The following is a 49405-nucleotide window of genomic DNA, read 5'->3' on the forward strand; positions in this document are numbered from 1 at the left end:
CTTCCAGGCATTCGCGGACTTTCTCTTCATCGACATGACCCCTGCCAAGAACCAGCGCGCCGTGGAAGAGAAAGTCCGCGAATGCCTGGAAGCCGACCGCGCTCGCGTGCAGATCGGCCGCATCTCGCGCTTCGGCCTGCTGGAAATGTCCCGCCAGCGCCTGCGTCCATCGCTGGGCGAGAGCAGCGGCATCGTCTGCCCACGCTGCAACGGCACCGGCATCATCCGTGACGTCGAATCGCTGTCGCTGGCAATCCTGCGCCTGATCGAAGAAGAAGCCCTGAAAGACCGCACTGCCGAAGTGCGCGCTCAGGTGCCGATCCCGGTCGCCGCGTTCCTGCTCAACGAAAAACGCAACTCGATCACCAAGATCGAACTGCGCACCCGCGCCCGTATCGTCATCCTGCCGAACGATCACCTCGAAACGCCGCACTTCGAAGTTCAGCGTCTGCGTGACGACAGCCCGGAAGCCGCGACCAACCAGTCCAGCTACGAAATCGCTGCTGCCGCTGCCGAAGTCGAAGAAGTCCAGCCAGCCGCTGCGACCCGCACCCTGGTTCGCCAGGAAGCCGCGGTCAAGACTGCTCCGGCCCGCGCCAACGCTCCGGTGCCAACCGAAGTCGCCGCGCCTGCCGCTGCTGCACCGGCTCCGGTTGCCGCGCCAGAGCCAAGCCTGTTCAAGGGTCTGGTGAAGTCGCTGGTCAGCCTGTTCGCGACCAAAGAAGAGCCAGCCGCTCCGGTTGTCGTTGAAAAACCGGCCACCGAGCGTCCAGCCCGCAACGAAGAGCGTCGCAACGGTCGTCAGCAGAGCCGCAACCGTAACGGTCGCCGCGATGAAGAGCGCAAGCCGCGCGAAGAACGTGCACCGCGTGAAGAACGCGCCCCACGCGAGCCGCGTGAAGAGCGTCAGCCACGTGAAGCCCGTGAAGTCCGCGAGCCGCGTGAAGCCCGCACCGAGGCGCCAGCCGCTCGCGAAGAACGCGCTCCACGCGCTCCGCGTGAAGAACGTGCACCGCGTGCGCCACGTGAAGACCGCAAGCCACGTGGCGAGCGTGAAGAGCGTGTCCGCGAACTGCGCGAGCCACTGGACGCCGCTCCGGCTGCACCCGTAGCGGCTGCCGCTGCCGCTGTTGTCGCAGAAGAACGTCCGGCCCGTCAGCCACGCGAAGAACGCGCCCCACGCCCACCGCGTGAAGAGCGTCAACCGCGTGCCGAACAGGCTGCTGCGGTAGCCGAAGAAGAAGTGCTCACCGGTGAAGAGCAACTGGCGGAAGACGGTCAGGACAGCGCCGAAGGCGATCGTCCACGTCGTCGCTCCCGTGGTCAGCGTCGTCGCAGCAACCGTCGCGAGCGTCAGCGTGATGCCAACGGCAACGTGATCGAAGGTTCGGAAGAGTCCGAGTCCGGCGAAAACGCTGAGGCACCAAACGCTGCCGATCTGGCTGCCGGCCTGGCCGTGACCGCCGCTGTTGCCAGCAGCGTGATCAGCGCTCCAGCCGAAGCCCAGGCTCACGAGCAAGCTGAACGCGCCACCGCCGCCACCCTGGAAACTGCTCCAGCAGAAGCGCCGGTCGTTGAAGCCACTACCCCGGTGGAAGTGGTTGCGGCTCCGGAAGTCGAAATCGCCCCGGTTCGCGAAGCTCAGCCTCAGGTTGAAGTCGCTGCCGAGCCTGCCCCGGTTGTCGAAGCACCCGTCGTGGCCGCAGAGCCAGTGGTTGAAACCGTCGCTGAAACCGTGACCGAAACCGTGCGCGAAGTTCGTGAAGAACAGACCGCCTTCAACTGGGTTGCCGAGCCTGCCGTCGCTGAAACTCCAGCGCCAGCAGTAGAAGCCCCGGTGGTTGAGGAAACCAAAGCTGCCGCGCCAGTGGTTGAAGCCGCTGAACCTGCTCCAGCGCCAGTCGTTGAAGCACCGGTGATCGAAGCGCCTGTTGTTGCTGAAGCACCTGCTCCAGTGGTTGAAGCCGCACCCGCCAGCGCCCTGACCGCCAATGGCCGCGCGCCGAACGACCCGCGTGAAGTGCGTCGCCGCAAGCGTGAAGCCGAGCGCCTGCAGAAGGAAGCCGAACTGGCTGCCGCTGCTGCTCCGGCTGCTGAAGTGGTCGAAGTTGCTGCTGTCGTGACTGAAGAAGCGGTGGTTGAGTCGGTCATCGCCGAAGCACCACGCTCCGTTCAGGACGCGGTCGAGCATCACCAAGAGGCCCAGGAAAAAGAACACGAGCCTAAACCGCTCGTGTAATTTCCGAAGCCGTTAAAAAGCCCCGCCCGGTGAAAACCTGGCGGGGCTTTTTTATTCCATTTGGAAGATCAAAAGATCGCAGCCTTCGGCAGCTCCTACAGGAGACCTATGTAGGAGCTGCCGAAGGCTGCGATCTTTTGATCTGGCCTTTATTTGAACACCAACGCCTCAGGCACATCGATATCCCACAACACCCCGGGATCATCCACCACCACTTCCACCACCCGCCCCTGCTTGAACAACGGCCTGGCTCCGCGATCACCGCTCAACGCCTGCAACGCCGGCCCGAACGATCGCCCGAACCCCACCGGATGCCCAAACTCGCCATCCTGTACCGGCACGCTCACGGCGTCGTCGGTCATCGCCGACGCCACCCGCTGAATACTCGACGGCAGGATAAACGGCATGTCCCCGAGCACAATCAACCAGCCATCCGCCTCCGGGCAAGCCGCAACGCCCGCTGCAATGCTGTCCCCCATCCCGCTCGATTCAATCGAGACCACCTCACAGCCATAGGCCTGCGCCATACGCATCGCCTGCGGTCGCGCCTCGGTGGTGACCAGCACTCGCTTGTCGAGACTGGCCGGCAGATTCACCAGCACCTGCTCGATCACCGAACGCAACGCGCCATCACGCCCGCTGCAATCGGCCAGCAGCTTGTCCTTGTCCGCACCCGCGATCTCTCGAAAGCGACTGCCCTCGCCCGCCGCCAGCACGATTACTGCGATGGATCGACTCATGTGCCCTCCACGATTTTCTTCTGTTTCAACTCGACGCCGTTCTTGATCGCCACAATCTCCGCCAACAATGACAGGGCAATCTCCGCCGGTGAATGGCTGCCAATGTGCAAGCCAATCGGCCCGTGCAACCGCTTGATCGCCTCGGGTGACAAGCCTAGCTGAGCCAGATTGTCCCGGCGCTTCTGACTGTTGACCCGCGAACCGAGTGCACCGACATAAAACGCGGGTGAATCGAGCGCAGTGAGCAGCGCCATATCATCCAGACGTGGATCGTGGGTCAAGGCGACGATGGCCGTGCGTTCGTCCGTCTGAATGCTCAACACCGCGTCATCCGGCATGCCCGGAACAAACCGCCCGTGGTGCTCTTCCCAGCCGTAGACGAACTCGGTACGCGGATCGCAGATCAGCACTTCGAAATCCAGCAGCCGCGCCATATCGGCGACATAACGCGACAGCTGCCCGGCGCCGATCAGCAGCAGGCGCCAGCGTGGGCCATAAATGGCGCGCAGGGTCTTGCCGTCGAACGCCAGTACATCGGATTTGCTCGCCGCCGACAGCACAACCTCACCGGTTTCGATGTTCAGCTCGCGGGCGACAATTTCATGGGCCTCACAGCGCGCGAGCAATTCAGCGACCCACGCCGGATCAGCCACCCGCTCCTCGGTCAGGCGCAGCGTGCCGCCACAGGGCAGGCCGAAACGCGCGGCCTCCTCCCGAGTAACGCCATAGGTAATCAGTTGTACCGGCGGGCCGTCGCTGGCGATGCGCCCGTCGTGCAGGCGGGCAATCAAGTCATCCTCGACACAACCGCCCGACACCGAGCCGATCACCACGCCGTCCTCGCGCAACGCGAGCATCGCACCGGGTGCCCGGGGCGCGGTGCCCCAAGTCTGCACCACGCTGAACAGCACCACCCGCTGCCCGGCGCGGCGCCATTCGAGCACGCTGCGCAGGACGTCGAGATCGGCGCTGTCCATCAGGCCGGTACCTGCTGTCGAGAGTGCCAGACCTGAAGAGTCAGGGTAATCATGGGTTCACCCGCAGAGGGTTTCGGTTATGGTCGGCGGTTTACGCCAACCCCGCGATCAACAAAAAAGCCCTGCATATTCTATTCATGCAGGGCTCGGGGTGCTGCTTGAAAGCGTAGCCTCAATAGCGGTTGGGCTCCATTTCCAGCTCGACATTGAAACGCTCGGCGATATCTTTCTGGATGCGTTGCGCCAGATCGAGCAATTGCAGGCCGGTCGCGGAGCCGTAGTTGACCAGCACCAGCGCCTGCAATTTATGCACGCCGGCATCGGCCTCGCGGAAACCTTTCCAGCCAGCGCGCTCGATCAACCAGCCGGCGGCCAGTTTCATCTGCCCGTCCGCTTGTGCGTAAGCCACCAGATCCGGGTGCTGCGCCTTGATCTGTTCGACCAGCTCGGCCGACACCAGCGGATTCTTGAAGAAACTGCCGGCATTGCCGAGCACCGCCGGATCCGGCAGTTTTTCGCTGCGGATACTGCAGATCGCGCGGCTGACATCGCTTGGCGTCGGTTGCTCGATGCCCTGCTCGGTCAGGCGCTGACGCACCGGGCCATATTCCAGATGCAGATGCGCGACACGATCAAGTTTGAAGCGCACACGCAGGATCAGCCAACGCCCCGGCTGCTGCTTGAACAGGCTGTCGCGGTAGGCGAAGTTGCACTCTTGCAGGCTGAAGTCGCGCAGCTCGCCGGTCTGGCGATCCAGCGCGGTCAGCCCGGCGAACACATCCTTGATCTCGACGCCGTAGGCACCGATGTTTTGCATCGGCGCCGCGCCAACGGTGCCGGGAATCAGACTGAGGTTTTCCAGACCGGAAAAACCCAGCGCCAAGGTGTGTTGCACGAACGGATGCCACGGCTCGCCAGCTTCGGCTTCGATCACCACGCGGCTGCCGTCATCGCTGATCAGCCGAATGCCACGACTGGCCATGCGCAGCACCAGCGCCGGAATGTCTGCGGTCAGCAGCAGGTTGCTGCCGCCGCCGATCACCAGCACTGGCAGGTCATGGGCAGTCGCATAGGCCAAGGCTTCGCGCACGTCGGCATCGCTGTGGGCCTCGGCGAACAACTGCGCGCGCACATCCACGCCAAAACTGTTGAACGGCTTCAGCGAAACCTGGGGTTGCACCTGCAAACTCATAACCGGCCCTTCACTTCGATCAACAGTTGGTCACAAGCCGCTTCGATCAAATCCAGCACCTGCTCGAAACCCTGATCGCCGTCGTAATACGGATCCGGCACTTCATCGACCACCCCGGCATAACGGCGCAGGAACAGGTCCAGCTCGGCCTTGCCGGTGGACGGTTGCAGTGCCTTGAGGTTGCGCAAGTTGCTGTTGTCCATGGCCAGAATCAGGTCGTAACTGGCGAAATCGGCACGGCTGACCTGCTGCGCACGTTGCGCCGACAGGTCATAACCACGCACTTTGGCCGCGGCCTGGCTGCGCTTGTCCGGCGGATTGCCGACGTGCCAGTCACCGGTGCCGGCGGAGGCCACTTCGACCTGATCCGCCAGCCCCGCTGCGCGCAGTTTGCGGCGCAACACGCCTTCAGCGGTGGGCGAGCGGCAAATGTTGCCCAGGCACACGAACAGAACGCGCATCAGGCCTCCAGCAGGCGACGAACGCGCTCGAGGTCTTCAACAGTGTCGACCCCGGTCGGCGGCGCAATCAACGCATCGGCGACATGAATTCGCACGCCGTGCCACAGGGCACGCAACTGTTCGAGGGATTCGGTGTTTTCCAGCCAGCACGGGCCCCAGCTCACGAAGTCCTGAAGAAACCCGGCGCGGTAGGCATAAATGCCGATGTGACGACGGTAAGGCACGCCTTCCGGCAACTGCTCACGAGTCTTGGCGAACGCATCACGGGCCCACGGCAAGGTGGCGCGGCTGAAGGTCAGCGCCAGACCGTTGAGGTCGCTGACGACCTTGACCACGTTCGGGTTGAACAGGGTTTCCACATCCTCGATCGGCTCGGCCAAAGTGGCCATGCGCGCCTCGGTGTGGGCCGCGAGGTTGGCGGCGACCTGATCGATCACGCTCGGCGGAATCAGCGGCTCGTCACCCTGCACGTTGACCACGATCGCGTCCGGCGCAAGGCCCAGCTTGGCGGCTACTTCCGCCAGACGATCGGTGCCGGAGTTGTGGTCTTCACGGGTCAGCACCACTTCCGCGCCGAACGCCTTGCAGGCCTCGACGATGCGCGCATCGTCGGTCGCGACCACCACACGGCTGGCGCTGCTTTTGCTCGCCTGTTCCCAGACGTGCTGGATCATCGGCTTGCCGGCGATGTCCAGCAGCGGTTTGCCCGGCAGACGGGTCGAGGCGTAACGCGACGGGATGACAACGGTGAACGCAGTGGTCATTTATCCAGACGCTCGTCAGTGGTCAGGGTGCGCGCTTCGCTTTCGAGCATCACCGGGATGCCGTCACGGATCGGATAGGCCAGACCGGCGCCCTTGCTGATCAGTTCGGTCTTGTCGGCGCCGAGCTTGAGCGGGCCTTTGCAGATCGGGCACGCGAGGATATCGAGCAATTTGGTGTCCATGAACATTCCCTGGATAAAGAGTTAAGGCAAAAGACGATCGGGCAACAGGCGCATCAGCTGGGTGTCGAACCAGGCCACGAAGGCCGGTGACGGCACGGCATCGACCGCCAGATACCACCAGTCGTCGGCTGCGAAGGCACGGCACTTCACCGCGTCCTTTTCGGTCATCACCAATGGCAATGACGGTGTGAAATTCAAGGCCTGCACGCTGTATTCGGCGTGGTCGGCAAACGCATGGGGGACTGCTCGCCAGTCTAGCGCTTCGAGGGTATTGAAGAAACGTCGCGGATTGCCGATCCCGGCCACCGCGTGCAGCGATTGACCGGGCGAAAAATGCGCCAGCGGCTTGCGCTCGCCGCTGCGCAGATTGACCAGCGCCGTCGGTTGCAGGTGAAAGGCAAAACCGTCTTCACGATCTGCAGTGGCACCGTTGAACAGCACGCCATCGACGCTTTGCAGGCGCTCGATCGGCTCGCGCAACGGACCGGCCGGCAGGCAGCGTTTGTTGCCCAAACCCCGGGCGGCGTCGATCAGCACCAGCTCCAGATCCCGCGCCAAGCGGTAATGCTGCATGCCGTCGTCGGAGAGGATCAGATCCAGCGGTTCGCTGGCAAGCAGGGCTTTGACCGCCGCGCTGCGATCAGGGTCGATCATCAACGGCACACCGGTGCGCTGCACGATCAACAGCGGCTCGTCGCCGGCGATCTCGGCGCTCTGCTCGGCGGTGACCCGCCACGGCAGTTGCGGCGGCTTGGCGCCGTAACCGCGACTGACCACACCAACCCGCAGACCGGCGCGTCGGCAATGGTCGATCAGCCACAGAATCATCGGCGTCTTGCCAGTGCCGCCGACCGTGATGTTGCCGACCACGATCAACGGCACCGGTGGCTGATAGATCTGGCCTTCACCGTCGAGAAAGCGCTGACGCTTGTTGACCACCACGCGGCGGTAGAGCATTTCCAGCGGCCGCAGCAGCGTCAGGGCCGGATGCCCCTGATACCACGCGGCGAGCAAACGATCGGACAGGCTCATCAGGATTTGGGCGCCGCCTCGACCGTGGTCATGCGCAGATGGCTGAAACCGAGCTTGCCGGCCGCGTCCATGGCGGTGATCACCGATTGGTGTTGGGTCTTGCCGTCGGCGCTGATCGACAACGGCATATTGGTGTCACCGTTGGCTTCTTTCTGCATGGCTTCCATCAGCGTCGCCAGGTCGTTTTTCGGCAGAATCTTGTTGTTCACCGAGAACACACCTTCGGCGCTGATTGCGACATCCAGTTGCTTGAGCTGCTGGTCTTCGGCGGGCGAACCGCTGACCGACTCCGGCAGATCGACGCGCAACTGGGTCTCGCGGGTGAAGGTGGTGGTCACGACGAAAAACAGCAACAGGATGAACACCACGTCGATCAGCGACGCGAGGTTGATGTCGATCGTTTCCCGAGGCTTGCGACGGAATTTCACGCTTTGTCCCCGGCCAGATCGACGTCACGGTCGCCCTGCACCACTTCGACCAGTTTGATCGCTTCCTGCTCCATGCCCACCACCAGTCCGTCGATGCGGCGTTGCAGGAAACGGTGGAAGAACACCGACGGAATACCGACCATCAGGCCCGCCGCCGTGGTGATCAGCGCCTTGGAAATACCGCCGGCCAAGACCGAAGCATTGGTGGTCATGCCGGAACCGGTGAAGGCGCTGAAAATGTCGATCATGCCCAGTACCGTGCCCAACAGGCCCAGCAACGGCGACATGGCGGCAATCGTGCCCAGCGCGTTGACGTAGCGTTCAAGCTCGTGAATCACCCGCGCCGCGGCTTCTTCGATGCATTCCTTCATGATCTCGCGACCATGCTTGGAGTTGGCCAGGCCCGCAGCGAGGATTTCACCCAGCGGCGAGTTGGCGCGCAATTCCTTGAGCTTTTCTTTATTGAGCTGTTTGTCCTTGATCCAGACCCAGACCTGGCCCAGCAGATGCTCGGGGGTGACGCGGCTGGCGCGCAGGGTCCACAGGCGCTCGGCGACAATCGCCATGGCCGCGATGGAACTCAGAATGATCGGCAACATCATCCAGCCGCCGGATTTGACCAATTCCCACACAGTGACAGTCCCCTCGAAAAAGTGCGCCACTTTACCATACCGGTTCGCGATTAAGACCCGCCGCCCCGACGACCTGATGCCGCATTCGGCGATCCCGCGATCAATGGTGTTTCAGCGCCAGAAACGCCGTTGTTGACGCATCGCCCATGGCGGCTGAAAACGGCCCAGTTGCAGATGAAGGGCGCCATGCTGTGCGCTGTCATAGATGCGCAGCCCCTGCTGGCGATAACGCGCCAGTACCAGTGGGTGCGGATGACCGAACGAGTTGCCCTGCCCTCGGGAGATCAGCACCGAATGCGGCTTCAAGGCCCGAAGCAGCGCCATCGAAGAGGAACTGCGGCTGCCATGATGCGGCGCTTGCAGCCAGTGCGTCGGCACCGCCAACGGACTATCGAGCAGCACCTGTTCCGCAGCCGTGTCGATATCGCCGGTCAGCAGCAGACGCTCGCCATTGGCCTCGATCTGCAGCACACAGGAGCGCTGATTGCTGTCACCGGCCGCCGACCATTGCCACAGTTGAAAAGCGACGCCGTCCCACTGCCATTGGCGCCCGCTTTCACAGGCCTCGGCGCGCAGTATCGCGGGTATTCCCAGCGGATCGCCGCTGATCACCCGCGTCACTTTCAGGCCCCGCGATACCGCCAGCGCACCACCGGCATGGTCAGCGTCGGCATGACTGAGCAGCATCAGGTCGATGCGCTCGACCCCCAGTTTATGCAGCGCCGGCAGCACCACCCGCTCCCCCAGATCGAAATCGCCGAAGCGTGGACCGGCGTCGTAAAGCACAGTGTGATGACGCGTGCGGATCAGGATCGCCAGGCCCTGACCGACGTCGAGCTGCCAGACATCGGCCAGGCCCTCGGCCACCCGTTCGCGAGGCGGCGCCAGCAAAATCAACAGCAACGGCCAGCCCAACGGTCGCAATGGCACCCCGCGCGGCAACAGCAACAACCCGGCGCCGAGGCTGCCGAGCAACAAGACCCACCACGGCAGCGACGGCGAGACCCACGCCGGCCAAGCCCCGGCGATCACCGACAAGCCGCGAAACAGCCAGTCGATCAAACCACCGGCCAGCCACAACAAGCCTGCACCGACGTAAGGCACCGGCAACAACAGCGTGCCGAGCAGCGCCGGTGGCAGCACCAGCAGACTGACCCACGGCACCGCCAGCAGATTTGCCACCGGTCCACTGAGGCTGATCGGCAGGTTCAGCGCCAGCAGCACCGGGCACAGACCCAGCGCAATCAGCCATTGCGCCCGGGTCCAGGTCTGCCACCACTTCCACGCACCGAGTCGCCCGCCGAAGATGAAAATCAAAATCCCCACCGCGGCGAACGACAGCCACAAACCCGGACGCAAGCTGGCTAACGGGTCGAGCAACAGCAGCGCATTGAATGCCAGCAACAGCGGCCACCACGCGCCGAGATGGCGAAAGCGCAGACGCCACAACAGCACCAGCCCGACCATCACACAGGCCCGTTGCACCGGCACGTCAAACCCGGCGAGCACGCCGTAACCGAGCGCCGCGGCAAACGCCAGCCCGCAGGCCCATGGCAGCCACGGCCAGCGCAGCGGCCACCAGCCGTAACGCGCCAGCCCGGCGACCAACAGATAGATGACCGCCGCCAGCATCCCGATGTGCTGGCCGGAAATCACCAGCAGATGCACGGTGCCGGTGTCCTGCAGGATCTGCCAGTCCTCGCGACTGAGCCCGGAGCCGTCACCCAGCACCAGCGCCGCCAATGCAGCGCCCCGGCCCTGCGCGTCCACTTCAAGCAAGCGCTGCCGAATGCTGTCGCGCCATGCCCAACTGGCCTCGGCCAGGCGCTGACCGTCCTTGATCGTGCCGGTCGCACCGATGCGTTGTGCCAGAAGCCAAGCTTCGTAATCGAAGGCATCAGGATTGAGCAAACCACCGGGTCGTTTGAGTTTCACCGCCAGCCGCCAGCGCTCGCCGCTGTTGACCGGCGGCCCGGCGTACCACGCCAGACGCAGTAACGACGGCAATTTCTCGTGGCGCGAGCGGGCATCGGCCAGCTCGAAACGCACCACGCCCTCGCTGGTTTGCGGCAAGCCGACCACCCGTCCCTCGACCCAACGGGTTTCGCCGTCAAGCGCCGCGGACAGCCGATCATTCAACGCCCACTGCGCACTGATGCACGCCCAAGTGAAACCGAACAACAGAAGCGCCAAGGGATAGCTGCGAAACGGCAGCAACATCAGCCCCACCAACGGCAACAACATCAGCAACCCGACCGGCGGTAAAACCGGCAAAAAAACCGGAACCAGCAGACCGACTGCCAGCGCCATCATCCCTGTGCGCATAAGCCCGTCCTTGAGAGTTCCTGCGTTAGGCATAGCTGGCGCGCAGCCGGGTCGTCGTCAACAATTGTCACAAAGTCTGAATGGGCGCTTCGTAGAATCCAGACATACTTGCCGCCTTAACCGACCGAGAAGCCTTATGCCCCGGCGCTTATTCAAACGCTACATGCCCGACCCGACGAGCATCAGGGAACACAAATCCTTACGCTTTCTCGGCAAGTTGCTGCATGACCCGAACCTCTGGCACCTCAATCGTCACTCGGTAGCCCGGGCGATGGCGGTCGGCCTGTTTGCCGCGTTCCTGCCGATTCCGGCGCAGATGCTCGTGGCGGCCGCACTGGCGATCACCGTGCGCGGCAATATGCCGATTGCCGTGAGCCTGGTGTGGCTGACCAACCCGATCACCATGCCGGCGGTGTTTTTCTGCACTTATCAGGCCGGGGCCTGGTTGATGAATGTGCCCGCCCGGACCCTGCCCGATTCGTTGACTTGGGAATGGATCAGCGGAGAGCTCTCAACCATGTGGCAGCCGTTTTTGCTGGGGTCGGTGGTATGCGGACTGCTACTCGGCATCCTCGCCTACTTCACGGTGATGCTGTACTGGCGCTGGTGGGTGGCGCGGCAATGGGCACGGCGCAAGAAAAACCGCATGCGCTGAATGCAAAACGGCCTCCGCAATGGAGGCCGTTTTTTTGTGCCGTCGGGTCCGAGCTCCCACAGGAAGACCGGTTCACCTGTAGGAGCTGCCGCAGGCCGCGATCTTTTGACTTTAGGTACCAAGATCAAAAGATCGCAGCCTGCGGCAGCTCCTACAGGGATATTGCGCTCGATCAGGTGCGCATCCCGCGCCCACTCACCAGCAACCGCGCACAACCGAGATACAACACCACCGTCGCCACCAGCATGAAGGTGATCGCAATACCGATGCGGATATCCGACACCCCGAGAATGCCGTAACGGAAGGCGTTGACCATGTGCAGCACCGGGTTGGCCAGCGACACGGTCTGCCAGAACGGCGGCAACAAGGTGATCGAGTAGAACACGCCACCGAGGTAGGTCAGCGGGGTCAGCACAAACGTCGGGATGATCGAGATGTCATCGAAGTTGCGCGCAAACACCGCGTTGATGAAGCCCAGCAGCGAGAAGATCGTCGCGGTCAGGATCACCACCAGCAAGGTCACACCGAGGTGATGCACCTGCAGATGGGTGAAGAACAGCGACAAAATGGTCACGATGACCCCGACCATCAAGCCGCGCAGCACGCCGCCAACGGTGTAGCCGATCAGGATGGTGTGCGGCGACACCGGCGAGACCATCAGTTCCTCGATGGAGCGCTGGAACTTGCTGCCGAAGAAACTCGAGACCACGTTGCCGTAGGAGTTGGTGATCACCGACATCATGATCAGACCCGGCACGATGTATTCCATGTAAGTGAAGCCACCCATGTCGCCGATCTGCCGGCCGATCAGGTTACCGAAGATCACGAAATACAGAACCATGGTGATTGCCGGCGGCAGCAAGGTCTGCGGCCAGATCCGGGTAAAGCGGCGGACTTCCCGGTACACGATGGTATTGAGGGCGACGAGGTTGGGGCGGAACTCGGAACTCATACCGCCACCTTCGACAGATTTTTCTCCACCAGGGACACGAACAGCTCCTCGAGGCGATTGGTTTTGTTACGCAGGCTCAGCACTTCGATGTTCTGCTGCGCCAACTGGGTGAACAGCGCGGTGATGCCCATGGATTTGTCGACCTGGACTTCCAGGGTATGGCCGTCGAGCAACCGGGCGGGATAGCCGAGCAATTGCGGCGCCGCGTGCAAGTCGTTTTTCAGGTCCAGCAGGAAAGTTTCGACGTGCAACTGGCCCAGCAGCTGTTTCATGCTGGTGTTCTCGACGATGGTGCCGTGGTCGATGATGCCGATGTTGCGGCACAGCTGCTCAGCCTCTTCCAGATAGTGCGTGGTGAGGATGATGGTGATGCCTTTCTGGTTCAGCTCGGTGAGGAACGTCCACATCGAACGACGCAGTTCGATGTCGACGCCAGCGGTCGGCTCATCGAGGATCAGCAGGCGCGGCTCATGCACCAGTGCGCGGGCGATCATCAGTCGGCGCTTCATGCCGCCGGACAACGAACGCGACGGCACATCGCGTTTGTCCCACAGGCCAAGCTGGGTCAGGTACTGCTCGGCGCGCTCCTTGGCGATCTTCGCCGGAATGCCGTAGTAACCGGCCTGGGTCACGACGATGTCGAAGGTCTTTTCGAACTGGTTGAAGTTGAATTCCTGGGGCACCACGCCGATCGAGCGCTTGAGCGCAGCGGGGTTCTTGTCCAGGTCGTGACCGAAAATATTCACCGTGCCGCTGGTCTTGTTGACCAGGGTCGAGAGAATGCCGATGGTCGTGGATTTGCCGGCACCGTTGGGGCCGAGCAAGGCGAAAAAATCACCTTCGGCGACGTCCAGATCGATACCACTCAAGGCCTGGAACCCGTTGCCGTAGGTTTTGGTTAGCTGCCGGATGGACAGAGCGGAACTCATATCGGATTTACGCACCAAGAAGGGAGGAAAAGAAAAGATTGGGCCGGGCGGCAAACAAAACAACCACGGCGCATGAAGGCAATGGTGCTTGCCGCCGCCACACAAGTACAGTCAAGTGTGTCGATAGTTATTATCAAGTCAACGCGGTCATGACCGCTTTCTGATACGCCGGACGCTGCTTCAACCGTGCATACCAGGCTTCCAGATGCGGCTGCGCGGCACGCTCGATGGGCATTTCGAACCAGGCATAAATGAAACTGCCCAAGGGAATGTCACCCATGCCGATTTCGCTTCCAGACAGGTACGGCTGGCTGGCAAGAGCCTGATCGGCCATGGCCAGCAGCGCCGTGCATTCCTTGATGGCGGCGTTGATCGCAGGCCAGTCCTGTTTGTCCGCTGGCGTACGCAGCACGCCCCAGAACACGGTGCGGAAAGGTCCGGCAAAACTCGAGGTGGTCCAGTCCATCCACTTGTCAGCAATGGCCCGGGCTTGCAGGTCTGCCGGATACCAGGCGCTGTTCGGCGCGTGTCTGGCCAGCAGGTAACGCACGATGGCATTCGATTCCCACAGCACGAAGCCGTCATCCTCGATCACCGGTACCCGACCGTTCGGGTTCATCGCCCGATATTCCGGCGTGTCGACCACACCGAAAGCGCCACCGGCGTCAATCGCCTCGTAGGCCAGCCCCAGTTCCTCGGCGGCCCACAGGGGTTTCCTGACATTCGATGAGTTTTTCCGTCCCCAGATCTTCAGCATGACCGCCTCTTTTCCAATGCGTGGGCCAGCAGCATACGCCGGATCAGACCCGACTCAAATCACTCTGCATATCGCCCAGCACCCTCGCCTGTTGATCGCCGAACAGATGCGGATAGCACTTTTCCAGGTGTTCGAAGAAGAACTGCTCCGGCACATCGGCAAACTGGCCGTGATCGACCAGATATTCCATCAGCAGCGCGCCGTCACGGTTGTAGGGGTGGAAAACACTGTCGTTGATCCCGTCGAATTCCAACGGCGCGACGTTGAACAATTCGCAGAGTTGCTGATTGAAGGCTGGCGTGGCCTTGACCCAGCGCTCGTTGAGAAACAGTTCGGTGTAGCCGTGCATGGCGAACACATCACTGCGCAGCAACGCCAGCAAACGCGGGGTCGACAGGTGATTTTTGACGTCGGCCAGACCGATGCGCGCGGGAATGCCGCAATGTCGCGCACACCCGGCGAGCAACGTAGCCTTGGGCACGCAATAGCTTTCCCCGGTGGCCAGCGCATAACTGCCGCACAAGGTCTGCGGATCGAGGCTGAAGGTATACGGGTTGTAGCGCACCGCCTCACGCACGGCGTAATAAAGGCCGATCGCCTGCGCGAGCGGGTCGCGGCGGGTCCCACGGTGTTGTTCGGCGAACTCCACCACTGCCGGGTGGTCACTATCGATGAAGCGGCCGGGACTCAGATACTCGCGCATGACGATGTTCTCCTGGGTGAGCCCCGAGTCTAGCGACAGCTCAAGCACAGAGATAACGACGTTTCGGCCAAACATGCACGCAAAGACGCGGAAGCGGCGAACGATTTCCCACGGGTGTTGCCCACCGAACCTACGAAAACCATCCGGGGTTTCCCACGAGTTCAATCACCAGGTTCTGACCACCCCGTTTTGCAGATGCCGTCTAAGCTCTGGAGGGTCGGTTTGCCTTGGTTCACGGAGGATTACATATGCTGTTGTTGTGGATACTGGTTCTGATCGTCGGTGTGGCGTACCTCGCCCACCGCCGCATCGCCCCCCTGCCCGCGTTGGGTATCGTCGCCATTTACCTGCTGGCGATGGGCATTTTCAGCCATGCCCCGGGCTGGTTGCTGCTGGTGTTGTGGGTCGTGCTCGCGGCAGTTGCCGCGCCTTTGCTGCTGCCTGACCTGCGCCGCAAACACTTCACTGCGCCGCTGTTCAACTGGTTCCAGAAAACCCTGCCGCCGATGTCGCAGACCGAACGCGACGCGATCGATGCCGGCACCGTGTGGTGGGACGGTGAACTGTTCAGTGGCCGTCCGGACTGGGACAAACTGCTGTCCTACCCGAAGGCGCAACTGAGCGAAGAGGAACAGGCCTTTATCGACGGCCCGACTGAAGAACTCTGCGCGCTGGTCACTGACTGGCAGATCGGCCAGTCGATGGACCTGCCGCCGGAGGCCTGGAGCCACATCAAGGAACACGGCTTTTTTGCCCTGATCATTCCCAAGGAGTTCGGCGGCAAGGGCTTCTCGGCCTATGCCCACTCGCAAGTGGCAATGAAACTCGCAACCCGCAGCGGCGACCTCGCCTCCACGGTAATGGTGCCTAATTCCCTCGGCCCGGCCGAACTGCTGCTGCATTACGGCACCGACGAACAACGCAATCACTACCTGCCGCGGCTGGCCCGTGGCGACGACATTCCGTGCTTCGCCCTCACCGGTCCGCTGGCCGGTTCCGATGCCGGCGCCATGCCGGACACCGGGATCATCTGCAAGGGCCAGTGGGAAGGCGAGGAAGTCATCGGCCTGCGCCTGAACTGGGAAAAACGCTACATCACCCTCGGGCCGGTCGCGACCCTGCTCGGTCTGGCCTTCAAGGCCTACGACCCGGAGCATCTGCTGGGCGACAAGGACGACCTCGGTATCAGTCTGGCGCTGATTCCTACCGACACCCCCGGCGTGGAAATCGGCCGTCGTCACCTGCCGCTGGGTGCCGCTTTCATGAACGGCCCGAACTCGGGCAAAGACGTGTTCATCCCGCTGGACTTCCTCATTGGCGGCCAGGAAATGCTCGGCAAGGGCTGGATGATGCTGATGAACTGCCTGTCCGTCGGGCGTTCGATTTCGCTGCCGGCGGTCGGTACCGGCGCGGCCAAGTTCACCAGCCTGGTGACCGGTCAGTACGCGCAGATTCGTGAGCAGTTCAACGTGCCGCTGTCGGCCTTCGAAGGCATTCAGGAAGCCATGGCGCGCATCGGCGGCAACGCCTGGATGATGGACGCCGCGCGCATGCTGACTGCCAACGCGGTGGATTTGGGCGAGAAACCATCGGTGCTGTCGGCGATCCTCAAGTACCACCTGACCGAACGCGGCCGCGAGTGCATCAGCCACGCCATGGATGTGCACGGTGGCAAGGCGATCATCATGGGCCCGAACAACTACCTCGGGCGCAGCTGGAATGGCGCGCCGATCTTCATCACCGTGGAAGGCGCGAACATTCTTTCGCGCAACCTGATGATCTTCGGTCAGGGCGCCATTCGCTGCCATCCGTTCGTCCTCAAGGAAATGGCCCTCGCCGGCCGCGAAGACAAGGAACAGGCACTGAAAGAATTCGATGGCCTGCTGCTCAAGCACATCGGCTTTGCGGTGGGTAACGCGGCCAGCACCCTGGTGCTGAACCTGGGCTTCGGCCACTTCGAACATGCGCCCGGAGACAAGATCAGTCAGGGCTACTTCCGTGCACTCAACCGGCAGGCAGCGGCATTTGCCATGCTCGCCGACTTCAGCATGATGTTGCTGGGTGGTGAACTGAAGCGTCGTGAACGTCTGTCCGCGCGTCTGGGCGATGTGCTGAGCAATCTGTATCTGGCCTCCGCCGCGCTCAAGCGTTATCACGATCTGGATTCGCCGGCGCATATGGAACCGCTGTTCCGCTGGGCCATGGAAGAAAGCCTCGGTCAGTCGGAACGGGCGCTGGATGAACTGCTGAGCAATTTCCCGAACAAAGTGTTTGGCTGCTTGCTGCGAGTGATCGTGTTCCCGTTCGGCCGTCGCCACAAAGGCCCGTCGGACAAGCTCGGTGCCGAAGTGGCAGCGGTGATCGGTCGCGCCAAGGGCGATCCGACGCTGGAAGAACTGCTCGCCGGCTGCTATCGCCCGCAGTCTGCCGACGATGCCGTCGGTGCCCTGCAACACGCCAGCGATCTGCTGACTGCCGCGCAACCGCTGCACAAGAAACTGCACACGGCGCTGAAAAGTGGTCAGGTCAAACCGGTGGCTGGCGAACACGCCATCGACGCTGCGCTGGAGGCCGGGGTGTTGCAGGCGGCAGAAGCGCAGACCCTGCGTGATGCCGAAGCGGCGCGGCGCAAGGTGATCGACGTCGATGATTTCGACAAGGAAGAGCTGAAGCAGGCTGAGGGCAAAGTCCGCTGATCCTGATTACCGTGTAGCTGTTTATTTGTGAAAAACGGGCGCGGGGGCTTTATACTCCCGCGCCCGTTTTGCTCTTGAGGACTTATCTCGTGTCCAACGTCGTTGCCGATCATCTTGTTTTGCTCGACCATCTGCGCAGTATCCTGGTCGCCGTAGGTGAGGCCGAACAGGTGCCCGAAGAAAGCCATGCCTTGTTCCTGGAGCGCTTCGATGAACTGCTGGCGTCCCTGCCGATCGATCCGATCGAAAGCCAGTACCTGGGCCAGGACATCCTGACCCAAGTGATTACCCGTTATCCGCAAATTGCCCACCTGATCCCGCGGGATCTGCTGTGGTTCTTCGCCGGTGACTGCCTGCACTACCTGTCCGATGAAGAAATCGACCTGTATCAGGCGCTGGAAGAACGTCGCTACGAAGCCGAACAGAACGACGAACCGTTCGACTGGAATCAGGAAAAACAGCTGCTGGCGATGTCTGCCCAGGACAGCAAGCACTGATTTAATGGTTTGAAGATCAAAAGATCGCAGCCTGCGGCAGCTCCTACACAGATCTCGTGTACGCACGTTCAATGTTGGAGCTGCCGCAGGCTGCGATCTTTTGCTTTTAAAGTAGCCCCTCGCTCTCCGGCAATTCATACGCCATCGCCAGATTGTTCGGTGCCCCCGCCTTCCCCGGCTTGCTCAACGTCGGCTCCTTCTCCAGACATTCCACCAGATAGTCGATAAACACCCGCAACTTCGGCGGCAGGTACCGCGTCGGTGAATGCAGCAACCACAGACCGCCGTGGTATGAAGCAAGGAACGTCCATTCCGGCAAAACCTGCACGATCAACTTCTGCTCCAGCGCATAACGCGCAGTGAAGTACGGCAGGCTGCCAATACCAATGTGCTGCAACACTGCCCCGAGCCGCACGCCGGTATGGTTGGCGGCATAGCGGCCACGCACACCGACGGTCACCGCTTTACTGCCCTTCTTGAATTTCCAGCGTGCATCGCTCGGGGTTTCACCCAGATAAATACAACTGTGGTTGAGCAGATCGTGTGGGTGAGTCGGCGTGCCGTGTTCGGCGAGGTATTGCGGGGTGGCGCAGAGCAAATGGTCGATGGTCAGCAACTGCCGCCCGACCAGCCCGGCCGGCGGGTGATCGGTGATGCGGATCGCCAGGTCGACATGATCGTCAATCAAATCAACTTGCCGGTCTTCCAACAGCAACTCGACATCAACCTTCGGGTAGCGCCGCAGAAACTCGGGCATGTGCGGATGTATCACGAAGCGCCCCACCGCTTTCGGCACACTGACCCGCACCAGCCCTTCCGCCTCGTGGGTGAACTGCCCGCTGATCTCCATCACCGATTTGGCGGCGCTGACCATCTCCTGACAGCGCTTGAACACTTCCTCGCCACCGTCACTCAAGCGCAGTTTGCGGGTAGTGCGCTGCAGCAAACGCGTGGCCAGGGCCTTTTCCAGCCGCGAGATGCTGCGACTGATCGCCGACGGTGACGAACCCAACTGGCGGGCAGCCTCGGAGAAACTGCCGGTCTCCACGACCTTGACGAAGATCGCCATTTCACCGAGCAGTGGCAGCGGAAGATTGATGCTCACAGCGCACAAGTCCTTTGATGTTTGAACGGATTATCACGTTATTGCACGATTCATATAATAAAAATAGAAACTTTAATAAGGGCATGGAATATGACGCTTCGCCTCTTTTTCCATAGTGATGACCTCAAGGCTAATGTGGAAGTCCTCGACTGCACGCCCCACGAGAACGAATTTGCCGTGGTGCTGCGCGCCACGCTGTTTCATCCGCAAGGCGGTGGTCAGCCTTGTGACACCGGCATGATTGGCGAAAGCCAGGTGCTGCGCGTGGTGCAGGAACCGGACCGGATCGTCCATTACGTCGATCGCCCGGTGAAACTCGGCATGACCAGCATCCACGTCGATGAACCACGTCGCCGCTATAACACCCGCATGCATTCGGCCGGGCATCTGATCGGGCACTTCGTCCAGGCTCTGGGCTGGACGCCGATCAAGGCCCACCACTGGCCGGACGAAGGCCGGGTGCAATTCAAACCGGGCGACAGCGCCCAAGAGGTCGACGCACCCACCGTTCAACACGGAATAACTCAGTGGATCGAGCACGATCTGCCGCGCCTGACCTCACTGCGCGAAGGCGCGCGGGAAATCGGTTTTGGCGAGCTGCCGGCCTATGGCTGTGGCGGCACCCACGTACGCAGCCTGAAGGACTTGGGCACAGTCACGATCGCCTCCCTTTCGCAGAAGAAAGGCACGCTCTCCGTGCATTACAGCGTGGATTAAGCATTTCGGACGCTGCCCCGCGCAGCGTCCGGCGCCGGGGGAACCGCACTCGCCGGTTCCGTTGACTATCGCTAGATGGACCTAAAAACAATGATGCTAGACGTCGAGCGTCTCGATGAGACGTGCATAAAAAAACTGGCCAACGAAGAAGTCCTCGCCATTCGCGTCAAAGGCTTTTTGCCCGAGCCACTGGCGATCGAGATTGGTGACAAGATCCTTGCACCGGGTTTCGAGGGCTACATCAACGCGCCGAGCATCGGCCGGATCGGCATGGCGTTTTACGAGGCGGAAAACCAGCCGCTGCTGATCGAGGACTACTTCGAGCGCGCCACCCGCAACATCGCCGAACTGCGCGAGCGCTGCGCGCCCTACTCCTCGCCGGTCGACACCCTGCGCTGCATGCTCGACGAGTCATGGCCGGCCGGCGCCCATCTGGAAAACCTCTACGGTCGCAAGATGTACGTCGGCCTGTCGCGGGTGGTCAAACCCGGCGTGTGCTTTCTCGCCCATCACGACATTTTCGCCAAGGACGCCCCGGACAGCTTTCAGGCCCGCAGTCTGGAGGCGCAGTTCGCCTGCAACGTGTACCTGAACATGCCGACCGAGGGCGGCGCGTTGCAAATGTGGGACGACGACATCACGCCCGATCAGTTCGACGAGATGCGCGGCGACAGTTACGGCATCGACCCGGCGCTGCTCGGCCCACCTGCCCTCGAAGTGCGGCCGCAACCGGGGGATTTCATCATGTTCAATTCGCGCTGCATGCACTCGGTGACACCGGGCGTGGCGGATCCGCGCTTGAGCCTTTCGTTCTTTGTCGGCTATCGCGGCAATGCTTCACCCCTGACCTTTTGGAGCTGAGATGTTATCGAACTACCTGGGCGAGTTTCTGGCGCTGGCCACCATCCACTTTCTGGCCGTGGTCGCTCCCGGACCGGACTTCGCCGTGACCATCCGCCAGAGCGTACGCTTTGGCCGACTGGTGGGGATCTGCACGGCACTGGGCATCGGCGCCGGCATTTCCGTGCACGTGCTCTACACGTTGCTCGGCGTTGGTGCCTTGATGCACACCACGCCGTGGTTACTGACCGTAGCCAAGGTGATTGGGGGCGCGTACATCTTTTACCTCGGCATCAGCCTGATTCGCAGCAAACCGAAAACCACGCTTGAGGGCGAAAAAAGCACGGACGAACCACTGGTTGCGCAATCGCTGTTCAAGGCGTTCAGCACCGGTTTTCTGACCAATGCCACCAACCCCAAGGCCACGCTGTTTTTCCTGGCGATCTTCACCACGATCATCAGCGCCAGCACCCCACTGGAAGTCCAGGCGCTGTACGGGGTGTGGATGTGCTTCGTGAATGCGCTGTGGTTCGTGATCGTCGCGCTGTTTTTTTCCAGCAGCCGGGTGCGCACCCTGTTCATGCGCATGGGCCACTGGTTCGAACGCAGCATGGGGGTGATCCTGATTCTGTTCGCCGGACGTCTGGTGTTGTCGATGTAAAAACCGCCTGCAGAACAAAAGGCCCGATCAGTGACTACCGATCGGGCCTTTTTCGTTTGTGCGCCGCTTTTACGTTTCTGTGCGACGGATCCCACTTCAGGGGCTCCCCTTCAACACCTTCGCAGTGTTAGTTTGGAAAAGATTTGTTTCATCTTTCAAACACTTCCTTATCAATTGCCTGCAAAGGAATGCCCATCACCATGGATTTTTCCCTCAAGCGTCTGGCTGCTGCCAGCCTGGTTCTGGCCAGTTTTTCCGCATTCGCCCTGCCTGCCCAGGCCAACATCAGCCCTGAGCAAAGCACTGCGATCCTCAAGACCTTCAGCGATGCGACGGTCAGCGATTTTCGTCAGTTCCTCGGCGCTGTGGCCAAGAGTGATCTGAGCAAAACCGACAACCTTGCTCCGGCAATCAATGGCTTTCTCGACAACCAGACCCTGACCGCCGAGCAGCAGAACGAGATCAATCGCCTGCTGGGTATCTACACCCGCGTGAAGTACGGCAAGGCCGCCCTCGAGAGCCTGCGCGAACTGGTGGAAATCCCGACCTTTCAGAAAGAAGGCGTAGCCCAGTACGACAATCCCGAGTTCATCAAGATCGCCGAAAAGATCAAGAGCCTCGCCGAATCGTTCAACCTGAAATTCCGCAACGTCGACAACCGTGTCTATGAAATCTCCCTCGACGGCAGCGGCGACGAAGTCGTGGGCATTCACGCGCACGCCGATGTGGTGCCGGTGACTCCGGAAAACTGGGTGCTGAAGGACGGCACCAAACTCGACCCGTTCAAGGTCACCCTGATCGGCGACCGCATGTACGGTCGCGGCACCGAGGACGACAAGAACGGCATCGTCGTCGCGCTGTACGCAATGAAAGTGATCAAGGAAGAAAAGCTGCCGCTGGCACGCAACTTCAAACTGCTGGTGGACACCACCGAAGAAACCACTGGCGACTCGATCCCGTATTATTTCGAACGCAACCCGACGCCGAACTACAACCTGGCGCTGGATGGTGGTTACCCGGTGGTCATTGCCGAGAAAGGCTACGGCACGGTCATGGCCAGCTTCCCGCTGCGCAAGGCTGAAGGCAGCGGCGCGGAAATCATCTCGATGACCGGCGGCCTGGCGACCAACCAGATTCCATCGGTGTCGGTGGCCACCCTCGTCAGCGACCAGCCTGAGCAACTGACCAAGAGTCTGCAAAAGGCCGGCAACGACTACGCGAAACAGCACGGCGGCAACTTCAAGGTCGCGGCCAAGGTTGACGGCAAAGAGGTCAAACTGAGTGTCACAGGTGTATCCGCGCACTCCTCCGAGCCTGAGTCCGGCGTCAACCCGGTGGCGCGCATGCTCGACTTCATCAACAGCCTCGACGGCAAGGTTGCGCTCAAGCACAACCAGATCACCGACGCGGCGCGCTATGCCTCCAACAACTGGGGCCTGGATTACCTGGGCAAGAAACTCGGCGTGGGCTTCTCCGATTCGTTCATGGGCCCGCTGACCGCTTCACTGACTTACGTTGGCGCGGATGACAAGGCCTTCAAACTGGCGGTCAACCTGCGTGTGCCGAAGGGCAAATCCCCGGAAATCCTGAAGCAGGAAATCGCTGACAAGCTCGCTGCCTGGAGCAAGAAAACCCATGTCGCCGTGGACTTCACCTACTCGATCGCCGAACCGATGTACCGTAATCCGGAAGGTGAATGGGTCAAGGCTCTGCTGGCGGTGGCCGCTGAAAACCTGGGCATGAAGCACCAGTTCGGCACGTCTGCCGGCGCGACCTCGGTGCATGAATTACCGAACGGCGTGCAATTCGGTCTGGCCCGACCTGAAGTCACCTACACCGGCCACACCGACGGCGAGTTCAAGACCGTCGAGCAATTCCTGCTGGACCTGCAGATCGTCACGGAAATGATGGGGCGTGTCGGCCAGCTGCCGAAGCTCTGACGGGGCAGGAGCCCGCGGATCCAGCGGGCTGATCATGAATGACGCGCAACAAAAAAGGACCTTCGGGTCCTTTTTTGTTGCGCGACGAATGCTGCACAAACAAAAACGCCGATCATCACTGATCGGCGTTTTTGTGAAATTGGAGCGGGAAACGAGACTCGAACTCGCGACCCCGACCTTGGCAAGGTCGTGCTCTACCAACTGAGCTATTCCCGCAATGGCGTCCCCTAGGGGACTCGAACCCCTGTTACCGCCGTGAAAGGGCGGTGTCCTAGGCCACTAGACGAAGGGGACAGGCTACAACTTTCACTAATAAAAACGCCGCTCACTGAGCGGCGCTTTTAGAATTTGGAGCGGGAAACGAGACTCGAACTCGCGACCCCGACCTTGGCAAGGTCGTGCTCTACCAACTGAGCTATTCCCGCAAATGGCGTCCCCTAGGGGACTCGAACCCCTGTTACCGCCGTGAAAGGGCGGTGTCCTAGGCCACTAGACGAAGGGGACACGCTACAACATTCACTCCCTGCCGCGTTTCGCTGTGTGCTTTACGCTGCAAGTGGCGCGCATTCTATGGATGGTTTGAGAGGTCGTCAACCCCCGAATATAAATTTATTTAAATCAATGACTTCGACCTGCTTTACGGGAGCATTCGGGCTTTTCCGTCGCCCGACGATTGACGCCTATATTCCGCCACTCGCCAAGACGTTATAGTCCGCAACACAGTGATGGCAATCTGCGCACGTTGCGCCAGCATTCATATAAGCAGTGTGCAGCCGATATAGACACAAGCTGCTGAATCAACTCGTCGAGCGGCGCTGTGCGCCTGAATGCCCAGCCACTACACTCGCACGCGAACCCTATAAAGAGGTCTTACCGGTGACACCACTCATGATCACCCTGCTAGTCGTAGCCGGGATCGCAATTCTGATCGCCATTGGCTACATGAACCATGTGGTGGAAAACAACAAACTGGAGAAGGCCCGCACCAACGTCGAACTCAACGACCGCCTGCGCCGCTGCGGCGAACTGACCGAAACCTTCCCCGGCCAGTTCATGACCCCGGCGCTCAAGCTGCTGCTGACCCGACTGGAGCTGAACGTCTGCCAGCGCCTGCTGAACCTGGAAAAAACCAGCGCCACGACCAAGGCACGGATCACCGAACTCAGCGCACTGGTCGCCCAGGGCGAGTCGATCCCGGTCAACAACCCCCCGGCCCCGATCCTGACCGAAGCCAAAGCCAAGGACGTCCGCTTCCTGCTCGAAGCCCTGCACGGCCAAATCACCCGCGCCGCCCACGACGGCTTCCTGCCACCGAACGAAGCCAAACACTGGATCCGCGAAGTACGCCACATTCTGGTGTTGCTGCACATCGAGTTCTTCAACAACCTCGGCCAACAGTCCCTGCAACAAAACCAACCCGGCCAGGCCCGCCTCGCCTTCGAACGCGGCGTGCAATACCTGCGCAAACAGCAGGATCCGCAGATGTACTCGGAACAACTGCAATACCTGGAAAAACTCCTCGGTCGCGCCAATGCCCAGGTCATGGACAAGATCGCGCCGGTTGAAGGTGAAATGAATCAGCTGACTGAAGGCCTCAAGGAAGTCGAAGCCGATGCGGACTGGAAAAAGAAAGTGATCTACGACTGATGGTCGAGAGCTGAAAGAGAAGCCACCGAGAGGTGGCTTTTTTGTGGGTGATGGGCTGACTGCAATGGAGAACATCCAGTTGGAGATTGGTCGCTGTCAGGCCGCCTTCGCGAGCAAGCCCGCTCCCACAGTGGGCATGGGTTTATTCATTTGGAGATTGGTTGGTTGTGAGGCCGCCATCGCTGGCAAGCCAGCTCCCACAAGATCAAGATCAAGATCAAGATCAAGATCAAGATCAAGATCAAGATCAAGATCAAGATCAAGATCAAAAGATCGCAGCCTTCGGCAGCTCCTACACACAGGATGAGCGCAAGCTCGGCTGCAGCTCTTGATCTTGCCGTGCCGGCCCCTTCGGCAGGCTGAGTGGAGGGGTTTATCCGGGGGTAGGCGCGCAGCGCCATGCGGCGAAGCCGCATTCATCGAGAGGAGGTGCAGCGAAGCAAACCGGAGGCGATGCCCCCGGATGAATCCCGCAACGAAGGAACCCGAGCCTAAGCGAGGGCCGTACGCCGGGGCCAAGACCTTTGCTTCCTTTGGGGCGTTTGCCAAAGGGAGTCGCTGTAAGGGCGAAACCGCCAGCCGCAACACCCGAAGCAACGGATATTCACCCAAAACCCCAAGAACCTGGTCGGCCCAGAGGCCGCCAAGTCAAAGCCGAAAGTGCCCAACCATCCCCCTGAGCTCCCCCCCCAACCGCGCCAGCTCAACACTGGAAACCGCATTCCCCCGCATCGCAATCGAAGACTGATCCGCACTCGCACGAATACTCGTCACACTGCGATTGATCTCCTCAGCCACCGAACTCTGCTCCTCGGCCGCCGCCGCAATCTGCTGGTTCATCTGCTGAATCAGCGAAACCGCCGCCGCAATACTGCCCAGCGCACTTTCGGTCTGCAACGCATCACTCACGGCCAGCTTCACCAACTCGCCACTGCTCTGAATCTGCTGCACCGACGAATGCGCCGCCGAACGCAAGGCACTGACCAGCCGCTCGATCTCCTCGGTCGATTGCTGGGTACGTCGCGCCAGTGCACGAACCTCATCCGCCACCACTGCAAAGCCCCTGCCCTGCTCCCCGGCCCGCGCCGCTTCGATCGCCGCGTTGAGCGCCAGCAGATTGGTCTGCTCGGCCACGCTCTTGATCACATCCAGCACCGTGCCGATGTTCTGGATCTGCGCACTGAGGCTTTCGATGCTCGAGCTGGCCGAGGTCGCCGAATCCGCCAGTTGCTCGATCCGCGCCATGCTCTGACGCACAACCTGCTGCCCGCTCTCGACCTTGCCATCCGCCGTTTGCGCGGCCAGTGCCGCCTCCTCGGCATTACGCGCCACATCGTGGACAGTGGCGGTCATCTGGTTCATGGCCGTGGCCACCTGCTCGGTTTCTTCCTTCTGGCTGTTGACCTCAAGGTTGGTCTGCTCGGTGACCGCCGACAGCGATTGCGCGGAACTGGCCAACTGCTCGATCCCGGCCTGCAAACCGCTGACGATCGTGCTCAAACCCGTCCCCATCTGCTGCATCGCCAGCATCAGTTGGCCGATTTCGTCACGTCGGGTGACCTCCACCCTCGCACTCAAATCCCCCGCGGCAATCTGCTGTGCGACCCGCATCACACTGCGCAGCGGTGCGACAATCAAACGGGTGATGACCCATGCGGCAATCAGCCCGACCAACAACGCCAGCGCCGACGAACCGATGATCAACGCCGAGTTCTTCTTCAACTCCGCCTGCATCGCGCCATCCTCGGCGCCATATGCCTGATCCACCCGCTCCATCACCTGCGCCGCGCGCTGGTGCAACTGTTCGTAGACGGTTTTTTCCTGGGCCAGCAGGCCGGTGTACTCGGCCAGTTTGTCGTTGAAACCGGCGATGTGCCCGGACACTTCGTTGAGCACCGTCAGGTAGCCCTCATCCTTGACCGTGGTCTTCAACTGCTCGGCCTGCACCTGCGCCTGCGCGGCCTGTTCAATGTTGCCCTGGCCGGCACTGTCGGCATCGCCCTTGCGGCTCTGGTCCAGGCGAATCCGCGCTTCGTTCATCGCCTGCAGCATCAGCCGCGACACCTGGCTAACCTGACCGGCCTGTTCAATGAACTGCGCACCGTCCTTGCCTTCAGTGTCCTTCAGGGTATACGCGCCATCGTCAGCCAGCCCGGCTTGCAGCACATCGAGATTGTTGGCCACGCTGGACACCGACCAACTGGCCATTTCCAGCGCCAGATCCTTGGCCTGGGTCAGCGAGACGAACTCGTCGAAGGCCTTGCGATAGGCAGCCAGTGCCTGTTCGACATCGCTCATCACCGCCACATTGGCCGGTGACTGCGCCTTGAGTTGCCCGGCCTGGGCCAGCAAACCGTCGACGCCTTCGTGCAAGGCATCGACGGTTTTCGGATTGCTGTGCAGCGCATAGTCCTGCTCCAGCAACCGCACCTTGAGCAAGGCACTGTTGAGCGACGACATCTGCTTCAGCCCATCGAAACGCTGACTGATGGCCTGCAGGGACCAGACACCGATGGCGGCCACCAGCGCGGTCAACAGCAGCACCAGGACAAACCCGATAGCCAGTTTCTTCGCCATACCGAGGTTGGCAAAACGTCCTTGCACGGCCGAAATCATTGCACGTAGTCCCCTGCCAAAGTCTGTTGCCGAAGATTCGCAACGGCCATGGAGCAGCACAAGTCTCTGGCGTCGGAATAATGGCAAAAAGCTACGCCCGCGTCGTTTTCAGAACGCTTGAGGTCGATTCACACCGGTACTGCGAAAAAACTGCCGGGCCCGCGGATCACAGGCAAAGGCTACATTGATCCGCTGCCACTCGCTGGCCTCGCCACTCGGACTGAAAGCACCCGGAGCACACAGGCGCACGCCACTGCACTGCGCCTGACGATGCAAGCGGGCCGGATCGTTCAGCGGGGCACGGGCCCAGATGAACAGCCCGCCACACGGTTTGCCGAACACCTCCCAGTCAGCATCTTCCAGCGCCTGCAACGCGGCGATCCGGTCGGTATTCAAGCGCTGACGCTGGCGCTGGACCATCTTGCGATACGCGCCACTGGCCAGAAGACTGGCCAGCACCGCCTCATTGAAACTCGATGCGCCCCTGCCACTGATCATCTTGACCCGCGCCATCTGAGCGATCAGCGGGGGCTCGGCGGATACGAAGCCGACACGCAGCGAACTGCTCAGCGTCTTGGAAAAACTGCCGATGTAGATCACTCGTTCATCGAGCGCCGCCAGACGTGTGCCGTTGCCATTGTGCAGATCGGCGTAAACATCGTCTTCGATCACGCGCACATCATGGGCATTACATAACTGCAGGATCTGCTGCGCCACACCCGGCGTCAGGCAGGAGCCCGTGGGATTATGGTGATGGCTGTTGATGAACATGGCGACCGGCCGGAACTGCTTCAGCAACACCTCCAGCGCCTGGGGATCAGGCCCGCTCGGGGTGCGACGCACTTCCAGCATCTGCACGCCGTGCAGGCGCAGCAGTTCAAACAGCGGCGCATAGCCAGGGGTTTCCACCACGACATAATCCCCGGGCTTGAGCAGCGTGCGCACGATCAGATCAAGCCCGTGGCTGGCACCGGCGGTCGTCAGGATCTGTTCATCCCGCGCCTGGATGCCGATCAGTCTGAGGCGCTTGATGATCTGCTCGCGCAACGCCAACAGCCCCAGCGGGCTGCTGTAATTGAACAGACTTGCCATGTCGGTACGGGCTACCTGACGGATCGCGTAGCTCAGGTCATCGGACTCCCGCCAGCTTTGCGGCAAGCCCCCCTCGCCGAGTTTCAACCCGATCTCCGCCTGCCCGCAGTCAACTCCGAGCATCCCGCCGCCGCGCGCAGCCACCATGAATCCGGCGCCCTGACGCGAAGCCAGAAGACCTTGCGCCACCAGCCGTTCGCAGGCCTCGGCGACACACGACTGGCTGAGCAGATTGGCCCGCGCAATCTGCCTGACAGAGGGCAGCCGCGTGCTCGGCGCCACACCACTTCGCGAGATCCACTCGGTCATGCCATCAACAATCTGCTGTACGACCGGCACCATTGCCTGTCGGTCAATTCTCAATTCCATGAGCACGCAAACTCCTGTCCGTTTTGCTGGCGGCAGTAAATCACAGCCTCGCGGAACAGGCTGTGCGACAACGCCGTCAAAAGCGCCCGTTCTAACCATTTGATACACATTGTTTAGCGGTTTAACGGAACTGTCGGACAAACAGCAGAAAACCCGCACGAAGGCGGGTTTTCTCAGGTCTTGCGGCTAACCGTCAGAACGCGGTGACGCCACCATCCACGGCCAGGGAATGGCCAGTGGTGAACGCGGCGCCATCGCTGCACAGATACAGCACGGCGCTGGCAATTTCCTCGACCTTGCCGATGCGCCCTACCGGGTGCATCGCGTTGGCGAACTCGCCTTTCTTCGGGTCAGCCTCGTAGGCGCGGCGGAACATGTCGGTGTCGATTACTGCCGGGCACACGGCGTTGACGCGGATTTTCTTCTTCGCGTATTCAATCGCCGCCGATTTGGTCAGACCGATCACCGCGTGTTTCGACGCGGCATAAATGCTCATCTTCGGCGCCGCGCCCAACCCCGCTACCGACGCGGTATTGACGATCGCCCCGCCGCCCTGCGCGAGCAACAGCGGCAATTGGTATTTCATGCACAACCACACGCCTTTGACGTTGACCCCCATGATCGCGTCGAATTCGTCCATCGAGCCGTCGGCCAACTTGCCTTGCTCGATTTCGATCCCGGCATTGTTGAAGGCATAGTCGAGGCGACCGTAGGTATTGATCACCTCGTCCATCAGATTCTTCACTTCGCTTTCGACGGTAACATTGCAGCGCACGAAGGTCGCTTCGCCACCGGCTGTACGAATCAGCGCCACCGTCCCTTCGCCTCCTGCGGCGTCCAGATCAGCCACCACCACCTTCAAGCCTTCGGCGGCAAATGCCTTGGCGGTCGCCCGGCCGATACCATTGGCCGCTCCGGTGACTACGACCACCTGGCCGGAAAACGTCATGCTCATTGTTATGTCCTCGAAGGAGAAATGCAGGAGGGATTTTCAGAACCGCAGCATAGCCACCGGGACGCACCCCGCGTCAGCACTATCAGAAGGCTGTTTATGCCTCCATGCGTCGCAGTGATAAAACCTCGAGGGTGACTATCACTGCTCTGGATCATGACGCATTCGCCGTATCAGCCGACCTTGCAGCATTGACAGCGAGGGGCTATCAACAAGGCTTCATTCAGTTCGAGTGCCTGCCATGACCAGCCAGACCAATCGCCAGTTCCTCCTCGCCAAACGCCCGGTGGGCGCGGCGACCCGAGAGACCTTCACTTATCAGGAAGTCCCGCTCGGCGAACCGGGTGCTGGTCAGATACTGGTGAAAAACCAATACCTGTCCCTCGACCCGGCCATGCGCGGCTGGATGAACGAGGGCAAGTCCTACATCCCGCCGGTGGCCATCGGCGAAGTCATGCGCGCCTTGGGCGTGGGCCAGGTCATTGCCTCGAACAACCCGGGTTTCGCCGTTGGGGACTACGTCAACGGCGCCCTCGGTGTGCAGGATTATTTCCTTGGCGAGCCCAGAGGTTTCTACAAGGTCGATCCGAAACTGGCACCGCTGCCGGTGTATCTGTCCGCGCTGGGCATGACCGGCATGACCGCGTACTTCGCCTTGCTGGATGTCGGTGCACCGAAGGCCGGCGACACCGTGGTGCTGTCCGGGGCTGCCGGCGCGGTGGGCAGCATTGCCGGGCAGATCGCCAAGATCAAAGGCTGCCGGGTCGTCGGCATCGCCGGTGGTGCCGACAAGTGCAAATACCTGATTGAAGAACTGGGCTTCGACGGCGCCATTGATTACAAGCACGAAGACGTGCTGGCCGGACTCAAGCGTGAATGCCCGAAAGGGGTGGACGTCTATTTCGATAACGTCGGCGGCGAAATCCTCGACGCGGTGCTCAGCCGTCTGGCGCCGAAAGCCCGGGTGGTGATCTGCGGCGCCATCAGCCAGTACAACAACAAGGAAGCGGTCAAAGGCCCGGCCAACTACCTGTCATTGCTGGTCAATCGTGCGCGCATGGAAGGCTTTGTGGTGATGGACTACGCCGCGCAGTACGCCAGCGCCGCGCAGGAAATGGCCGGCTGGATGGCCAAGGGGCAGCTCAAGAGCAAGGAAGACATCGTCGAAGGTCTGCAGACCTTTCCGGAGACGCTGATGAAATTGTTCAGCGGGGAGAATTTCGGCAAGTTGGTGCTGAAAATCTAAAACCACTCAGAAACCAATGTGGGAGCGAGCCTGCTCGCGAAAGCAGTGGATCAGTCGGCAATGATTTCGACTGACACGCCCTATTCGCGAGCAGGCTCGCTCCCACATTTGAATCTTCAGTGTTACTTAGGCGATTTCGGCCACGACCGAAGCCAGTGCCTGAGCAGGATCTGCCGCCTGGCTGATCGGACGGCCGATCACCAGATAATCGGAACCGGCATCCAGCGCCTGACGTGGCGTCAGGATACGGCGCTGGTCATCTTGCGCACTGCCCGCCGGGCGAATCCCCGGGGTCACCAGTTGCAGCGACGGGTGCGCCGACTTCAATGCGGTGGCTTCCAGCGCCGAACACACCAGACCGTCCATCCCGGCCTTCTCGGCCAGCGCAGCCAGACGCAGCACTTGCTCTTGCGGTTCGATATCCAGACCGATACCGGCCAGATCCTCGCGCTCCATGCTGGTCAGCACGGTCACGCCGATCAGCAGCGGCTGCGGACCGCTGCGCTTGTCCAGCTCTTCACGGCAGGCGGCCATCATGCGCAGGCCACCGGAGCAATGCACGTTGACCATCCACACGCCCATCTCGGCCGCGGCTTTCACGGCCATCGCGGTGGTGTTGGGGATGTCGTGGAATTTCAGGTCGAGGAACACCTCGAAGCCTTTGTCACGCAGGGTCCCAACGATTTCCGCGGCGCAACTGGTGAACAGTTCCTTGCCCACTTTGACCCGGCACAGTTTCGGGTCCAACTGGTCGGCCAGCTTCAGTGCGGCGTCACGGGTGGGGAAATCCAGGGCGACGATGATAGGAGTCTGGCAGGCGGACATGGATGGGCTCTCAGGCAAGTCGAAATCGGCGCGCATTGTAGCGGAAGCGGCGACGGCGCGGCACCCGATGATCGGTAAATCGTCGCCGCAAACGTGATCAGCATAGCGCTCGCTGCTATTGTGTCGAACCCGATACACAACCGACACGCCGCCAACAAGCGCCCGCGCTAGCCTCGCCAGCCGCAACACGTCCTTACATCAGCACTTCCCGCCTCACGGCAGGACGCCTATGCTGAAACCACCACCTCGCAGCCCATCTTTGTGGTTGGCGGCCTACCGGCAGATGAACAGCCCCATGCACAACACCCAGACCACCGTGATTGATGAGCAGAAAGACGACAAGCGTTGGAGCATCCGCGCGCTGATCGTCGACGACGATGTGCCGATTCGCGAGCTGATGATCGACTACCTCGCGCGCTTCAACATCCACGCCAGCGGCGTCACCGACGGCGCGGCGATGCGCCAGGCGATGCAGGCCGAGCATTTCGACGTGGTGGTCCTCGACCTGATGCTGCCCGGCGAAGACGGTCTGTCGCTGTGCCGCTGGCTGCGCGCCGAATCGGACATCCCGATCCTGATGCTCACCGCCCGCTGCGAACCCACCGACCGCATCATCGGCCTCGAACTGGGCGCCGATGACTACATGGCCAAACCGTTCGAACCTCGGGAACTGGTGGCGCGGATCCAGACCATCCTGCGCCGGGTGCGCGACGACCGCACCGAGCAACGCGCCAACATCCGCTTCGACAACTGGCGCCTGAACAGCGTGCTGCGCCAGTTGATCGCCGACGATGGCCTGGTAGTGCCGCTGTCCAACGCCGAATTCCGCTTGCTCTGGGTCTTCATTGAACGCCCGCGCCGGGTACTCAGCCGCGAACAACTGCTGGATGCTGCCCGTGGCCGTTCGATCGAAGCCTTCGACCGCAGCATCGATTTGCTGGTGTCGCGTCTGCGGCAGAAACTCGGCGACGACCCGAAAGCCCCGCAGTTGATCAAAACCGTGCGCGGTGAAGGTTACCTGTTCGACGCGCGAGACATCGGCTGATGCGAGCGCGCTTCGACACGCTGTTCGGCCGCCTGTTTGGCATGCTGTTCGTGGCGATCGTCCTGGCGCACCTGCTGGCCTTTGCCTGGTTTCACCACTACGGCCCGCCCCCGCCGCCGCCCCCACCGGAGTTTGCCGAGGGTGTCGACGGCCAACGGCCAGCGCCGGATCCACGTTTCGCCCATCGCCCGCCGCGTCCGTGGTTCGGCGGGCCGCTGGTGCCGCTGACCTTCCAGTTCATCTCGCTGATGATCGCTGCGTGGTACGGCGCCAAACTGCTCAGCCGGCCGATCCAGCGCCTGAGCGACGCCGCCGAACGCCTCAGCGAAAACCTCGACAGCCCGCCGCTGGACGAATCCGGCCCGCGTGAAGCGCGGCAGGCAGCGCACACTTTCAACCTGATGCAACAACGCATCCGCGAACAGGTGCAGCAACGGGCCCGCATGCTCGGCGCCGTCTCCCACGACCTGCGCACGCCGCTGTCGCGGTTGAAGCTGCGCCTGGAACAGATCGACGACGAAAAACTGCAAGGCCAGATGCGCCAAGACCTCAACGACATGATCGGCATGCTCGACGCCACCCTCACCTACCTGCACGAACAGCGCACCAGCGAAGCCCTGCAGTTGATGGACGTGCAGGCGCTGGTCGAATCGCTGTGCGAGAACGCTCAGGATCAAGGCGCGGACGTGGAAGTCAGCGGCCATTGCGCACCGCTGCAGGTGCAGCCGATGGCGCTGCGTTCATGCATCAACAACCTGATGGACAACGCCTTGCGCTACGCCGGACAGGCGCGCATCGAACTGCAGGATCAACGCGAGCAACTGCTGATTCGCGTGATCGACCACGGCCCGGGGATTGCCGAAGATAAGCGCGAAGCGGTGTTCGAACCGTTCTTTCGTCTGGAAGGTTCACGCAACCGCAACTCCGGCGGCGTCGGCCTGGGCATGACCATCGCCCGCGAAGCCGCGCAGCGTCTGGGTGGCCAATTGAATCTGGAAGAAACCCCCGGCGGCGGCCTGACCGCAGTCATCCGCCTGCCGCGCTCCTGAGAAACACACCTACCCCCCCCCTGTGGGAGCGGGCTTGCTCGCGAAGCGGTGTGTCAGTCGACTTCTGTGTTGAATGATCGGCCGTCTTCGCGAGCAAGCCCGCTCCCACAGGTTTCAGTGGTGTTCACTCCATCGTGTGTACCGCCCGGTACAAACCCCAAATACCCAGGACAACTCGCCCCTTGAGTCTGCACAAACCGGTACACCCACCGGTTTTCCAGTCCAAGGAGTGAGCCCATGATCGGTAGCGTCAGCAACTACACGAGCTATACCAGCACCAGCAGCACCGCTACACAAAATGTGCGCAGTACGCAGCTGCAAAAAGAACTGTTCGCCAAGCTCGACAGCAACGGCGACGGCGCGGTGGACCAGGACGAACTGAAAAGCGCCCTTTCGCAGAAATCCGACGACGGCCTGCTGGTCAACCTGAGCAAACAATTCGGCGATCTGGACAGCGACGACAGCGGCAGCCTCAGCGCCGAAGAAATGACCGCGATGGCGCCCCCTCCGCCTCCGCAGGATCAAGCCCCCAACACCGACCTGGCCGACGCCCTGATCAGCGCCCTCGACAGCGATGGCGACGGCGCCATCAGCAGCGACGAACTGAGCACCGGCCTGACCAGCGCCGGCAGCAGTGCTGACAGCAACCAGATCTTCTCGGCCCTGGACAAGAACAAGGACGGCACCGTCAACCAGGACGAACTCACCGCCAGCCTGACGCCACCACCGCCACCGCCACCGCCGCAGCAAGCTTCCAGTGATGAGCTGTTCAGCCAACTGGATGCCGATGGTGATGGCAGCATCAGCGCGACCGAACTGAGCAGCGCGTTGCAGAGCAGCGACAGCACCTCGACGAACAGCACTGATACCAGCGCCGCTTTGCTCAAGGTACTCGACAGCGACAGCAGTGGCGGCGTGAGCAGCGACGAACTGAAAGCGGCGCTCCAGGCAGGTCGGGAACACCCGCCCGAAGAACAGACCGCCAGTAACCAGACCACCAGCGAAGCGCTGAACCGGATGATTGCCAACTTGAGCAAACAGTACTCGCTCGACAATGCCGCACCGGTGGGCAAGTACCTGAATGTGGCAACCTGACCTGATGTCGTGATGGGTGATCGTTTCCATGCAGCGGTGTGGGAACGGTCATTTGGGTGTGGCCGTGAGCGGCGGGTTGCCTGATATGCCTCTTCGCGAGCAGGCTCATTCCTACAATTGGATCGAGTACAGGCAGTTAGAGGCTGGTTGGCTGTAAGGCCGCCATCGCTGGCAAGCCAGCTCCCACAAGATCAAGTTCAGGATCAGGATCAGGATCAGGATCAGGATCAAAAGATCGCAGCCTTCGGCAGCTCCTACACAGGCCGAGTGTCAGCTCGCCGAAAGCTCTTGATCTTGCCGTGCCGGCCCCTTCGGCAGGCTGAGTGGAGGGGTTTATCCGGGGGTGGGAGCGCAGCGACCGTTCGACGCAGTCGAACACATCGAGAGGAGGTGCAGCGAAGCAAACCGGAGGCGATGCCCCCGGATGAATCCCGTAGCGAAGGAACCCGAGCCACGGCGAGGGCCGAACGTCGGGGCAAGCGTTTTGGGTTACTTTTTAGGCGTTTGTAAAAAGTGACTCGCCGTAAGGGCGAAACCGCCAGCCGCAACACCCAAACCAACGGATATGCCCCCAACCCCAAAAAAAGCCACGGCGCCTAAACCCGAGCCTGACTCTTACTCCAATCCGTCAACAAACTATAAGCCACCGCCAACAACGTAGGCCCGATAAACAACCCGATAAACCCAAACGCAATCAACCCGCCAAACACCCCAAGCAACACAATCACCAACGGCAGATTCCCGCCGCGACTGATCAGATAAGGCTTCAACACGTTATCCACGCCACTGATGATGAACGTCCCCCAGATCCCGAGAAACACCGCCATCCCATACTCTCCCTTCCACGCCAGCCAGGCCGTGGCCGGAATCCACACCAACGGTGGCCCCATCGGAATCAGGCTCAACAGAAAGGTCACGATCCCCAGCACCAGCGCCCCCGGAACCCCGGCAATCAGGAAGCCGATCAACGCCAGAATCGCCTGCGCCGCCGCCGTCCCGATCACCCCGTTGACCACCCGCTGCACCGTACCGGCCACCAACTCGATGTAATACCCGGCACGCTCACCGATCAGCCGCTCCAGCAGACCGTGAACGAACGCCGCCAAGCGCGGCCCGTCACGATAGAAAAAGAACACAAAGACAATGCTCAGGGTCAGCTCGAGAATCCCGCCGCCGATCTGCGCACTGCGCGCCAGCAGCCAGTTGCCGACCTGCCCCAGATACGGCTTGATCGACACCATCAGCGCCGCGCCCTGCTGATCGATGCTGTTCCAGAGCCCGACCAGCCGCTCACCCACCAACGGCACAGTGCCGAGCCAGACCGGCGCTTCCGGCAGACCATCGACCTGCACATCCTTGATGAACGCCGTGGCATCGCGCACATGGTCGGCCAGGTTGAACCCCAGCCACACCAGCGGCGCCGCCACCAGCAACATCCAGCCCAGGGTCAAAATAGCCGCGGCGAGTGATTCGCGGCCATTGAGCCAGCGAGTCAACAGACGCATCAGCGGCCAACTGGCGAAGGCCAGCACCGCGCCCCAGAACAGCGCCGACCAGAACGGCGCCATCACCCACAGGCTGGCACCGAACAGCACCAGCAGGAGGATTTGCACCAACAGCCGATCGTTATTGAGCATGTAGAGTCTCGAAGAAGTCAGTCGGTCAAAGAGTAGGCGAACACGCCACGCGTGCACGCCCGGTGCAGCTTATCGCAACAGATCGATGCGCAGGCCAGAGCCGTCGGCGCTCCCCGCCTCCATTCGCGCCGCCCGCACACCCTGCCCGATCAGCGCCTGCCGCCAGGCCTCGGCCTTGGGTCCGGCAATCGTCACGCGCTGGGTGGTGTCGAGGTTCAAGCCACGGGAAATCAGCCGCAGCCAGGTGTCATCCGGCTCCCCGGTCAGCTTGGGAAAGTCCAGCTCGCCGGTGCTTTTGAGCTGTCGCAACAGCGTGGCCGAGGTCGGCAGCAACTCGCCCAACGGCGCGCCCGCTTCGAACTGTTCGACATGCAGATAGGCTTTGCGATTGCCGCGGGTGATGCTGTAGAGCGCCACCAGGGTGTTGTCCTTCGGCGCGGCCAGACGCAACAGCAGGTAGGCCTGTTGCTCGTCCGCGCCGTAGAGCTTGGCATTGCCGAACACTTCATTGGCCCACAGGCTGCTTTCGCCACAATCGCGGGCCTGGCACCAGAACAGCAACTCGGCGTCCTGCTTTTGCAGGGCTTCGCGGGCGGCGGTGAAGGCTTCGGTGGCGGAATGCTCAGGCGGCAACTCGTAGGTGACCGAGGTGGTCTGGCCGCGTGCCGTGACCTGGCCGTCAAAGCGCAACTGGCCGCTGATCTTGCGGATCGAGCCGAGCGGATAGATCCGCTCAAGCTCCACGGGAGGGCGATAATCGACGATCTGCGCATCGGCCAGACGCGGCACGATCTGCAGATCCTGGCTGCCGGGCACGTCGGCGGCGAACGAAACGGAACTGAAGCAGCACAGCGCCAACAGACTGAGTGACCGCATAGTCAGGCTCATCGGATCGGCAAGGCTTGGCGGGTCGGGTTCGCAGCGGTATAGAAATCCATCGTGGTTGTCTCCCATTTCAACCCGCCCAGCCTCGACAGTTGCCCGGTGCAAGTCAAGGAATGGCGAAGAAGCGATTGAAACAGTCTGCGACAAGGTCGGCACCCGACTCATCGTTCAGGTGCAAATGATGCCCGCCCGCCAGCTGTTCCTGGCTAAAGGGTAGACGCTCCAGCAGCTCCGGATGTTTGGCCAGCATGCCGTCGGCGGCGACCACCAGTTGCGCCGGGCAGGTGATGCGCTGGACGAAAGCCATCGCCTGCTCCTGAGTCAGACGCAGCGGTGATGGCAGGGTCAGGCGATTATCGGTGCGCCAGGTATAACCGCCGGGCACCGGCATCAGGCCGCGTTGCGCCAACAGCTCGGCGGCTTCGCGACTGACCGCCACCAGGCCCTTCATCCGTGCTTCGATGGCACGATCGAGGGTGTTGTAGACCGGCTTGCGCTTCTCGCGCAGATCCAGCTGCGCTTGCAGGGCCATGCCCATGCGCTCGGCGGCATTTTCGCCTTTGTCCGTAGGAGGAATCACCCCGTCGATCAACGCCAGGTGGGTAATGCGCTCCGGCAACGAACCGGCCAGCACCAGCGAGACGATCGCCCCCATCGAATGCCCGAGCAGGCCGAAGCGTTTCCAGCCCAGTTGCTCGGCGACCTGCAACACGTCGTGCGCGTAGTCCCACAACGCATAACCGGCGCCGTTGGGCCGATGCCCGGAATGCCCATGCCCGGCCATGTCCAGGGCGATGATGCGCAGACCTTTGAGCTTGGGTGCCAGACGCGCAAAGCTGTTGGCGTTGTCGAGCCAGCCATGCAAGGCAATCACTGGCAGGCCGTCCTCGGGACCGAACAAGTGCGCCGCCAGTTCGATATGCGGCAGGCTCAGGCGCACTTCTTCGAAGCTCGGGTTCATGCGCAATCCTTCTGTTGGCGCCGCTCCCAGCGGGTAAACAGCTCTTTGAGCAGGCGCGCCGTGTCTTGCGGACGTTCGAGCGGGAACATGTGCCCGCCGGGCATGCTCAGTGCTTCACCCTGCGGCAGGCGCCCGACGAATCGGCTGTGATGACGCATGACCACGCGGCTCTTGTGGCCCCGCACCACGGCCAGCGGCACCTGCAATTGGCGCGTGCGGCCCGGACTGGTGTGTGGCACGCCGCGATAGATGCTGATTTCAGTGGCCGGGTCGAAGCGCAGACGCAGCTTGCCGCCGACCGTATGCAATCCGTGTTGCAGATAGGCATCGAAGCATTCCGGATCGAAACCGCGAAACAACGTCTTGCCGGCAAAATAGCTGCGCGCACTGTCGAGGTCGGCGAATTCTTCGCGCCGGCCCAACGTACGTCCGGCCGGGGTTAGTTTGTCGATGAAGCCGAAACGCTTGGCAGCGCGGATCACCCATTGATCAGTGCGGGTCAGCACCGGTGAATCGAGCATGACCACGCCGCGATACAGCTCAGGGCAGCGCAATGCCGCATGCAGGTGCAGCACGCCGCCAAACGAATGGCCGACGCCCCACACCGGTTGATCCTGCTGCTGCAAATGGTGGATCAGCTCGTCGACCAGGTTGTACCAGTTGTCGTCCGCCGGGAAACGCGGGTCATGGGCATGCTGCTCCAGATGCGCGACCCGGTACTCGGGCGCCAGCGCCGCGAACAACTTGCCATAGGTGCCCGAGGGAAACCCGTTGGCGTGGGCGAAAAAGATCGGTTGCGACATGCAGGCTTATCCATGAACGGGAAACGTGATGTGGATTGTCCGTAAGACCAGGAGCCGCAGCAATGACCATAACTGCCAGAAATGGTGGTGGAGATGTCGTGAAAAGCAAAGATCGCAGGCTGCGCCAGCTCCTACATGGGATCGTATTTCAATGTAGGAGCTGGCGCAGCCTGCGATCTTTTGATCTTTTGATCTTATGGATCATCACCGCACCGGCGGCTGCTCACCCAGTGGCACCACCGCCATGGTCAAACGCGACACACAACTGGCCTTGCCTTCATCGCTGGTCAACCGGATGTCCCACACGTGCGTAGTGCGGCCAATGTGAATCGGTTTCGCCACAGCCGTCACCCGCCCGCTGCGCAAACCGCGCAAATGGTTGGCGTTGATTTCCAGCCCCACGCAGTAGAACTTGCTGGCATCGATGCACAGATAACTGGCCATCGAGCCAACGGTTTCCGCCAGCACCACCGAGGCACCGCCGTGCAGCAGACCGTAAGGTTGATGGGTGCGATGGTCGATGACCATGCTCGCCGTCAGCGATTCGTCGTCGAAGGCTTCAAAACGGATATCCAGCACTTCACCGATGGTGTTTTTCTGGATTGCGTTCAACTGCTCGATGTTCGGAGTGGTGCGCCACAAGGTCATCGCAGGCTTCCTTTGTTGTTTTGATCGTCAGTCAATCCTGCCACAGCACCGCCTCGCTGCGCGCGCTCCATTCCTCAAAACGCGCGCCATAGGTGTCTTCGATGACATTGCGCTTGATCTTCAACGTCGGCGTGAGAAAGCCGTTTTCCACCGCCCAGCTGTCCTTGACCACCACCAGCCGCCGCAGTCGTTCATGCTTGTCGAGCACGGCGTTGACCTCTTCCAGGAGTTTTTCCAGACTCGAATGCAGGCTGGCCCGCCCTTCTTCCTGATTGACCGTCGACAGTACGCACAAACCCAGCGGCGCACTCAGACCATCGCCAACCACGCAGACCTGTTCGATCCGCGAGTGCACCGCCAGACGGTTTTCAATCGGCGCCGGGGCCACATATTTGCCTTTGCTGGTCTTGAAGATTTCCTTGAGTCGCCCGGTCAGGCGCAAGCGCCCCTCGGCGTCCTGTTCGCCCTTGTCACCGGTACGCAGGAAGCCGTCCTCGGTGAGGGTTTCGGCGGTTTTCTGCGGCTCCTTGAAATAACCGAGCATGTTCGCCTGACTGCGCACCAGCACCTCACCGGACTCGTCAATCCGCACCTCGACCTCCGGGCACGGCTTGCCGATCCAGCCCTGTTTGTACTGCCCCGGCAGACAAATGTGCGAATAGCCGCAACTTTCAGTCATGCCATACACCTCCAGCACATCGAGACCGAGCTTCTGATACCAACTGAGCAAAGTCTGCGGCACCGGTGCCGCACCGGACAGGGCCACGCGCAATGCATCAAGGCCCAATCCGGCCAACACCTTGTGCCCGACCCGCTTGCCAATGAATGGCAGGCCGAGCAGAAAATCCAGGCGCCTGGCCGGGATCTTGCCGTACACGCCCATCTGGAACTTGGTCCAGATGCGCGGCACGCCGAACATCGCCGTGGGCCGCGCCCGGCGCAGATCGGTGATGAAGGTGTCGAGGCTTTCGGCAAAGAACACCGTCTGCCCGGTGTAGATCGACGCCAGCTCGACGAACATCCGTTCGGCGACATGACACAGCGGCAGGTACGACAGCAGCCGGTCATGCTCATTGAGCCCGAACAACCGGGTGCCGTGGGTGGTGGCAAACCCGAGATTGGCAAAGCTGTGCATCACGCCTTTGGGCAACCCGGTGGTGCCGGAGGTGTAGATGATGGTTGCCAGCTGCTCGGCCGCAGGACGCGGATCGTCCTGGATCGGCGAGCTCTTTTGCAGGTCATCCCAACTGAAATCGAACGCGCCGGGCGGGTGCAGCGGCAGGCTGATGGTGGGCAAATCCGCCGGCACACCGACCGCCATGCCCGGCCAGTCATCGAGTTTGCCGATGAACGCCAGCACACTTTCCGAATGCGTCAGGACCTGATTCACCGAATCTGCCGTGAGGTTGGGATACAGCGGCACCGAGACGTGCCCGGCCATCCAGATCGCCAGATCGGCAATGATCCAGTGCGCGCAGTTTTTCGAGATCAGCGCGATGTGGCTGCCTTGCGGCAACTCCCGGGCGCGCAGCCAGTGCGCGGCGCAGCGCGCCTGATGACCGACATCGGCCCAGGTCAGGGTCTCGACCTGCCCGCCGCCGACCGGCTGCACGAGGAAGCGTTGGCGCGGGTGCCGGGCCTCACGTTCGTAAAACACGTCCAGCGGCAAACGGAAGGCGGCAGACATGCGACTCGCTCCTGTTTTTTAGGTCTGGAGCAAGCGTAGTCAACCAAGCAAGTGCTTGGTTGGAAAATTCCAACAAATAATTTCAGCTGAAAATGAGGGCCCTGTGGGAGCGGGCTTGCTCGCGAATGCGGTCTATCAGTGACATTCACAGTGACTGACACAGCGCATTCGCGAGCAAGCCCGCTCCCACAAGGAATCAGCGTCAGGGGTGCTTGAGGCTGTTGAGGGTCATCGAACCGATCAGCAGCTCAGCGCTCTCCAGCTCAGCCAGCCCCGCCGTACTGACCTTCTCCGGCGGATACCCGGCGCCATGCTGCAGATAGCTCAGCAGATTGCCCACCAACGGGTTGTGACTGACCAGCAGCACATTGCTCACCGACACCAGTTGATCCGCCACCTTGTCCGGATCGACTTCCGGCGTCAGCCACTCGACCGTGCGGATCTCCGGCTCGAACCCCAGGGCCTCGCGGACAATCTGCGCGGTCTGCTGCGCACGCAGATAAGGACTGGCATAGATTGCCGTCAGCGGCTGGCCGATCAATTGCGCTGCGCTGCTCAACGCCTCCTTGCGACCGTGCTCGGTCAATTCCCGCTCGGAGTCGGGGCACGAGCCGTAAGGCACCGCCTCACCGTGACGCAACACCCAGAGTTTCATAGCTTGGGTTCCTCATCACGAACCGGATGCGGCGCTGGCGCCACGGCGTGCGGCGCCTCGCCTTCCGGGGTACGCGGAGTTGGCCAGTCGGCGAACGGCCACGGCTTCTGGTCGCTGTGAAAGCTGCCGAAACGGCCGATCTGCGCGATGAACTGGCTCAGGCTGTCGCCGAAATTCATCAGGCTGGCGCTTGGCGCGCCATAAATCAGACGATAGATCAGTTGCACCAGCACAACGGCGCCGAGGATGAACTGCGCCACTTGCCAGACCAGCACATAGACGATCATCCACAGCACCCGCAGGAGAATGGATTCGTACTTGGCTTCGGTTTTCGGATCGTTCATGGCTCGCTTCCTGTTGAATCAGTTGAAACCGCTGGTGGAAATAAAGTCGACGTCGGTTTTCGGCTCGGCCCGCATCAGTAGACCGATCACCTGCTCCAGCGTGCGGCCTTCAAACAGGATCGCATGCAGCCCGGCGACCAGCGGCATGTACACGCCAACCTCCTGCGACTTGGCCTTGAGCACCTTCAGGGTGTTCACGCCTTCGGCCACTTCGCCCAGACGCGACACCGCTTCGTCGAGACTCAAGCCCTGACCGAGGGCAAACCCGACCTGATAGTTGCGGCTCTTCGGCGACGAGCAGGTCACGATCAAATCACCGACCCCGGCCAGACCGAGGAAGGTCATCGGGTTGGCGCCCTGATTCACCGCAAACCGGGTCATCTCGGCCAGGGCACGGGTGATCAGCATGCTCTTGGTGTTCTCGCCCATCTCCAGCGCCACCGCCATGCCGGCGATGATCGCGTAGACGTTTTTCAGCGCCCCGCCCAACTCGACGCCGAAACGGTCAGCACTGGCGTAAACGCGGAAGGTGCAACCGTGCAGCGCCGCCTGCACCTGTTTGCACAAATCTTCGTCTTCGCTGGCGACTACCGTGGCGGTCAGCGCGTGCTCGGCGATCTCCCGTGCCAGGTTCGGCCCGGACAGCACGCCGATGCGCGCCTGCGGGGCAATTTCTTCGAGGATCTGGCTCATCAGTTTGAAGGTGTGGGCTTCGATGCCCTTGGTCAGGCTGACCAGCATCTTGCCGCTCAGACGCTCGGCGTGGGCGGCCAGCACCGTGCGCAATGCGCTCGAGGGCAGCGCAACGAAGCACAGCTCGCAGGCGTCGAGGGTGGCCTGCAAGTCAGTGACGGCGGTCACCCCAGGCAGAATCTTGATGCCTTTGAGGTAACGCGGGTTCTCGCGGTTGACCCGGATGGCCTCGGCCTGCTCGGGGTCACGCATCCACTGCCGGACTTGATGGCCGTTCTCGGCCAAAAGATTGGCCACGGCGGTACCAAAACTTCCGCCTCCCAGGACCGCAATCGGGCGCTGTTCAGTCATATGCAATCCGTTAATCCATACCAGTGGCGATGCCGGCATTATACGGGGCGCCCGAAGCGCGGCCAGCCCCTGCGTCAATTACCGGCACTTGTAGGAAGAAGACCAATAAAACCGAGGAAAATGCCAGCATCGTGACTGGAAAAGTCACTGTCCTCGGTTAACATGCGCGCCAATTCTTTGCGATCAAGGCTGTGTCGTGTCTTTTGGCTCTCCCCCTTCGCGTTCGTCCCTGTTGCTGGCGCTGCTGTTCAGCCCGGTGTTGCAGGCGGACGACCTGTTTGTCGACAGCGAAACGCTGCCGCAGGTGCTGACGGCCACGCGCCTGAAACAGACGCCAGCGGAGGTGCCGGGGAGCATGACCGTCATCGACAGCGAGCTGATCAGTGCCAGCGGTGCGCGGGACATCAGCGAGTTGCTGCGGCTGGTGCCGGGGATGATGGTCGGCAACATCAGCGGTAATCAGGCGGCGGTCAACTATCACGGGACCAACGCCAGCGAAGCGCGGCGCATGCAGGTGCTGATCGACGGCCGCTCGGTGTACCGCGCAGGCCTGGCCACGGTGGACTGGAGTGATATTCCGGTGGCCATGGAAGACATCGAACGCATCGAGGTTTTCCGTGGGCCGAACACCGTCAGCTACGGCGCCAACGCGCTGATGGCGGTGGTCAACATCATCACCCGCAACCCGGCGGACAGCCACGGCACGCGCCTGAAGGTCACCCGTGGCCAGCGCGGCATCAACGACTTCTATGCCAGCCAGGGCACGGGGTGGAATGGCGGCGATCTGCGTCTGTCGCTGTCCGGCCAGGAGGACGATGGCTTCGACAGCGACCGCAACGGCGCCGATTACCGTGACAACCGCCGTTTGAACCGCTTCAGCCTCGCTGTCAGCCAGACCCTGAGCGACAACCAGAGCCTCGACTGGCAGATCAACGCCAAGGACGGCAGCAATCAGCGGCCCTACACCTACCGCCCGGTGTTCTCGGGGATTACCGCTGCCGGGAACAATTCCGACGTGGTCGCCAAGGACTACGCCGGTTCGGTGCGCTGGAATCTCGACATCAATCCCGAACACAGCCTTTATATACAAGGTTCGGCCCAGCACTGGGATCGTCAGCAAGTGTGGCGCGCCTGCGATGCCGAAGTGTCGTTCAGCCCGCAACTGACCCAGCTGTGGCAGCTCAACCCGAACTACACTGAACGCCTGGCGCGCAACATCACCCGTTTCACTGGCCCCGGCCCGGAAGCCGGAACGCCACAGGAAATGGCCCTGGCCAATCAGGTGCTGGATCAATGGCGCAACGGTGCCAGCCAGACCCTGTGCGGTGACATCGACCAAAGTGCTCGCGAGTCGCGCTACGATCTGGAATTGCAGGACACCCTCAGCCTGTCCGACAGCCTGCGGCTGGTCAGCGGCATGAACTATCGTTATGACCGGGCCGATTCCGAAACCTACTTCAACGGCACCTTGGACGACACCACCTGGCGCGCGTTCGGCCAACTGGAGTGGCGCGCCAGTGAACACTGGCTGTTGCAGGGTGGCGCCATGTTCGAAAACACCCGATTGATCGGCAGTTCGCTGACGCCGCGATTCGCCGTCAACTACCTGATCAACCCGCGCCATGGCCTGCGCGCGGTGTACTCGGAGGCGATCCGTTCGCCGGACATGTTCGAGAACAACGTCAACTGGAGCTATCAGGTGAGCAACCTGCGGCCGTCCGCTTACGGCCAGTCTTCGGCGCGCTACTTCGTCAAGACCCGTGGCCCGGGCGATCTCGATCAGGAACACATGCGCTCGCGCGAGTTGGGCTACAACGGCTACTTCGCCGAGCTGGGGCTGGCCGTGGACGTGAAGCTGTTCTACGACGAAATCACCGGGATGATCAGCGAGCCGCTGCGCAACAACCAATACATCGCCAGTAATGCCAACAGCTCACGCTTTCGCGGTACTGAAACCCAGCTCGACTGGCGCTTGAGCATGGTCGATCGCCTGCGCCTCACCTACGCCTTCGTCGACGCCGAAGCGAGTAATCCGCTGGATCAGCAATTCACCTCGCGCAACAGCGGTTCTGCCGGTTGGCTGCGTGATTGGGGCCACGGCTGGAACAGCGCCCTGTTCTATTACGGCGACAACGCGCTCAACGGCTATCGCTTCGAACGGGTCGACACGCGCATCGCCAAACGCATTCCGCTGGGCAAGGCGCAATTGCAACTGGCGGGCGTGCTGCAACAGCGGCTCGACAACGAACCGACCACTTTCGTCGACAACAATTACGACGAACGCCGGGTGCTGTACTTCAGCGCCGAGCTGGAGTTCTAGGGTGCGCTACGCCGCGGCAAACAAGACGCCAACCCTTGGCCACTGGCTGGCCGGTGCCTGTCTGTTTTTGACCGCGTGGCTGCACGGCGTGGCGGTGCAGGCCGCCGACATTCTATTGACCGGCGCCGAAGAAAGCCCCGGCGTGCAAGCCTTCGTCCAGGCATTGAGCGAGCTGCGTCCCACCGACAACGTGCGGTTCCAGCCACTGGCCAGCCTGCCGGCGCCGGGCAAGTTGCCAAGCAATCTGCGGATGATTCTGCTCGATCTGCCCAGCCTCGACTGGCGCCTTAAAGAGTCGCAGGGACCGGCGACGCTGGTGTTGCGCATCAGTCGTCTGCAAGCGCGGCAACGCCTGGGTAGCGCACAACCGCCGCACTTGAGTCTGCTCTGGAGCGATCCACCGCTGGGGTGGCAATTGCAACTGATTCGGCGGATTCTGCCGCAGGTGCGGCGGGTCGGCGTGCTGTTCGACCAGCACAGCGAATTCCTGCTCAAGGAACTGCATCAGGCTGCGGCGCCGCTGAATCTGCAAATCGTCAGTCAGCGTTGGGACAACACTCAGGACAGTCGCCCGTTGCAAAGCGTGCTGAGAAACAGTGACGTGTTGCTGGGCCTCGACGATCCCGATCTGTACAACCCGAAAACCGCGAAAAACCTGTTGCTCAGCAGTTACTCCCGGCAAGTGGCGCTGGTCGGGCCGAACGCGGCGTTCGTGCGTGCCGGCAGCCTCGCCAGCACTTACAGCGATCAGCCCGATTGGCTGGCGATTCTTGACACGTTGCTCGATCACCCCCCGGCGACATGGCCGCGCGCGCTCTATCCCGATCGTTTCAAAGTCTCAAGTAATGCGCAGGTCGCTCGTTCCCTGGGTATCGAGCCAATCGATGAAGCGTTTGTAGCCCGCCAGTTGGCTGAAGGAGAAAGCCACCCATGAATCTGCGTCGCCGCTGGGACATCAACACCCGCACGCAACTGATCAGCCTTGGCCCGGCCCTGCTGCTCACGCTGCTGCTGATCAGTTTCTTTACCTTCGTGCGGATTCAGGATTTGCGCCAGGAGCTCAATCACACCGGGCAACTGATCGCCAATCAGCTGGCGCCTGCCACCGAGTACGGGGTGATTTCCGGTAACAACGAAGTGCTGGAAAGTCTGCTCAAGGCAACCCTGGCCACTCCGAACGTGCGCTTTCTGGAAGTGCAGGACAGCGCCAACCGGATTCTCGCCTACGTTGAACAAGCCGCCGACGCGCACCAACGACCACATCAGGTCGAGGTGTTCCAGGCTCCGGTGCGCCTGCAACGGATCGCTCTGAACAGCGATTTTTTCCACGATGCCAAAGCCAGTAACAACGTGACCAGCGAGGATTATCTGGGCCGGGTGATCGTCGGTCTGTCCAACGATGCCTTCAGTCAGCGGCAACAGGAAATTCTGCTCAAGGCCGGGATTCTGGCGCTGTTCGCCCTGCTCTTCACCTTTGTTCTGGCGCGGCGTCTGGCCGGCAGTCTGTCGGCGCCGATTCGCGATATCGGTAACGCGGTCAAGGCGATTCAGCAAGGCGATTACAAGACCCCGCTGCCGATCGTCGATGACACTGAGTTGGGCGCCCTGTCGCAGCACATCAACAACCTCGCTCAGGCGCTGGAGCAGGCCAGCCGCGAACAGCATCAGGCGATGGCGCAACTGATCCAGACCCGCGAGGAAGCGGAAAAGGCCAACAACGCCAAATCCGATTTCCTGGCGATGATGAGCCACGAACTGCGCACGCCGATGAACGGGGTACTGGGCATGCTGCAGTTGCTCGAAACCACGGACATGACCGAGGAGCAGATCGAGTACGCGGCGCTCGCTTCCGAGTCCACCGAACACCTGCTGAAAGTCATCAATGACATTCTCGACTTCTCGCGGATCGAACGCTCGGAGCTGGAGCTTGAGCACATTCCGTTCAACCTCGCCGACCTGATCGGCGCGTGCGCCCAATCGTTCCAGCACAGCGCGGTGCAGCGTGGCCTGGCGCTGAATCTGCGGATTCCCGAAGACATGCGCGATTTGCAGGTGCAGGGCGACCCGACGCGGATCCGGCAGATACTGGTCAACCTGGTGGGCAACGCCTTGAAGTTCACCGAGCGTGGCCGGGTCAGCATCGAGGCACAGTGGCAGTCGCTGGATCACGAGTTGCTGTGGTTCACCTGTTCGGTGCGCGACAGCGGCATCGGCATCTCTTCGGAGAGCCTGGAGTTGATGTTCAATGCGTTCCAGCAGGCCGACAGTTCGATTTCCCGGCGCTATGGCGGCACCGGCCTTGGCCTGCCAATCGCCCGCACTCTGGCTGAACGCATGGGCGGCACGTTACGAGCGCAAAGCGAAGAAGGTCGAGGTTCGGTGTTCACCCTGGAAATCCCGCTGGCTTTATATAAGCAGACACTGCCGCCGCTGGCAGCACCGCGCGCAACCAATGGCAACGGGCATGGCGAGGGGCGCAATGTGTTGCTGGTGGAGGACAACCCGGTCAACCAGACGGTCATCGAAGCCATGCTGCGCAGCCTCGGCTTTACCGTCAGCGTCGCCACCGACGGTGCGCAAGCCGTACGCAGCGCTGAAGGCCATGACTTTGAAGTGATTCTGATGGACTGCCGGCTGCCGATCATCGACGGCTACGAGGCGACCCGGCAGATCCGCCTGCTGCCCGGACGGCGCAATGTACCGATCATCGCGCTGACCGCCAACGCGTTGCAAGGCGACCGCGAAACCTGCCTTTCGGCGGGCATGAACGATTACCTGGCGAAGCCGTTCAAACGCAATGACCTACAACAGATTCTGCAGCGCTGGGTGCAGTAGTGACGGTTTTTCGACCATCTGCGACTGGCGTGAAAAGCGAAAGTGCGGCAGTCTTAGGCACCCGAACGAGCCTCAAAAGAGGCTTGAATAAAAATTTCAGTGCACAAGTGTACATTCATGTCCTTGGTGCTGTGACTTTCACCACAACGCAATAGTCTATGAGTAGGCTGCCGGTACGAGGCATGAACGCGTCGATCGGCCGGGAAGATTTGCCCCACCTGCCTCA

General features: G+C 61.5%; 44 protein-coding genes, 4 tRNA genes and 1 pseudogene. 16 read left to right on the top strand and 33 right to left on the bottom strand.

Translation table 11 applies throughout. The annotated features are described in order from the left end of the window. The coding region (locus ACIOUG_RS17525; RefSeq protein WP_401067245.1) for a ribonuclease E/G at positions 1-2239 on the top strand (2239 nt) is incomplete at its 5' end. A gap of 149 nt (positions 2240-2388) precedes the next feature. Here ACIOUG_RS17525 and ACIOUG_RS17530 read toward each other — a convergent pair. The 10 genes from ACIOUG_RS17530 to ACIOUG_RS17575 all read right to left on the bottom strand — a co-directional run bounded on the left by ACIOUG_RS17530 (position 2389) and on the right by ACIOUG_RS17575 (position 10972). Continuing rightward, a complete protein-coding gene (locus ACIOUG_RS17530; RefSeq protein WP_401067247.1) occupies positions 2389-2979 on the bottom strand; it encodes a nucleotidyltransferase family protein in 591 nt (196 codons plus the stop codon). After that, complete coding sequence (locus ACIOUG_RS17535) at positions 2976-3956, bottom strand: XdhC family protein (protein ID WP_401067248.1); 981 nt, start codon at positions 3954-3956, stop codon at positions 2976-2978. The genes ACIOUG_RS17530 and ACIOUG_RS17535 overlap by 4 nt, the downstream gene beginning before the upstream one ends. A gap of 172 nt (positions 3957-4128) precedes the next feature. Then, the gene (murB, locus tag ACIOUG_RS17540; protein ID WP_401067249.1) at positions 4129-5148 is read right to left on the bottom strand and encodes a UDP-N-acetylmuramate dehydrogenase; all 1020 of its coding nucleotides are present in this window, start codon (positions 5146-5148) and stop codon (positions 4129-4131) included. Next, positions 5145-5609, bottom strand: a complete 465-nt coding sequence (locus tag ACIOUG_RS17545; protein ID WP_401067251.1) for a low molecular weight protein-tyrosine-phosphatase — start codon at positions 5607-5609, stop codon at positions 5145-5147. The genes murB and ACIOUG_RS17545 overlap by 4 nt, the downstream gene beginning before the upstream one ends. Continuing rightward, positions 5609-6373, bottom strand: a complete 765-nt coding sequence (gene kdsB, locus ACIOUG_RS17550) for a 3-deoxy-manno-octulosonate cytidylyltransferase (RefSeq protein ID WP_401067253.1) — start codon at positions 6371-6373, stop codon at positions 5609-5611. The genes ACIOUG_RS17545 and kdsB overlap by 1 nt, the downstream gene beginning before the upstream one ends. Further along, positions 6370-6555, bottom strand: a complete 186-nt coding sequence (locus ACIOUG_RS17555; RefSeq protein ID WP_401067254.1) for a Trm112 family protein — start codon at positions 6553-6555, stop codon at positions 6370-6372. The genes kdsB and ACIOUG_RS17555 overlap by 4 nt, the downstream gene beginning before the upstream one ends. Positions 6556-6576: 21 nt before the next feature. Then, on the bottom strand, positions 6577-7587 hold the full coding sequence (gene lpxK, locus ACIOUG_RS17560) for a tetraacyldisaccharide 4'-kinase (protein WP_401067256.1): 1011 nt from the start codon (positions 7585-7587) through the stop codon (positions 6577-6579). Next, positions 7587-8015: a biopolymer transporter ExbD gene (locus tag ACIOUG_RS17565; RefSeq protein WP_027612340.1), complete on the bottom strand. Its 429-nt coding sequence runs from the start codon at positions 8013-8015 to the stop codon at positions 7587-7589. The genes lpxK and ACIOUG_RS17565 overlap by 1 nt, the downstream gene beginning before the upstream one ends. Further along, positions 8012-8647 (bottom strand): MotA/TolQ/ExbB proton channel family protein, encoded by a 636-nt coding sequence (locus ACIOUG_RS17570; protein WP_401067258.1) that lies wholly within the window; start codon positions 8645-8647, stop codon positions 8012-8014. Before ACIOUG_RS17570 ends, ACIOUG_RS17565 begins: the two co-directional genes overlap by 4 nt. A 111-nt stretch (positions 8648-8758) precedes the next feature. Then, positions 8759-10972: a DNA internalization-related competence protein ComEC/Rec2 gene (locus ACIOUG_RS17575; protein WP_401067260.1), complete on the bottom strand. Its 2214-nt coding sequence runs from the start codon at positions 10970-10972 to the stop codon at positions 8759-8761. A 136-nt stretch (positions 10973-11108) separates the two neighbouring features. Between ACIOUG_RS17575 and ACIOUG_RS17580 the strand changes: the two genes are divergently transcribed. Further along, positions 11109-11627, top strand: a complete 519-nt coding sequence (locus ACIOUG_RS17580; protein WP_401067262.1) for a DUF2062 domain-containing protein — start codon at positions 11109-11111, stop codon at positions 11625-11627. Positions 11628-11799: 172 nt separating this feature from the next. Here the strand turns inward: ACIOUG_RS17580 and ACIOUG_RS17585 are convergent, their stop codons facing one another. The 4 genes from ACIOUG_RS17585 to ACIOUG_RS17600 form a co-directional block, all read right to left on the bottom strand. After that, positions 11800-12579 (bottom strand): ABC transporter permease, encoded by a 780-nt coding sequence (locus ACIOUG_RS17585; protein WP_003227090.1) that lies wholly within the window; start codon positions 12577-12579, stop codon positions 11800-11802. Continuing rightward, complete coding sequence (locus ACIOUG_RS17590) at positions 12576-13508, bottom strand: ABC transporter ATP-binding protein (protein ID WP_007967569.1); 933 nt, start codon at positions 13506-13508, stop codon at positions 12576-12578. The genes ACIOUG_RS17585 and ACIOUG_RS17590 overlap by 4 nt, the downstream gene beginning before the upstream one ends. A gap of 133 nt (positions 13509-13641) precedes the next feature. After that, on the bottom strand, positions 13642-14265 hold the full coding sequence (locus ACIOUG_RS17595; RefSeq protein WP_401067265.1) for a glutathione S-transferase family protein: 624 nt from the start codon (positions 14263-14265) through the stop codon (positions 13642-13644). A gap of 43 nt (positions 14266-14308) precedes the next feature. Beyond that, positions 14309-14968, bottom strand: coding sequence for a transglutaminase family protein (locus tag ACIOUG_RS17600; RefSeq protein WP_401067267.1), 660 nt, complete (start codon positions 14966-14968; stop codon positions 14309-14311). A gap of 248 nt (positions 14969-15216) precedes the next feature. Between ACIOUG_RS17600 and ACIOUG_RS17605 the strand changes: the two genes are divergently transcribed. Beyond that, positions 15217-17664, top strand: coding sequence for an acyl-CoA dehydrogenase (locus ACIOUG_RS17605; protein WP_401067268.1), 2448 nt, complete (start codon positions 15217-15219; stop codon positions 17662-17664). 89 nt (positions 17665-17753) lie between these two features. Next, complete coding sequence (locus tag ACIOUG_RS17610) at positions 17754-18161, top strand: PA2817 family protein (RefSeq protein WP_007967565.1); 408 nt, start codon at positions 17754-17756, stop codon at positions 18159-18161. Between the two features lie 106 nt (positions 18162-18267). On the opposite strand, the gene ACIOUG_RS17615 is transcribed toward ACIOUG_RS17610, so the two are convergent. Then, entirely contained in the window at positions 18268-19266 is a 999-nt protein-coding gene (locus tag ACIOUG_RS17615; protein ID WP_401067270.1) for a LysR substrate-binding domain-containing protein, read from the bottom strand. Positions 19267-19356: 90 nt separating this feature from the next. On the opposite strand from ACIOUG_RS17615, the gene ACIOUG_RS17620 reads away from it, so the two are divergent. From ACIOUG_RS17620 to ACIOUG_RS17635, 4 genes are all read left to right on the top strand, one after another. Further along, entirely contained in the window at positions 19357-19983 is a 627-nt protein-coding gene (locus ACIOUG_RS17620) for an alanyl-tRNA editing protein (protein WP_401067271.1), read from the top strand. Between the two features lie 90 nt (positions 19984-20073). Further along, entirely contained in the window at positions 20074-20844 is a 771-nt protein-coding gene (locus tag ACIOUG_RS17625; protein ID WP_401067273.1) for a 2OG-Fe(II) oxygenase, read from the top strand. A gap of 1 nt (position 20845) precedes the next feature. Then, positions 20846-21484: a LysE family translocator gene (locus tag ACIOUG_RS17630; RefSeq protein ID WP_103484752.1), complete on the top strand. Its 639-nt coding sequence runs from the start codon at positions 20846-20848 to the stop codon at positions 21482-21484. Between the two features lie 200 nt (positions 21485-21684). Next, complete coding sequence (locus tag ACIOUG_RS17635; protein ID WP_401067275.1) at positions 21685-23424, top strand: dipeptidase; 1740 nt, start codon at positions 21685-21687, stop codon at positions 23422-23424. Positions 23425-23564: 140 nt separating this feature from the next. Here ACIOUG_RS17635 and ACIOUG_RS17640 read toward each other — a convergent pair. The 4 genes from ACIOUG_RS17640 to ACIOUG_RS17655 all read right to left on the bottom strand — a co-directional run bounded on the left by ACIOUG_RS17640 (position 23565) and on the right by ACIOUG_RS17655 (position 23928). Next, positions 23565-23640 (bottom strand) — tRNA-Gly (locus ACIOUG_RS17640). A 2-nt stretch (positions 23641-23642) separates the two neighbouring features. After that, a tRNA-Glu gene (locus ACIOUG_RS17645) sits at positions 23643-23718 on the bottom strand. A gap of 55 nt (positions 23719-23773) precedes the next feature. Beyond that, positions 23774-23849, bottom strand: a tRNA-Gly gene (locus tag ACIOUG_RS17650). 3 nt (positions 23850-23852) lie between these two features. Then, a tRNA-Glu gene (locus tag ACIOUG_RS17655) sits at positions 23853-23928 on the bottom strand. A gap of 384 nt (positions 23929-24312) precedes the next feature. On the opposite strand from ACIOUG_RS17655, the gene ACIOUG_RS17660 reads away from it, so the two are divergent. Next, positions 24313-25071 (top strand): hypothetical protein, encoded by a 759-nt coding sequence (locus ACIOUG_RS17660; RefSeq protein WP_401067277.1) that lies wholly within the window; start codon positions 24313-24315, stop codon positions 25069-25071. Positions 25072-25719: 648 nt separating this feature from the next. On the opposite strand, the gene ACIOUG_RS17665 is transcribed toward ACIOUG_RS17660, so the two are convergent. From ACIOUG_RS17665 to ACIOUG_RS17680, 4 genes and pseudogenes are all read right to left on the bottom strand, one after another. Then, on the bottom strand, positions 25720-26601 hold the full coding sequence (locus ACIOUG_RS17665) for a methyl-accepting chemotaxis protein (RefSeq protein ID WP_401067305.1): 882 nt from the start codon (positions 26599-26601) through the stop codon (positions 25720-25722). Between the two features lie 27 nt (positions 26602-26628). After that, a pseudogene (locus tag ACIOUG_RS17670) lies at positions 26629-27687 on the bottom strand (HAMP domain-containing protein); the annotation flags it as partial. Positions 27688-27795: 108 nt separating this feature from the next. Further along, the gene (locus ACIOUG_RS17675) at positions 27796-29148 is read right to left on the bottom strand and encodes a PLP-dependent aminotransferase family protein (RefSeq protein ID WP_401067278.1); all 1353 of its coding nucleotides are present in this window, start codon (positions 29146-29148) and stop codon (positions 27796-27798) included. 193 nt (positions 29149-29341) lie between these two features. Beyond that, positions 29342-30103 (bottom strand): SDR family oxidoreductase, encoded by a 762-nt coding sequence (locus ACIOUG_RS17680; RefSeq protein WP_401067279.1) that lies wholly within the window; start codon positions 30101-30103, stop codon positions 29342-29344. Between the two features lie 238 nt (positions 30104-30341). On the opposite strand from ACIOUG_RS17680, the gene ACIOUG_RS17685 reads away from it, so the two are divergent. Next, positions 30342-31346, top strand: coding sequence for an NADP-dependent oxidoreductase (locus tag ACIOUG_RS17685; protein WP_401067280.1), 1005 nt, complete (start codon positions 30342-30344; stop codon positions 31344-31346). Between the two features lie 126 nt (positions 31347-31472). Here ACIOUG_RS17685 and pyrF read toward each other — a convergent pair whose 3' ends face one another. Further along, a complete protein-coding gene (pyrF, locus tag ACIOUG_RS17690) occupies positions 31473-32171 on the bottom strand; it encodes an orotidine-5'-phosphate decarboxylase (RefSeq protein WP_401067281.1) in 699 nt (232 codons plus the stop codon). Between the two features lie 283 nt (positions 32172-32454). Here pyrF and ACIOUG_RS17695 point away from each other — a divergent pair, with 283 nt between their 5' ends. The 3 genes from ACIOUG_RS17695 to xopAW all read left to right on the top strand — a co-directional run bounded on the left by ACIOUG_RS17695 (position 32455) and on the right by xopAW (position 35360). Beyond that, positions 32455-33216, top strand: a complete 762-nt coding sequence (locus tag ACIOUG_RS17695; RefSeq protein ID WP_400498052.1) for a response regulator — start codon at positions 32455-32457, stop codon at positions 33214-33216. Then, positions 33216-34265 (top strand): sensor histidine kinase, encoded by a 1050-nt coding sequence (locus ACIOUG_RS17700; RefSeq protein WP_401067282.1) that lies wholly within the window; start codon positions 33216-33218, stop codon positions 34263-34265. The genes ACIOUG_RS17695 and ACIOUG_RS17700 overlap by 1 nt, the downstream gene beginning before the upstream one ends. Before the next feature lie 237 nt (positions 34266-34502). Then, positions 34503-35360, top strand: a complete 858-nt coding sequence (gene xopAW, locus ACIOUG_RS17705) for a XopAW family type III secretion system calcium-binding effector (RefSeq protein ID WP_401067283.1) — start codon at positions 34503-34505, stop codon at positions 35358-35360. A 596-nt stretch (positions 35361-35956) separates the two neighbouring features. Here the strand turns inward: xopAW and ACIOUG_RS17710 are convergent. The 9 genes from ACIOUG_RS17710 to ACIOUG_RS17750 all read right to left on the bottom strand — a co-directional run bounded on the left by ACIOUG_RS17710 (position 35957) and on the right by ACIOUG_RS17750 (position 44024). Then, positions 35957-36997 carry an AI-2E family transporter gene (locus ACIOUG_RS17710; RefSeq protein ID WP_401067285.1) on the bottom strand — a complete coding sequence of 347 codons (1041 nt, stop codon included), beginning with the start codon at positions 36995-36997 and terminating at the stop codon, positions 35957-35959. Positions 36998-37066: 69 nt separating this feature from the next. Next, on the bottom strand, positions 37067-37873 hold the full coding sequence (locus ACIOUG_RS17715) for a DUF4892 domain-containing protein (protein WP_401067287.1): 807 nt from the start codon (positions 37871-37873) through the stop codon (positions 37067-37069). 115 nt (positions 37874-37988) lie between these two features. Further along, positions 37989-38843 carry an alpha/beta hydrolase gene (locus ACIOUG_RS17720; RefSeq protein WP_401067289.1) on the bottom strand — a complete coding sequence of 285 codons (855 nt, stop codon included), beginning with the start codon at positions 38841-38843 and terminating at the stop codon, positions 37989-37991. Next, positions 38840-39646, bottom strand: a complete 807-nt coding sequence (locus tag ACIOUG_RS17725) for an alpha/beta fold hydrolase (RefSeq protein ID WP_401067291.1) — start codon at positions 39644-39646, stop codon at positions 38840-38842. Before ACIOUG_RS17725 ends, ACIOUG_RS17720 begins: the two co-directional genes overlap by 4 nt. Positions 39647-39850: 204 nt before the next feature. Further along, complete coding sequence (locus tag ACIOUG_RS17730) at positions 39851-40294, bottom strand: hotdog fold thioesterase (protein WP_401067293.1); 444 nt, start codon at positions 40292-40294, stop codon at positions 39851-39853. 31 nt (positions 40295-40325) lie between these two features. Then, complete coding sequence (locus tag ACIOUG_RS17735; protein ID WP_401067295.1) at positions 40326-41981, bottom strand: AMP-binding protein; 1656 nt, start codon at positions 41979-41981, stop codon at positions 40326-40328. 202 nt (positions 41982-42183) lie between these two features. Next, a complete protein-coding gene (gene sixA, locus ACIOUG_RS17740) occupies positions 42184-42636 on the bottom strand; it encodes a phosphohistidine phosphatase SixA (RefSeq protein WP_401067296.1) in 453 nt (150 codons plus the stop codon). Further along, positions 42633-42980 (bottom strand): DUF4389 domain-containing protein, encoded by a 348-nt coding sequence (locus ACIOUG_RS17745; RefSeq protein ID WP_401067298.1) that lies wholly within the window; start codon positions 42978-42980, stop codon positions 42633-42635. The genes sixA and ACIOUG_RS17745 overlap by 4 nt, the downstream gene beginning before the upstream one ends. Before the next feature lie 18 nt (positions 42981-42998). Then, positions 42999-44024 carry an NAD(P)H-dependent glycerol-3-phosphate dehydrogenase gene (locus ACIOUG_RS17750; protein WP_401067300.1) on the bottom strand — a complete coding sequence of 342 codons (1026 nt, stop codon included), beginning with the start codon at positions 44022-44024 and terminating at the stop codon, positions 42999-43001. A 196-nt stretch (positions 44025-44220) separates the two neighbouring features. Here ACIOUG_RS17750 and ACIOUG_RS17755 point away from each other — a divergent pair, with 196 nt between their 5' ends. Genes ACIOUG_RS17755 through ACIOUG_RS17765 form a run of 3 tightly spaced genes read left to right on the top strand, consistent with a single transcriptional unit; the run spans position 44221 to position 49179 of the window. Next, a complete protein-coding gene (locus ACIOUG_RS17755) occupies positions 44221-46344 on the top strand; it encodes a TonB-dependent receptor plug domain-containing protein (RefSeq protein ID WP_401067302.1) in 2124 nt (707 codons plus the stop codon). Between the two features lies 1 nt (position 46345). Further along, positions 46346-47278, top strand: a complete 933-nt coding sequence (locus ACIOUG_RS17760) for an ABC transporter substrate-binding protein (RefSeq protein WP_401067303.1) — start codon at positions 46346-46348, stop codon at positions 47276-47278. Further along, positions 47275-49179, top strand: a complete 1905-nt coding sequence (locus ACIOUG_RS17765) for an ATP-binding protein (protein WP_401067304.1) — start codon at positions 47275-47277, stop codon at positions 49177-49179. The genes ACIOUG_RS17760 and ACIOUG_RS17765 overlap by 4 nt, the downstream gene beginning before the upstream one ends. Positions 49180-49405 lie beyond the last annotated feature (226 nt).

This window comes from Pseudomonas sp. NPDC087803 (assembly GCF_044742995.1).
In the GTDB taxonomy this organism is placed as follows: Bacteria; Pseudomonadota; Gammaproteobacteria; order Pseudomonadales; family Pseudomonadaceae; genus Aquipseudomonas.

Bases quoted from the DNA above. Each gene is read 5' to 3' on its own strand.
- ACIOUG_RS17665 (WP_401067305.1), bottom strand. From the start codon at position 26,601: ATGCTGGCGATGCAGCAGATGGGGACGGGTTTGAGCACGATCGTCAGC.
- ACIOUG_RS17585 (WP_003227090.1), bottom strand. From the start codon at position 12,579: ATGAGTTCCGAGTTCCGCCCCAACCTCGTCGCCCTCAATACCATCGTG.
- ACIOUG_RS17725 (WP_401067291.1), bottom strand. From the start codon at position 39,646: ATGTCGCAACCGATCTTTTTCGCCCACGCCAACGGGTTTCCCTCGGGC.
- ACIOUG_RS17685 (WP_401067280.1), top strand. From the start codon at position 30,342: ATGACCAGCCAGACCAATCGCCAGTTCCTCCTCGCCAAACGCCCGGTG.
- ACIOUG_RS17605 (WP_401067268.1), top strand. From the start codon at position 15,217: ATGCTGTTGTTGTGGATACTGGTTCTGATCGTCGGTGTGGCGTACCTC.
- ACIOUG_RS17675 (WP_401067278.1), bottom strand. From the start codon at position 29,148: ATGGAATTGAGAATTGACCGACAGGCAATGGTGCCGGTCGTACAGCAG.
- ACIOUG_RS17595 (WP_401067265.1), bottom strand. From the start codon at position 14,265: ATGCTGAAGATCTGGGGACGGAAAAACTCATCGAATGTCAGGAAACCC.
- kdsB (WP_401067253.1), bottom strand. From the start codon at position 6,373: ATGACCACTGCGTTCACCGTTGTCATCCCGTCGCGTTACGCCTCGACC.
- ACIOUG_RS17625 (WP_401067273.1), top strand. From the start codon at position 20,074: ATGATGCTAGACGTCGAGCGTCTCGATGAGACGTGCATAAAAAAACTG.
- murB (WP_401067249.1), bottom strand. From the start codon at position 5,148: ATGAGTTTGCAGGTGCAACCCCAGGTTTCGCTGAAGCCGTTCAACAGT.
- ACIOUG_RS17715 (WP_401067287.1), bottom strand. From the start codon at position 37,873: ATGCGGTCACTCAGTCTGTTGGCGCTGTGCTGCTTCAGTTCCGTTTCG.
- ACIOUG_RS17720 (WP_401067289.1), bottom strand. From the start codon at position 38,843: ATGAACCCGAGCTTCGAAGAAGTGCGCCTGAGCCTGCCGCATATCGAA.
- ACIOUG_RS17680 (WP_401067279.1), bottom strand. From the start codon at position 30,103: ATGAGCATGACGTTTTCCGGCCAGGTGGTCGTAGTCACCGGAGCGGCC.
- ACIOUG_RS17695 (WP_400498052.1), top strand. From the start codon at position 32,455: ATGAACAGCCCCATGCACAACACCCAGACCACCGTGATTGATGAGCAG.
- sixA (WP_401067296.1), bottom strand. From the start codon at position 42,636: ATGAAACTCTGGGTGTTGCGTCACGGTGAGGCGGTGCCTTACGGCTCG.
- xopAW (WP_401067283.1), top strand. From the start codon at position 34,503: ATGATCGGTAGCGTCAGCAACTACACGAGCTATACCAGCACCAGCAGC.
- ACIOUG_RS17620 (WP_401067271.1), top strand. From the start codon at position 19,357: ATGACGCTTCGCCTCTTTTTCCATAGTGATGACCTCAAGGCTAATGTG.
- ACIOUG_RS17710 (WP_401067285.1), bottom strand. From the start codon at position 36,997: ATGCTCAATAACGATCGGCTGTTGGTGCAAATCCTCCTGCTGGTGCTG.
- ACIOUG_RS17700 (WP_401067282.1), top strand. From the start codon at position 33,216: ATGCGAGCGCGCTTCGACACGCTGTTCGGCCGCCTGTTTGGCATGCTG.
- ACIOUG_RS17735 (WP_401067295.1), bottom strand. From the start codon at position 41,981: ATGTCTGCCGCCTTCCGTTTGCCGCTGGACGTGTTTTACGAACGTGAG.
- ACIOUG_RS17575 (WP_401067260.1), bottom strand. From the start codon at position 10,972: ATGCGCACAGGGATGATGGCGCTGGCAGTCGGTCTGCTGGTTCCGGTT.
- ACIOUG_RS17590 (WP_007967569.1), bottom strand. From the start codon at position 13,508: ATGAGTTCCGCTCTGTCCATCCGGCAGCTAACCAAAACCTACGGCAAC.
- ACIOUG_RS17600 (WP_401067267.1), bottom strand. From the start codon at position 14,968: ATGCGCGAGTATCTGAGTCCCGGCCGCTTCATCGATAGTGACCACCCG.
- ACIOUG_RS17745 (WP_401067298.1), bottom strand. From the start codon at position 42,980: ATGAACGATCCGAAAACCGAAGCCAAGTACGAATCCATTCTCCTGCGG.
- ACIOUG_RS17730 (WP_401067293.1), bottom strand. From the start codon at position 40,294: ATGACCTTGTGGCGCACCACTCCGAACATCGAGCAGTTGAACGCAATC.
- ACIOUG_RS17535 (WP_401067248.1), bottom strand. From the start codon at position 3,956: ATGGACAGCGCCGATCTCGACGTCCTGCGCAGCGTGCTCGAATGGCGC.
- lpxK (WP_401067256.1), bottom strand. From the start codon at position 7,587: ATGAGCCTGTCCGATCGTTTGCTCGCCGCGTGGTATCAGGGGCATCCG.
- ACIOUG_RS17555 (WP_401067254.1), bottom strand. From the start codon at position 6,555: ATGGACACCAAATTGCTCGATATCCTCGCGTGCCCGATCTGCAAAGGC.
- ACIOUG_RS17630 (WP_103484752.1), top strand. From the start codon at position 20,846: ATGTTATCGAACTACCTGGGCGAGTTTCTGGCGCTGGCCACCATCCAC.
- ACIOUG_RS17530 (WP_401067247.1), bottom strand. From the start codon at position 2,979: ATGAGTCGATCCATCGCAGTAATCGTGCTGGCGGCGGGCGAGGGCAGT.
- pyrF (WP_401067281.1), bottom strand. From the start codon at position 32,171: ATGTCCGCCTGCCAGACTCCTATCATCGTCGCCCTGGATTTCCCCACC.
- ACIOUG_RS17635 (WP_401067275.1), top strand. From the start codon at position 21,685: ATGGATTTTTCCCTCAAGCGTCTGGCTGCTGCCAGCCTGGTTCTGGCC.
- ACIOUG_RS17765 (WP_401067304.1), top strand. From the start codon at position 47,275: ATGAATCTGCGTCGCCGCTGGGACATCAACACCCGCACGCAACTGATC.
- ACIOUG_RS17580 (WP_401067262.1), top strand. From the start codon at position 11,109: ATGCCCCGGCGCTTATTCAAACGCTACATGCCCGACCCGACGAGCATC.
- ACIOUG_RS17750 (WP_401067300.1), bottom strand. From the start codon at position 44,024: ATGACTGAACAGCGCCCGATTGCGGTCCTGGGAGGCGGAAGTTTTGGT.
- ACIOUG_RS17545 (WP_401067251.1), bottom strand. From the start codon at position 5,609: ATGCGCGTTCTGTTCGTGTGCCTGGGCAACATTTGCCGCTCGCCCACC.
- ACIOUG_RS17660 (WP_401067277.1), top strand. From the start codon at position 24,313: ATGATCACCCTGCTAGTCGTAGCCGGGATCGCAATTCTGATCGCCATT.